The organism is Haladaptatus halobius, from assembly GCF_020618475.1.
GTDB lineage: Archaea > Halobacteriota > Halobacteria > Halobacteriales > Haladaptataceae > Haladaptatus > Haladaptatus halobius.
The window spans coordinates 115,344-169,654 of sequence record NZ_CP085340.1 but is presented as its reverse complement, the minus strand read 5'-3'; the positions used below and the strand labels follow the sequence as shown (position 1 = coordinate 169,654).

At 51.2% G+C, this 54,311-nt stretch carries 67 protein-coding genes and 2 pseudogenes (2 of these 69 cut by a window edge); 31 read left to right on the top strand and 38 right to left on the bottom strand.

The genetic code is table 11. The features are described from left to right. Positions 1–460, top strand: the final stretch of a protein-coding gene (locus LIW51_RS34220; protein WP_227380471.1) for a M14 family zinc carboxypeptidase. Its footprint begins 938 nt before the window's first position; only the last 460 of its 1,398 coding nucleotides appear in the window; its start codon lies off the left edge, out of view; it ends in the stop codon at positions 458–460. Positions 461–496: 36 nt separating this feature from the next. Here LIW51_RS34220 and LIW51_RS34215 read toward each other — a convergent pair whose 3' ends face one another. Together LIW51_RS34215 and LIW51_RS34210 are read right to left on the bottom strand one after the other, a co-directional pair. Further along, positions 497–1,078 carry a GNAT family N-acetyltransferase gene (locus LIW51_RS34215; protein WP_227380470.1) on the bottom strand — a complete coding sequence of 194 codons (582 nt, stop codon included), beginning with the start codon at positions 1,076–1,078 and terminating at the stop codon, positions 497–499. Between the two features lie 205 nt (positions 1,079–1,283). Continuing rightward, positions 1,284–1,844, bottom strand: a complete 561-nt coding sequence (locus LIW51_RS34210; protein WP_227380536.1) for a GNAT family N-acetyltransferase — start codon at positions 1,842–1,844, stop codon at positions 1,284–1,286. An 808-nt stretch (positions 1,845–2,652) separates the two neighbouring features. Here LIW51_RS34210 and LIW51_RS34205 point away from each other — a divergent pair. After that, positions 2,653–3,033: a hypothetical protein gene (locus LIW51_RS34205; RefSeq protein WP_227380469.1), complete on the top strand. Its 381-nt coding sequence runs from the start codon at positions 2,653–2,655 to the stop codon at positions 3,031–3,033. A 646-nt stretch (positions 3,034–3,679) separates the two neighbouring features. Here LIW51_RS34205 and LIW51_RS34200 read toward each other — a convergent pair. Beyond that, complete coding sequence (locus LIW51_RS34200) at positions 3,680–3,880, bottom strand: hypothetical protein (protein ID WP_227380468.1); 201 nt, start codon at positions 3,878–3,880, stop codon at positions 3,680–3,682. A 279-nt stretch (positions 3,881–4,159) separates the two neighbouring features. Between LIW51_RS34200 and LIW51_RS34195 the strand changes: the two genes are divergently transcribed. Both LIW51_RS34195 and LIW51_RS34190 read left to right on the top strand, forming a co-directional pair. Beyond that, a complete protein-coding gene (locus LIW51_RS34195; RefSeq protein WP_227380467.1) occupies positions 4,160–4,663 on the top strand; it encodes a hypothetical protein in 504 nt (167 codons plus the stop codon). Between the two features lie 522 nt (positions 4,664–5,185). Then, a complete protein-coding gene (locus LIW51_RS34190) occupies positions 5,186–5,638 on the top strand; it encodes an SPW repeat protein (protein ID WP_227380466.1) in 453 nt (150 codons plus the stop codon). Positions 5,639–5,679: 41 nt separating this feature from the next. Here LIW51_RS34190 and LIW51_RS34185 read toward each other — a convergent pair whose 3' ends face one another. The 7 genes from LIW51_RS34185 to LIW51_RS34155 all read right to left on the bottom strand — a co-directional run bounded on the left by LIW51_RS34185 (position 5,680) and on the right by LIW51_RS34155 (position 9,300). Continuing rightward, positions 5,680–5,889 (bottom strand): hypothetical protein, encoded by a 210-nt coding sequence (locus LIW51_RS34185; RefSeq protein WP_227380465.1) that lies wholly within the window; start codon positions 5,887–5,889, stop codon positions 5,680–5,682. 225 nt (positions 5,890–6,114) lie between these two features. Continuing rightward, a complete protein-coding gene (locus tag LIW51_RS34180; RefSeq protein WP_227380464.1) occupies positions 6,115–6,360 on the bottom strand; it encodes an SWIM zinc finger family protein in 246 nt (81 codons plus the stop codon). Between the two features lie 21 nt (positions 6,361–6,381). Continuing rightward, complete coding sequence (locus LIW51_RS34175; protein WP_227380463.1) at positions 6,382–6,846, bottom strand: type II toxin-antitoxin system VapC family toxin; 465 nt, start codon at positions 6,844–6,846, stop codon at positions 6,382–6,384. Then, on the bottom strand, positions 6,846–7,220 hold the full coding sequence (locus LIW51_RS34170; protein WP_227380462.1) for a helix-turn-helix domain-containing protein: 375 nt from the start codon (positions 7,218–7,220) through the stop codon (positions 6,846–6,848). The genes LIW51_RS34175 and LIW51_RS34170 overlap by 1 nt, the downstream gene beginning before the upstream one ends. Positions 7,221–7,287: 67 nt before the next feature. Then, positions 7,288–7,575, bottom strand: a complete 288-nt coding sequence (locus LIW51_RS34165) for an SWIM zinc finger family protein (protein WP_227380461.1) — start codon at positions 7,573–7,575, stop codon at positions 7,288–7,290. Then, a complete protein-coding gene (locus tag LIW51_RS34160; RefSeq protein WP_227380460.1) occupies positions 7,553–8,968 on the bottom strand; it encodes an ATP-binding protein in 1,416 nt (471 codons plus the stop codon). The genes LIW51_RS34165 and LIW51_RS34160 overlap by 23 nt, the downstream gene beginning before the upstream one ends. Before the next feature lie 173 nt (positions 8,969–9,141). Continuing rightward, the gene (locus LIW51_RS34155) at positions 9,142–9,300 is read right to left on the bottom strand and encodes a hypothetical protein (RefSeq protein WP_227380459.1); all 159 of its coding nucleotides are present in this window, start codon (positions 9,298–9,300) and stop codon (positions 9,142–9,144) included. Positions 9,301–9,390: 90 nt separating this feature from the next. On the opposite strand from LIW51_RS34155, the gene LIW51_RS34150 reads away from it, so the two are divergent. Beyond that, positions 9,391–11,202, top strand: a complete 1,812-nt coding sequence (locus LIW51_RS34150) for a formate/nitrite transporter family protein (protein WP_438267499.1) — start codon at positions 9,391–9,393, stop codon at positions 11,200–11,202. Between the two features lie 28 nt (positions 11,203–11,230). On the opposite strand, the gene LIW51_RS34145 is transcribed toward LIW51_RS34150, so the two are convergent. After that, positions 11,231–11,404: a hypothetical protein gene (locus LIW51_RS34145; protein ID WP_227380457.1), complete on the bottom strand. Its 174-nt coding sequence runs from the start codon at positions 11,402–11,404 to the stop codon at positions 11,231–11,233. A gap of 181 nt (positions 11,405–11,585) precedes the next feature. Here LIW51_RS34145 and LIW51_RS34140 point away from each other — a divergent pair, with 181 nt between their 5' ends. Continuing rightward, positions 11,586–11,837, top strand: a complete 252-nt coding sequence (locus LIW51_RS34140) for an AbrB/MazE/SpoVT family DNA-binding domain-containing protein (protein ID WP_227380456.1) — start codon at positions 11,586–11,588, stop codon at positions 11,835–11,837. Continuing rightward, positions 11,834–12,175, top strand: a complete 342-nt coding sequence (locus LIW51_RS34135) for a type II toxin-antitoxin system PemK/MazF family toxin (protein ID WP_227380455.1) — start codon at positions 11,834–11,836, stop codon at positions 12,173–12,175. The genes LIW51_RS34140 and LIW51_RS34135 overlap by 4 nt, the downstream gene beginning before the upstream one ends. Before the next feature lie 64 nt (positions 12,176–12,239). Here the strand turns inward: LIW51_RS34135 and LIW51_RS34130 are convergent, their stop codons facing one another. Then, positions 12,240–12,398, bottom strand: a complete 159-nt coding sequence (locus LIW51_RS34130; protein WP_227380454.1) for a hypothetical protein — start codon at positions 12,396–12,398, stop codon at positions 12,240–12,242. A 503-nt stretch (positions 12,399–12,901) separates the two neighbouring features. On the opposite strand from LIW51_RS34130, the gene LIW51_RS39700 reads away from it, so the two are divergent. The 3 genes from LIW51_RS39700 (at position 12,902) to LIW51_RS34120 (ending at position 15,138) form a co-directional block, all read left to right on the top strand. Next, positions 12,902–13,072, top strand: a complete 171-nt coding sequence (locus tag LIW51_RS39700) for a DUF1272 domain-containing protein (protein WP_368411909.1) — start codon at positions 12,902–12,904, stop codon at positions 13,070–13,072. Between the two features lie 844 nt (positions 13,073–13,916). Then, positions 13,917–14,177 (top strand): DUF5789 family protein, encoded by a 261-nt coding sequence (locus LIW51_RS34125; protein WP_227380453.1) that lies wholly within the window; start codon positions 13,917–13,919, stop codon positions 14,175–14,177. A 187-nt stretch (positions 14,178–14,364) separates the two neighbouring features. Next, positions 14,365–15,138: a proteasome assembly chaperone family protein gene (locus LIW51_RS34120; RefSeq protein WP_227380452.1), complete on the top strand. Its 774-nt coding sequence runs from the start codon at positions 14,365–14,367 to the stop codon at positions 15,136–15,138. A 363-nt stretch (positions 15,139–15,501) separates the two neighbouring features. Here the strand turns inward: LIW51_RS34120 and LIW51_RS34115 are convergent, their stop codons facing one another. Together LIW51_RS34115 and LIW51_RS34110 are read right to left on the bottom strand one after the other, a co-directional pair. Beyond that, positions 15,502–16,242 carry a mechanosensitive ion channel family protein gene (locus LIW51_RS34115; protein ID WP_227380451.1) on the bottom strand — a complete coding sequence of 247 codons (741 nt, stop codon included), beginning with the start codon at positions 16,240–16,242 and terminating at the stop codon, positions 15,502–15,504. A gap of 396 nt (positions 16,243–16,638) precedes the next feature. Then, the gene (locus tag LIW51_RS34110) at positions 16,639–16,917 is read right to left on the bottom strand and encodes a hypothetical protein (RefSeq protein WP_227380450.1); all 279 of its coding nucleotides are present in this window, start codon (positions 16,915–16,917) and stop codon (positions 16,639–16,641) included. 214 nt (positions 16,918–17,131) lie between these two features. Here LIW51_RS34110 and LIW51_RS34105 point away from each other — a divergent pair, with 214 nt between their 5' ends. From LIW51_RS34105 to LIW51_RS34095, 4 genes are all read left to right on the top strand, one after another. After that, entirely contained in the window at positions 17,132–17,296 is a 165-nt protein-coding gene (locus LIW51_RS34105; RefSeq protein ID WP_368411907.1) for a hypothetical protein, read from the top strand. A gap of 712 nt (positions 17,297–18,008) precedes the next feature. Further along, complete coding sequence (locus LIW51_RS40600) at positions 18,009–18,278, top strand: hypothetical protein (RefSeq protein WP_497007426.1); 270 nt, start codon at positions 18,009–18,011, stop codon at positions 18,276–18,278. 73 nt (positions 18,279–18,351) lie between these two features. Continuing rightward, positions 18,352–19,680 (top strand): PQQ-dependent sugar dehydrogenase, encoded by a 1,329-nt coding sequence (locus LIW51_RS34100; protein WP_227380449.1) that lies wholly within the window; start codon positions 18,352–18,354, stop codon positions 19,678–19,680. A gap of 73 nt (positions 19,681–19,753) precedes the next feature. Beyond that, positions 19,754–20,020 (top strand): hypothetical protein, encoded by a 267-nt coding sequence (locus LIW51_RS34095; RefSeq protein WP_227380448.1) that lies wholly within the window; start codon positions 19,754–19,756, stop codon positions 20,018–20,020. 17 nt (positions 20,021–20,037) lie between these two features. Here LIW51_RS34095 and LIW51_RS34090 read toward each other — a convergent pair whose 3' ends face one another. The 3 genes from LIW51_RS34090 to LIW51_RS34080 form a co-directional block, all read right to left on the bottom strand. After that, positions 20,038–21,282 carry an MFS transporter gene (locus tag LIW51_RS34090; RefSeq protein ID WP_255767720.1) on the bottom strand — a complete coding sequence of 415 codons (1,245 nt, stop codon included), beginning with the start codon at positions 21,280–21,282 and terminating at the stop codon, positions 20,038–20,040. A gap of 89 nt (positions 21,283–21,371) precedes the next feature. Continuing rightward, positions 21,372–22,238 (bottom strand): DUF7351 domain-containing protein, encoded by an 867-nt coding sequence (locus LIW51_RS34085; protein WP_227380447.1) that lies wholly within the window; start codon positions 22,236–22,238, stop codon positions 21,372–21,374. Between the two features lie 133 nt (positions 22,239–22,371). Beyond that, positions 22,372–22,665: a hypothetical protein gene (locus LIW51_RS34080; RefSeq protein ID WP_227380446.1), complete on the bottom strand. Its 294-nt coding sequence runs from the start codon at positions 22,663–22,665 to the stop codon at positions 22,372–22,374. Positions 22,666–23,297: 632 nt separating this feature from the next. On the opposite strand from LIW51_RS34080, the gene LIW51_RS34075 reads away from it, so the two are divergent. After that, a complete protein-coding gene (locus tag LIW51_RS34075; RefSeq protein WP_227380445.1) occupies positions 23,298–24,137 on the top strand; it encodes a carboxylate--amine ligase in 840 nt (279 codons plus the stop codon). 7 nt (positions 24,138–24,144) lie between these two features. On the opposite strand, the gene LIW51_RS34070 is transcribed toward LIW51_RS34075, so the two are convergent. From LIW51_RS34070 to LIW51_RS34055, 4 genes are all read right to left on the bottom strand, one after another. Continuing rightward, positions 24,145–25,923, bottom strand: a complete 1,779-nt coding sequence (locus LIW51_RS34070; RefSeq protein WP_227380444.1) for an asparagine synthase-related protein — start codon at positions 25,921–25,923, stop codon at positions 24,145–24,147. Positions 25,924–26,578: 655 nt separating this feature from the next. Beyond that, positions 26,579–26,824: a helix-turn-helix transcriptional regulator gene (locus LIW51_RS34065; RefSeq protein ID WP_227380443.1), complete on the bottom strand. Its 246-nt coding sequence runs from the start codon at positions 26,822–26,824 to the stop codon at positions 26,579–26,581. A gap of 1,110 nt (positions 26,825–27,934) precedes the next feature. Further along, positions 27,935–28,198, bottom strand: a complete 264-nt coding sequence (locus LIW51_RS34060; protein ID WP_255767731.1) for a HalOD1 output domain-containing protein — start codon at positions 28,196–28,198, stop codon at positions 27,935–27,937. Between the two features lie 38 nt (positions 28,199–28,236). Next, a complete protein-coding gene (locus tag LIW51_RS34055; protein ID WP_438267498.1) occupies positions 28,237–29,418 on the bottom strand; it encodes a DUF7344 domain-containing protein in 1,182 nt (393 codons plus the stop codon). A 316-nt stretch (positions 29,419–29,734) separates the two neighbouring features. Between LIW51_RS34055 and LIW51_RS34050 the strand changes: the two genes are divergently transcribed. After that, on the top strand, positions 29,735–31,555 hold the full coding sequence (locus tag LIW51_RS34050; RefSeq protein ID WP_227380440.1) for an outer membrane protein assembly factor BamB family protein: 1,821 nt from the start codon (positions 29,735–29,737) through the stop codon (positions 31,553–31,555). Positions 31,556–31,558: 3 nt separating this feature from the next. On the opposite strand, the gene LIW51_RS39695 is transcribed toward LIW51_RS34050, so the two are convergent. From LIW51_RS39695 to LIW51_RS34030, 5 genes and pseudogenes are all read right to left on the bottom strand, one after another. After that, a complete protein-coding gene (locus LIW51_RS39695) occupies positions 31,559–31,801 on the bottom strand; it encodes a SprT-like domain-containing protein (protein WP_368411912.1) in 243 nt (80 codons plus the stop codon). Between the two features lie 7 nt (positions 31,802–31,808). Then, positions 31,809–32,027, bottom strand: a pseudogene (locus tag LIW51_RS40595) (DUF8118 domain-containing protein); the annotation flags it as partial. A gap of 312 nt (positions 32,028–32,339) precedes the next feature. After that, positions 32,340–32,828: a hypothetical protein gene (locus LIW51_RS34040; RefSeq protein WP_227380438.1), complete on the bottom strand. Its 489-nt coding sequence runs from the start codon at positions 32,826–32,828 to the stop codon at positions 32,340–32,342. A 20-nt stretch (positions 32,829–32,848) separates the two neighbouring features. After that, on the bottom strand, positions 32,849–33,400 hold the full coding sequence (locus LIW51_RS34035; protein WP_227380437.1) for a DUF7342 family protein: 552 nt from the start codon (positions 33,398–33,400) through the stop codon (positions 32,849–32,851). Positions 33,401–33,660: 260 nt separating this feature from the next. Then, complete coding sequence (locus LIW51_RS34030) at positions 33,661–33,924, bottom strand: SWIM zinc finger family protein (RefSeq protein ID WP_227380436.1); 264 nt, start codon at positions 33,922–33,924, stop codon at positions 33,661–33,663. A 191-nt stretch (positions 33,925–34,115) separates the two neighbouring features. Between LIW51_RS34030 and LIW51_RS34025 the strand changes: the two genes are divergently transcribed. Together LIW51_RS34025 and LIW51_RS34020 are read left to right on the top strand one after the other, a co-directional pair. Next, positions 34,116–35,336, top strand: coding sequence for an MFS transporter (locus LIW51_RS34025; protein ID WP_227380435.1), 1,221 nt, complete (start codon positions 34,116–34,118; stop codon positions 35,334–35,336). Between the two features lie 200 nt (positions 35,337–35,536). After that, positions 35,537–36,340 (top strand): class I SAM-dependent methyltransferase, encoded by an 804-nt coding sequence (locus tag LIW51_RS34020; protein WP_227380434.1) that lies wholly within the window; start codon positions 35,537–35,539, stop codon positions 36,338–36,340. A 55-nt stretch (positions 36,341–36,395) separates the two neighbouring features. Here LIW51_RS34020 and LIW51_RS34015 read toward each other — a convergent pair whose 3' ends face one another. After that, positions 36,396–36,557, bottom strand: coding sequence for a hypothetical protein (locus LIW51_RS34015; RefSeq protein ID WP_227380433.1), 162 nt, complete (start codon positions 36,555–36,557; stop codon positions 36,396–36,398). 460 nt (positions 36,558–37,017) lie between these two features. Here LIW51_RS34015 and LIW51_RS39690 point away from each other — a divergent pair, with 460 nt between their 5' ends. Then, positions 37,018–37,281, top strand: coding sequence for a HalOD1 output domain-containing protein (locus tag LIW51_RS39690; protein WP_227380432.1), 264 nt, complete (start codon positions 37,018–37,020; stop codon positions 37,279–37,281). Positions 37,282–37,776: 495 nt separating this feature from the next. Here the strand turns inward: LIW51_RS39690 and LIW51_RS40235 are convergent, their stop codons facing one another. The 4 genes from LIW51_RS40235 to ddfA form a co-directional block, all read right to left on the bottom strand. Further along, positions 37,777–38,169, bottom strand: coding sequence for a DUF7344 domain-containing protein (locus tag LIW51_RS40235; protein WP_438267497.1), 393 nt, complete (start codon positions 38,167–38,169; stop codon positions 37,777–37,779). 89 nt (positions 38,170–38,258) lie between these two features. Beyond that, positions 38,259–38,915, bottom strand: coding sequence for a helix-turn-helix domain-containing protein (locus LIW51_RS34005; protein WP_227380431.1), 657 nt, complete (start codon positions 38,913–38,915; stop codon positions 38,259–38,261). A 98-nt stretch (positions 38,916–39,013) separates the two neighbouring features. Continuing rightward, positions 39,014–39,214: a hypothetical protein gene (locus LIW51_RS34000; protein WP_227380430.1), complete on the bottom strand. Its 201-nt coding sequence runs from the start codon at positions 39,212–39,214 to the stop codon at positions 39,014–39,016. Next, a complete protein-coding gene (ddfA, locus tag LIW51_RS33995) occupies positions 39,204–39,494 on the bottom strand; it encodes a DdfA family disk-determining factor (protein ID WP_227380429.1) in 291 nt (96 codons plus the stop codon). Before ddfA ends, LIW51_RS34000 begins: the two co-directional genes overlap by 11 nt. Positions 39,495–39,884: 390 nt before the next feature. On the opposite strand from ddfA, the gene LIW51_RS40230 reads away from it, so the two are divergent. The 4 genes from LIW51_RS40230 (at position 39,885) to LIW51_RS33980 (ending at position 42,582) form a co-directional block, all read left to right on the top strand. Beyond that, positions 39,885–40,259, top strand: a complete 375-nt coding sequence (locus LIW51_RS40230; protein WP_438267496.1) for a DUF7344 domain-containing protein — start codon at positions 39,885–39,887, stop codon at positions 40,257–40,259. A 270-nt stretch (positions 40,260–40,529) separates the two neighbouring features. Further along, positions 40,530–40,748, top strand: a complete 219-nt coding sequence (locus tag LIW51_RS33990; protein ID WP_227380428.1) for a hypothetical protein — start codon at positions 40,530–40,532, stop codon at positions 40,746–40,748. Between the two features lie 188 nt (positions 40,749–40,936). After that, positions 40,937–41,296, top strand: a complete 360-nt coding sequence (locus LIW51_RS40225; RefSeq protein ID WP_438267495.1) for a DUF7344 domain-containing protein — start codon at positions 40,937–40,939, stop codon at positions 41,294–41,296. A 368-nt stretch (positions 41,297–41,664) separates the two neighbouring features. After that, a complete protein-coding gene (locus LIW51_RS33980) occupies positions 41,665–42,582 on the top strand; it encodes a mechanosensitive ion channel family protein (RefSeq protein ID WP_227380426.1) in 918 nt (305 codons plus the stop codon). A gap of 4 nt (positions 42,583–42,586) precedes the next feature. Here LIW51_RS33980 and LIW51_RS33975 read toward each other — a convergent pair whose 3' ends face one another. Together LIW51_RS33975 and LIW51_RS33970 are read right to left on the bottom strand one after the other, a co-directional pair. Beyond that, entirely contained in the window at positions 42,587–42,808 is a 222-nt protein-coding gene (locus tag LIW51_RS33975; protein ID WP_227380425.1) for a hypothetical protein, read from the bottom strand. 22 nt (positions 42,809–42,830) lie between these two features. Beyond that, complete coding sequence (locus tag LIW51_RS33970; RefSeq protein WP_227380424.1) at positions 42,831–43,001, bottom strand: hypothetical protein; 171 nt, start codon at positions 42,999–43,001, stop codon at positions 42,831–42,833. A gap of 74 nt (positions 43,002–43,075) precedes the next feature. Here LIW51_RS33970 and LIW51_RS33965 point away from each other — a divergent pair, with 74 nt between their 5' ends. Both LIW51_RS33965 and LIW51_RS33960 read left to right on the top strand, forming a co-directional pair. Further along, on the top strand, positions 43,076–43,351 hold the full coding sequence (locus LIW51_RS33965) for a hypothetical protein (RefSeq protein ID WP_227357441.1): 276 nt from the start codon (positions 43,076–43,078) through the stop codon (positions 43,349–43,351). After that, positions 43,348–43,788, top strand: a complete 441-nt coding sequence (locus LIW51_RS33960; RefSeq protein ID WP_227380423.1) for a type II toxin-antitoxin system VapC family toxin — start codon at positions 43,348–43,350, stop codon at positions 43,786–43,788. Before LIW51_RS33965 ends, LIW51_RS33960 begins: the two co-directional genes overlap by 4 nt. Before the next feature lie 15 nt (positions 43,789–43,803). On the opposite strand, the gene LIW51_RS33955 is transcribed toward LIW51_RS33960, so the two are convergent. The 4 genes and pseudogenes from LIW51_RS33955 to LIW51_RS39685 form a co-directional block, all read right to left on the bottom strand. Then, positions 43,804–44,097 carry an SWIM zinc finger family protein gene (locus tag LIW51_RS33955; RefSeq protein WP_227380422.1) on the bottom strand — a complete coding sequence of 98 codons (294 nt, stop codon included), beginning with the start codon at positions 44,095–44,097 and terminating at the stop codon, positions 43,804–43,806. Between the two features lie 959 nt (positions 44,098–45,056). Next, the gene (locus tag LIW51_RS33950; RefSeq protein ID WP_227380421.1) at positions 45,057–46,550 is read right to left on the bottom strand and encodes an aldehyde dehydrogenase family protein; all 1,494 of its coding nucleotides are present in this window, start codon (positions 46,548–46,550) and stop codon (positions 45,057–45,059) included. A 2-nt stretch (positions 46,551–46,552) separates the two neighbouring features. Next, on the bottom strand, positions 46,553–47,263 hold the full coding sequence (locus LIW51_RS38880) for a M24 family metallopeptidase (RefSeq protein ID WP_255767719.1): 711 nt from the start codon (positions 47,261–47,263) through the stop codon (positions 46,553–46,555). Positions 47,264–47,272: 9 nt separating this feature from the next. Next, positions 47,273–47,791 (bottom strand): annotated as a pseudogene (locus LIW51_RS39685) (aminopeptidase P family N-terminal domain-containing protein); the annotation flags it as partial. A 159-nt stretch (positions 47,792–47,950) separates the two neighbouring features. Here LIW51_RS39685 and LIW51_RS33940 point away from each other — a divergent pair. The 5 genes from LIW51_RS33940 (at position 47,951) to LIW51_RS33920 (ending at position 52,177) form a co-directional block, all read left to right on the top strand. After that, on the top strand, positions 47,951–48,571 hold the full coding sequence (locus LIW51_RS33940; RefSeq protein ID WP_227380419.1) for a cysteine hydrolase family protein: 621 nt from the start codon (positions 47,951–47,953) through the stop codon (positions 48,569–48,571). 128 nt (positions 48,572–48,699) lie between these two features. Then, positions 48,700–49,203 carry an Lrp/AsnC family transcriptional regulator gene (locus LIW51_RS33935; protein WP_227380418.1) on the top strand — a complete coding sequence of 168 codons (504 nt, stop codon included), beginning with the start codon at positions 48,700–48,702 and terminating at the stop codon, positions 49,201–49,203. A gap of 257 nt (positions 49,204–49,460) precedes the next feature. Continuing rightward, complete coding sequence (locus LIW51_RS33930; protein WP_227380417.1) at positions 49,461–50,519, top strand: ABC transporter substrate-binding protein; 1,059 nt, start codon at positions 49,461–49,463, stop codon at positions 50,517–50,519. Positions 50,520–50,523: 4 nt separating this feature from the next. Beyond that, entirely contained in the window at positions 50,524–51,345 is an 822-nt protein-coding gene (locus tag LIW51_RS33925) for an ABC transporter permease (RefSeq protein ID WP_227380416.1), read from the top strand. Next, positions 51,332–52,177, top strand: a complete 846-nt coding sequence (locus tag LIW51_RS33920; protein ID WP_227380415.1) for an ABC transporter ATP-binding protein — start codon at positions 51,332–51,334, stop codon at positions 52,175–52,177. Before LIW51_RS33925 ends, LIW51_RS33920 begins: the two co-directional genes overlap by 14 nt. Before the next feature lie 41 nt (positions 52,178–52,218). Here LIW51_RS33920 and LIW51_RS33915 read toward each other — a convergent pair whose 3' ends face one another. Next, the gene (locus LIW51_RS33915) at positions 52,219–53,187 is read right to left on the bottom strand and encodes an asparaginase (RefSeq protein WP_227380414.1); all 969 of its coding nucleotides are present in this window, start codon (positions 53,185–53,187) and stop codon (positions 52,219–52,221) included. 33 nt (positions 53,188–53,220) lie between these two features. On the opposite strand from LIW51_RS33915, the gene LIW51_RS33910 reads away from it, so the two are divergent. Then, a protein-coding gene (locus tag LIW51_RS33910) for a dihydroorotase (RefSeq protein ID WP_227380413.1) crosses the window boundary here: on the top strand, positions 53,221–54,311 show its 5' portion. Its footprint extends 400 nt past the window's final position; only the first 1,091 of its 1,491 coding nucleotides appear in the window; it begins with the start codon at positions 53,221–53,223; its stop codon lies off the right edge, out of view.

Genomic DNA, 54,311 nt, shown 5'->3' with positions numbered 1-54,311 from the left:
GAGTCGGGAAATGCTGCTTGAACAAATGGGGCATGTAGTCGAATCTGTCGGCGAGTACCTGCCGGACACGCCGATGGCTCGTGAGGCAATGGGGGTCGTCTCGTATTTCGAGGACGAAGTTGAGTCGAAAGTCGAATGGGCGGAATCAGCCCCCAAGACGGACGAACCCGCAACTGTTGCACAGTCTGTCGACGAGCGCCTTCTTAGACAGTGTCATGTATTGAGATATGCCGGAATGTTGTTGCGGTCGATCGACCACACCGCAATGAGTGCTGACGAGGAAACTCACGATCAACTCATGGAAGCAAAGGCGGTACTCGAGGACACGCTACACGACCGAATCGGCGAGATACGGGAGCACCTCGATTACGAGACGATTCCGATTTGGAAACTCGTCGCGATTCAGGCTCGTGCGGGCTTGGTTTGTTTGGACTATCGGCAGAGTACCTTTGACGAATGACCCGATAAGGTAGCAGACCAAGAATATAGAGTAATTTCACTGGATCGCGTTCTGATACTGTTCTTGAGTTATCGTGTATCGATGGGCATTGGCAAGATCACCATTATTCGGTCGAAAGTTCCTGAACAGCCCCTCGTACTGCCCCCCGTACCGATCAATGTATTTCTCAATTGCACGTCGTGACTGCTCGTTCCCCTCAAGGGTGAAGACAGCAAGCAGTTCGAGATCGAGTGTGTCGAAAACAATTCCTATGAGTGCTGCTGCTCGTTCTCCAGAGAGTCCACGTTCCCAAAATTGCTTTCGTAACCAGAGGCGAATCGTTCCAGTTCGACGTCCCCAATGCACATCGATCCCAGTCATCCCGACAACGGGTTCGGCGGATTCTCGAAGGCGAAGCAAATAGCGAAAGTCCTCCCCTTGCTCCCAGTTTGATTCGGCACTGGTGAGAAGATCGTGAGTTTCCTTTGGGGTCTGATGGGGATCCCAGGGGAGATACTCAGTTACATCCTCGATACCAGGATCGCTCGAGCAGATGTCATAGAGGTCGAAAAGATCGATAGCATCGTGAGTCAGTCGCTCAAAAATGAGGTGGTCGGTTTCGATTCGCTCAGGAATCATACCCGTAGTTGCTGGGTAGCTACTATGAAGGTACTGTGAAAAATCACTTATCGAGACAGATAGGGAAAACACTCGGTTTGGATCTGGTGAGAAGCTCGATCCGACAAAATATGCTTCCCCGGAGACGGCGACCCGGTCGAATCCACTTTCGCTTACGAGGTTCGGGAGTAAAAAACCGGGCTGATGATGAGTAGCAAGTGTAAATCTACTGTTTGATGTCAAATTCAAGCGTATCCATACACTCAGTTGCGTTCTCGTATTCACTTTGCAGAATGGAAAACCGATGCTGGTCGGTGACCTCACCGTTCGGGCGAGGAGAGTGTTGACGCAACAACCCTTCGAGGCGGCCACCATACTTCTCGACGTATTTTTCGATCATACGTCGGGACGGTTCGTTATTAGCGCTACAGGTAGTATAGTACGCGTCGAGATCATACTGTTCGAACGTCAATTCAACGAACACAGATGCTCGCTCGAGGCCATATTCCCGCCCCCAATACTGTTTCGCAAGCACGATACCTGACCCTGCCCGTCGTTCTTTCCATTCCGGACCATAGGCTGTCAAGCCAACGAGCTCTCCCCCTTCGTCTTTCGACCGCAAGAGGTATCGAGCAGTGTCACGGTCAGCCCATTCCTGTTCGGCCTTGTCTATGAAACCGGCTACGTGGTCGAGGTGTTTGAACCGAAACCACGGCATGTGTTCGGTCGAATCCTTCTGCCAACCATCTCGACTTACAAGATCATATAATTCAAACGGATCCACCATTTCGTGACTAACGCGTTCAAAGAGAAGTCGAGTTGTTTCAATTCGTTCAGGGAAGAGTTGGTGTACCATTGCAATTCCAGCTGTCTGTTGAATTTGTGGGGTAGAAAGCTCAACGGTAGCGTTCAAGTATGCCGAAGAGCTTATACATTTTTATACGGTAGTATGAATTGAGATTCTAGATAGCGATCAGCGTTTCACCTCTATTGGCAAATCTACGCAACGAACTATACACAGAATGGCTCGGAGGTTCCGGAGATAGCCTACTTCCACTTATGATGTTAGCCGGCAGAAAATCGGCTTCATACTGGATAGAGAACGTAGATCGAACAGGGAGCGTTTCCGTCTAAAACACGAATATTTGGACGAGAAATAGCGCAGTTAAAACGAGAGCCAGGACTGCCATTCCGTAGGCTAATAACCCGTACTTCGTTGGCTTTTGTTCATATTTTTCGGGCTTGTACAATCGAAGGAGACCAGTTCCCAAGATGGAAAGGCCAACGCCAAGTTGTGTGATGACAGCGATAGGAGACACAAAGAGAAAAGCGTACTGTGCCAGTAGTACTATTCCACTATATACGAAACTAAGGGTTACGAACCGAGCTGGCTTCATCTAACGTATAGATGACAGTCGATAGTTATATAAACTCCGCCAAATACCCACCGCGAATTGCGCACAGGTTGACTCGGGAGCCCGGGACATCGTACTTTCGCCTATGAGCTGAGAGAGCAGAAAATTGGCTTCGTATTGATTAGAGAGCGTGAATTGACTAGTACATAGATTGATGAGATCTTACAGAAATTAGAGACTATGTTTGAGCGGCTCTTCCCTCATTGGTCCAATCCTGCTCTCCTCGCTGCGATCGCTGGGATGCGAATTTTTATCAATTTGGTACTGACGATGATTGTGGCAAAGGCAACTAGTGCCACATCCCGTTCGACAGTTGCAATGGTGGTTCTGACCGTCCTTTCAGCGGTTCTAATGGTTATCGTGCTTCGCGACGGTCTTGGACTCAATGCGTCTTATCTTGAATTCCTTCTCCAAGTGACTCTCCTCGTGCTTACAGGATACATCGTCGCTTCGAACCCCGAAAATAGACGGTGGAGAGTCATTGTTGCTGTCTCCCTCGGTGCGATTGTACTACTTCTCATTATGATCCCTCTCTATGGTGAGGCCACGGTTGCTCCCTGACCATCCGAAACACCTCCACTGCCGCTTATACTCTCAACTGGCAGTCAATCGCCTCAAATCGAGCAAATCGAGAACTCGGTCCCGGTGCCGTCGTACGTTCTACGTCGGTTATAGAACCGATCAGTCACCTTGCAACAGACCAAAATCCCAGAATTCAGACTATTTTCCCAGTCAAGTGTTTAGCAGAGATGAACTGAACCGTGGGTGATCAGTGATGAAACACGGGGTTATCGAAAATTGTATTATGGACTCATCATTGGCGTGACCGCTGATAGAAGTAGTAAACAGCAACACCACCCAGCCCACCAATAAACGAAAGAAAACCCCATAGAAGAGGATACGGTGTCTCTGTCCGAGTTGCATCTCGGTAAATAAAGACACCGAGCATAAAAAGAAACGTCAATAGAATGAACGCTACGAATATTGTCAAGGGATCAATCAGCATGATTAACAATAAGATTGAGATGACACGGCATATACTTTCTGTTGACTACAAATCTAAATTCAGGCTTTCAGCTCCAAACACGTTGTTTCGACCAAGATGAACAGAGAGTACGATTATGTAGCGTTGTTACCTGGATCACGTTTTCGTCGTCACACTAGTCCTCTAGATAGATCGCATGCTCACTCTGGAGCGTATCCTACATCACTGTCTCACGAAGCATATACAGACACCCCAGCACGGGAACCCGTTGAGGCCGTCACAGTCGCAGTTTTCAGGTTCGGCAGCGTCTTCGTCCTCGGAAGAGAAGGCGTCAAGCGTGCCGGCGTCGGTCGTGTTCTCGATTGTAGCTATGTGCTTGTAGCAGGCGTTGCGGTGAACGTGATGCGGACACGTACAGGCCATTAGATCTTCAGTTATGTTATCAATTAAAACAATAGAATAGTAGTATAGAGGTTTACAGTTCTCATAATTAAACAACTGCAGAGCCAAAACATTCGTCCGTTTGATTGTGCCCAACTTACCCGAACGTATTTGCACGACTATCCATTATAAACAGTGGTGGGGAACACATGAGTGGGGTTCTATTAGACGTACGAGAAGGATCACCAGCAAAATCGGTTATCGACGCCATCCCGAAATCAATTGTACGGGTGTTAGAAGTAGCGATGGAGGAAAACGATCGTGAAGCAGCGCAGAACGACAAAATTCCGTACATTCTTGCTTGTCGACATCGATCAAGCAATCCGTTACCTCCTTAGAAACGATGAGGTGACGTCAAACGTCACTGAAATGATAGTCAAACAGATTCTCGACACGGAATCAAAAGAGACGACTAGCAGTGTCCAATCGGGACAGCAGAGCCAGGGGCGGGGTAAGTTCTCGAAACTACTACTCGTTGGAGCCGTCGTCGGCCTCGGCTATGTACTGAAATCAAAGTCGAAATCAATGAATAAAGTTGTGAGCAAGACGACGAACCAAGCTCATTCAATCGCTGACAAGATTGCGAAACGCTCTGGTGAGATGGCCCACCAAACGGAAGCCATTACTGAGCATGCGGCCCAAAGAATTCAGGAACGTGGTGAAACGGCCGCAGATCAGGTCGAAGCAGGAACCAAAGAAGCCGCGGAGCAAGTCGATAAACGCGGTGAGATGGCCGCTGACCAGGTTCAGAAAAGTGGTGAATAAGCTGCCGACAAAATGGATGAAGCCGCTGAGACGGCAGAGAGCACGCAGGAGCAACAAGAGGAAACTGACGAGGAGATGTCTAACGAAGACGAACAGAGCGAAGGAGACGAATAAGGGCCCTTACTGTTTTCGTGCTAGTGAAATTCGCAGAGAAGCAGAAACTCAGCGAGTACTCTGATTAGATGCCTTTAATTTTGATAGAAATTTCCTCACCTTGATTTTTGGTTGTGTGACCCTCATCGGTGTCACTGTCCAATCGTTTTTCATTACTTATTCGAGAGGACAGATTACACCACACGTTCGTTGATAAATTCAACACAGGTTTCGCATCCAGTGTACACAGGTGAGGAACCCTTCGTTTTTCTCGTACCGTGTACTGCGATGTGATAAGCGATCCGAATGTGGTTTTTTAACGTCCTATAGTGATTATCTATTCATTAACTCCGAGATTATTTTGCCATATGTTCAAAATAAGCCGCTATACTTAAGCAAATACGGATCCTATCTAAATAGGGAACACCAATGAGTAATCATGACACTGACAGAGAGCAGATGCACAATCAAGATAGGCATGCCCCGAACCCAGACGAACGGGGGAAAGGACTATCGGCGCTCATCGCTCTTCTTGGCCTCTGGCTGATCTTACAAGCGTTCCTATTCGAACTCGCAGCAACACAAGTCTGGAATGACGTCCTTGTCGGTGCGTTTCTAGCCGCCATCGGCGCGTACAACTATTCCCGTCAGTCGAAAGAGCAGTTAGGAAGCATGGGGGCGGCGACAGTCGCGGCGATACTCGGCTTGTGGCTCATCATCGCGCCATTTGTCCTCGGTGTTGATGCCGGAGCCACAGAAACTGCCAACAATCTTGGGTTTTGGAACGACATCATCGTCGGTTTGCTTGCGTTCGTGCTCGGCGCCTACAGCGCCTACAAAATCCGCGACTGGCGTCGAGATGCCCAAAGAGCGGCAGCCTAATTTGTTGACCAATCCTTTTTCAATGCCAGTCTGTCAGTCTGTTATCGCCACCAGTGAGTAAGCTGTTGTCGGCGATAAACGGCGATATAGTATTGAGTCAGATTTACTGAGACCGCCGTGACTAGTACTGCGAACAGGCCGATGAAGACAAGTGATCCGTTGTAAATGAAGCCGTTGAGTAGTTGGAGGAGAGCAAACACCGGCAATCCGAATGTAAAGAGGCTCGTCCGCACCGGGAACTCGCGTGCCATGCGAAAGAAAACCGCTACGTCGTCTAATTCCTTGTCGTCCATATTCTCTTCTGCTATTCACGTTCTTCCGAGCCTACAGCATAGCTCTTTCGAATCTAACGCTGTCATAGCGGAGAGGTTCACCTCACGGAGCTACCCGGCGTATTGTTATTGTTCATATCTTCGTCTAACAGGGAGGTCTCACGCAGTTCAACATGAGACAGAGAAAAAGAGCTGAAGCGGTGGTTAGTTCGGCAGTTCCTTCCGTCCCGTTTGCACACACGGCCAGCACGGGAAACCATTGAGGCCGTCACAATCACAGTCTTCTGGTTCGGCATCGTCTTCGCTGTCCTCGCACTGGAATGCCTCAAGCGCCCCGTCGTCGATTGCGTTCTCGACGGCGGCCATGTGTTTGCAGAAGGCGGTGCGGTGGACGTAATGCGGGCAGGTGCAGGCCATCAGCTCGCCGGTTTCGTGATCTAAGAAACTCATTTATCTGAGAGCTAGTGTAGTTCAGAAAACGCCGACATCCTCAGGGACGACTGTGAGTCCGAGGGTTCGAAAATCGCTGTCGAAGGCAAATACATGGGTAACATCACGCTCATCCGCCAGCACACCAGTCATATGATCAACAAAGGAAATTTGCTGATCATCATACCGACCAAATTCTGCACACGTGTTTGCGAACGCTGCTGGACCAGGATAGAGAATTGTCAAATTTGGCGACTCACGAATGCGTTGAATCCCCTCAACAGCTGCGGCGTGGCCTAGTTTCCGAAGCATTAGGGTTGCGAGTTCGCCGACTGCGAAGCTACTAATATAGAGTGGCCGGTACGGAGCTTCACCAGTTCGAATCTTCTGCATGACGATGCGAGCAGCATCATGTCGCTCATCATTCGGATTGAAGACGGCAAAGAGTGCGCCGGTATCAACAAAGAGAGAACGAGCAGTGTCAGCGGTAGATGTATTTGTCGGCATTATTCATCGTCAGAATTCGCTTCGATTGGACCATAGAGATATTCGTCGACGTTTGCGGCATCTGTCGGTTCCTCACTCGCAAATGTTGGTGACTCCGCAAATAGTGGATCATCGGGATCGAATTCGGTTGCTGCTTGAGCGTCATCTGCCCGCCACCATAGGACGGTTCGTCCTGATTTGCGTCGATGGATACGTCCTTGTTCATGTAACTGACCGAGTTTTTGGCGGGCAGCCTCCGTTGAACAGTCGAGAACGTCGGCAACGTCGCGCGAAGTGATCGTCGGACCCTCGATTTGATCGAAGACACGGAGCACGCGCTCAAGCGTGATTGTTTCGGCATAGTGGCCGGAGTCTGTGCGTGATTGGTCGCTCATATTCGGTTGATAGTGCTCCGATTGCCTTAACCGTATTGGAATACGCAAGTGGTAGTTGAAGCGGTGGTTAGTTCGGCAGTTCCTTCCGTCCCATCCTTACGCATGGCCAGCACGGGAAGCCACCGAGGCCGTCACAATCGCACTCTTCTGGTTCAGCGTCGTCTTCGTCCGTCTCGTCGTCCTCCGATGGGAACGCCGTGAGCGTCCCGTCGTCAGTTGCGGTTTCGACGGCAGCCATGTGCTTACAGAAGGCGCTCTGGTGGACGTGGTGCGGGCACGTGCAGGCCATCAGTTCCTCGGTCACGTGGTTGATGGAAATGAGGTAGTGATATTCAGCGTGTTTCGTTTGTCTCAAGTGCACCTACAACATCATTGAGGTCGAAAAGGTGAAGGTCAGTACGATCGTCAGCAGCTTCTTCTACGGATGATTTGAATCCCGATCGGCTGAATAATGCGTATTCATACGACGGATTGCCACCCGTCTTCGGTATCCAGTCGATATACTCGACCGTTTCTTCGAGATTGTTGAGGATATCATATCCGAGTAGAGCATTTGTGAACTTGGCTTCACCGACGAGAAGTGTCGACTCGTCAGTCGGGGTGACGACATCGATTTCACGATCTTTGTACCACCACTGGCTTGGCACCCGTGTAAACGTATATTCGGAATACAATTCAGGGAGTGCATCGTGACACAGCTCTTCAAATATTTCACTCACAAAGTCCGGCAACTCTGGTTCGATAAGATCCTCGTATGCATTTTCGCCATAGAGTTCATATTGACCACCACGGCCATACAGATATCGGAAGTAAAAACGAAAGACGGGATCTCGGATTTTGTACCGCGTTCGCTTACTTCGCGTTGGGTCAGCGAATGCTGGATGATGCTTTTCGATGATCTGAAGCGTTTCCAAGCGGTCGAAATAATAGGACGTATTGGTGCTCTCAATGCCGGCTCCTTGTGCAATTTCGTTTCGACTTCGATTTCCGCTCGCCATCGATTCTAATACCGAGAAATACGTATTTACCTCGTTGAGTTCCATTTGGAGCACCGTTTCTGGCTCGTTATGGAGTGGCCCATCCGGGTCACACAATAGTCGTGTAATATTCTTTCCGAGCGATCGTGATGCGTCGAGCGGATCTAAATAGCGAGGTGTGCCACCGAAGACTCCATACACGAATACACGATCCTCTGGGTCGTATCCCGGGACAAACTCTTGGACTGACCGGAAGGGGAGTTGTGTGAGTTCCATTTGACCATTCGGCGTCTGGGAAACACGTCCATAGAGTGGCGCACCGCCATCAAGCAGATAGGTGTGAATCATACCGATTGCTGACCCTGTAAGGACGAGCGTTGCTTGACTGTCGTCCACGCCGGTATCCCACAGGTGTTGCACAATAGATGGAAGACTCTCGTCTGATTCGATGAGATATGGGAATTCATCGATAATGATGATCGCGTCTCTCTCAACGAGGTGCGTGAGAAGTGGTTCCCACTCTTCTTTGACCGAAGTAATGCTGGAAAATGTCGACGCAGCCGCTTCAACGAAGCGAGAAAGTTGGGTAGTGGGAGTTCCTTGGACAGCCTGATAGTAGACGACATCGTTTCGATCGATAACGGATTGGCGAACGAGTTCACTCTTTCCGATTTGCCGACGCCCGTAGATAATTGCGAGTTCCGCTTGTTCGCTATCGTATAGCGCTTTGAGTCGGTCAAGTTCCTTGATGCGATTGACGAACTGTTCCATACGTATGGTAGAGATGCGAGGTATGTATGTGCTTCGAAGTTAGTGGCGAGACTATTATAGCTCAAACTCTAATAGTTTCATTCCTAATCTTTGCTTTCCGTGAGCGTTCGCTGGTCGGTGATAGCCGAGAACGTTAGTTGGCGTGCCATGGATAAAAAGAGCTGAAGCGGTGGTTAGTTCGGCAGTTCCTTCCGTCCCGTTTGCACACACGGCCAGCACGGGAAACCACCGAGGCCGTCACAGTCGCAGTCTTCGGGTTCGGTATCGTTGTCGTCCTTCGGCGGGAAGGCATCGAGCGTTCCGTCGTCGGGTGCGTTTTCGACGGCAACCATGTGTTTGTAGTGGGCGTTCCGGTGTGTGAGGGGAAAACAGATAATCAATAATAGAACACAAATCGTATAGCTTGTCGGACATTATAGACTATGATGTCAGACTCGGATTCGGACCGAGAGACTGTTCGTGATGCTGTTGAGAGCTCTCGAAGCGGTGCTCCCGCAGTTGGAGCCGTCGTTCGAGATCGCTTTTCTTCAGATGAAATCTTTCAGCGTATTATTGCCGCTGCTGATGAGGAAATAACGTCAAGCTCTCGCGAATTATTCTTCAGTGCTCTCGCAGGAGGATTTGCGATTACAATCACGTTTCTTCTCTATTCGTCGATGACTGCCACGATGGGCGGTAATCCACTCTTTAGTGCACTACTGTATCCACTTGGATTCGTTTACATCATACTCGGTGGTTATCAGCTATATACCGAGAATACACTGCCACCAGTCGCTTTGACGATAGAACGGTTAGCTAGCATTCCAGCGCTATTACGTCATTGGCTTATCGTCCTGTTTGGCAATTTTACCGGAGGTGCCATCGGAGCAATCGCACTCACATGGGGTGGTGTCTTTTCTCCCGAGGCAGCCGCCGCGGCTCTCCACCACGCCGAAAACGGGATCGAGACGCCACCATCATCGTTATTTTTTAAAGCGGTTTTTGCTGGATTGATAGTCGCTGGAGTTGTTTGGGTAGTATTCGCCTCTCGTGATACAATTTCTCGGCTAGTGATCGTATATTTAGCGTTCCTTGCAATCCCATTAGGCGGCCTTTTTCACGTCGTCGTTTCTTTCACTGAAATGACCTACCTGGTGCTGGCAGGAGATATTGGGATCTCTGTTGGGCTCACACAGTTTGTTATCCCTGTTCTACTCGGTAATACGGTAGGTGGTGTTGTATTGGTAACTGTGGTCAACTACTTCCAAACGAGCGAACGCCGACTCGAAACAGCTCGATTCGAAGGCGCCGACCGTCAGCTTTCAATTCGGGAGTGGTTTCTTGGTGATCTCGTCGGACGCTCATACGTTTCAATGATTGATACTAGTGAAATAGGTTCATCTGATAACGATGCTTACCGGATCTTAGTTCCAATTGAGAATCCTCGTACTGAATTAGAAGTGGTAAGTTTAGCATGTGTTCTTGCCAGTCAACGGGCGTCAGCGGTAATCCATGCTGTTCATATTGTGCAAACACCCCTTCGTGCTTCGATGAATTACGATCTTGGCCAACAAGATCGCATTATTGCTGAATCTGATACGCTGATGGAAGATGTTCGTGAGACTGCTGACTCGTATAATATTGCTTGTGAGACGTCTACAATCGTTTCTCACCGCTCATTTCAGGAGGTATTCGATACTGCTGAACAAGAGCACGTAAATCTTGTCGTGATGGGATGGGATACGGACCGACTATGGGGAGAGGCACGCGCAGAGAAGCCGATCGACGAATTAACTAAACGACTCCCCTGTGATTTTCTCGTATTAAAGGGCCAGGAGCTGGACGCTTCAAGGATTTTGTTACCTACTGCGGGTGGTCCTGATTCGGAATTAAGTGCAGAAGTAGCACGGGACCTCGTGTCTACTCTCGGATCAACAGTGACCCTGTTACATGTTGTAGATGGGCCCAACGAACGTGTCTCAGGTGAACAGTTTCTCTCTAACTGGGCAACAGAAAACGACTTAGACACTGCTTCGCTCGTCATAGACGATTCTGGGGATGTCGGCGAGGCGATCAAGCGCAAATCGAAAGACCATACGCTAGTGATCGTCGGAGCAACGGAGGAGGGACTACTTTCACGGCTTGTGAGAAATACATTACATTATGACGTTCTCAATGAAGTCGATTGTTCCGTATTGTTGGCGGAGCGACCAAGTAATCGAACTATCATCGAACGACTATTCAGTAGAAGATGAACGCTGCTTTTGATAGTTCACTTTTAATTTATGGATGGGTATAGATTTCAGGGAAATGCTCGGTGACGACGTTCACTGCATGCTGTTGTGCTGGGTCGAGCAGGGCTGTCGGTGTCTCAGGTGTATCATCGGTTGTAGCATCCGCGCTTTCCGTCAGCGTTCGCTGGTCGGTGATCTCCGAGAACGTCAATTGGCGAGACATGGATAAAAAGACTGAAGCGAGTTAGTTCGGCAGTTCCTTCCGTCCGGACTTCACGCATGGCCAGCACGGGAAGCCATCGAGACCGTCACAGTCGCACTCCTCTGGCTCCGCATCGTCTTCGTCGTCTCTATACAACTCACCCGGTGCCTTTATAGATATGAATAACATATGAATTCATGTAATGTCACAGAACATACGGCGTGTCGGTGATCGAGGCCAGGTCACGATTCCAAAGTGGATTCGAGAGCAAGAAGATATCCACGGTGGAGACGAGGTCATTGTCGAGCGTGAAGATGGCAAAATCGTAATTCGGAAGCCGAATGGCATTGATCATGATGAGCTTGCGCAGGCCTACAAGGACAATGCCGAACAGGCACGGGAAATAAATGAGGAATGGGAAGGGGCATCGAGAGAGGCAAACGACTACTTATGAGCGTCTCTCGCGGTGATATTGTTCTCGTAAATCTCGATCCGACAAAAGGATCCGAAATCAAAAAGACCCGACCAGCAGTCGTTATCCAAAACGATACTGGCAACCAGTATTCGCCCACAACAATCGTCGCCCCGATGACGACGACACTCTCACAATATCCGTTTGTGGTCATTCTCCGTGCAAGCGATGAAGATGTCGACAAGGATTCTGCTGTCCAACTTGATCAAATACGGACGGTCGATATTGAAAAGCGTATTGAGCGAACCTTTGGGCATGTCAGTGATGAGAAAATGACTGAAATCGATGCAGCCATCAAAGTGAGCCTCGGTTTAGACTGAAATCGTCGCTATATACCAGGTATAAGCTTTTTCAAGATATGCGGTCCAGAGACTGAAGCGTGGGTTAGTTTGGCAGGTCCTTCCGTCCCGTTCTCACACACGGCCAGCACGGGAAGCCATCGAGGCCATCGCAGTCACAGTTTTCAGACTCGGCATCGTCTTCGTCCTCTGACGGAAAGGCGTCGAGCGTGCCGTCGTCAGTCGCGTTTTCCACGGTGGCCATGTGTTTGCAGTAGGCATTGCGGTGAACGTGATGTGGGCAATTACAAGCCATCAGATCCTCGGTCACGTCGTCAATGGAGACTGTGTACTGGTTGCCTGCTGGGTTCTCGTGGCTCTCAGTGGTGACTTCGATGAGTCCGGGGGCATTCGACGTTGAGGGGAATTGTTCCCATTGTGCGCGTTTCTGTGCCGTCTCGGCAGGTTCAAGGGTTTCGGATGGTTCCGTTTGTATGGTCTTTCGAGCCTGACATAGGAAAGACCAGCGTCAGGTGGTTCAGCATCCGGTGTGGTTCTCCGCTGATCAAGCCGTGCAGCGATACCGCTACTTCCCATTGCAGTAAGTCGTCTACAACGGATTGGACGCCATCGCTTTCTGGAGAGTGTGCATGAGGCTTCCTGAAATCCGTGAAACCAACAGGTAACGCGCTCTCGAATAGAATTTGTATATTGCTATTTATCCGTAGATTTTTCCCGGTACGCACGAAGAGTGTAAATCACCACTAAATGAGACTAATTAACAAACTCAAACAGCTATTCACTACGAAAAGTGATGCGTCCTTTGAATGCCAGCTGTGTGGTGAAACCTTCGACACTGCGGAGGGAATTTGTCCCAAGTGTGGCGGTCAAGTCACGAAACAGGGTCAACAGTCATCCGACAATCAATTCGGTCGCTGATGGCGCGTGCATTTGTTGTTGTGGGTAGCTAACTGCCATTCAATTCATCTTGCGTTTAGTTACAAACTAGCCCGTACGTCTCAATCATGCCAAGTATGCAGAGAAAACCACTGACGACGATATTCTCACGGTGATACGCAAGTCGGAGTTTCCGGCTGTGACCGCTCGGTGGGTAGCAGATACAGTTGAGATTGAGCGGCCCTCTGCGCATCGACGACTTGAGGCGCTGTATGAAGAGGAGGAGGTCGAGCAGGGAAAGTTGAGCCCGCGGGTAGTTATCTGGTGGATTCCTGAGGAATAGGTACAATAGGTGCCTTAGTTAGCGATTGTCGGCTTTTCACGTCTCTGTTTTCAGCTTAGTTTAGAATTGAAATGAAATACCCGTTGACCGGTGCCCAAGCTCACATCAATAATAATAGAGATATCAGTGCAACATAGTTCTCGGTTGGTTAGTTCAGGGAAAAACCACCTTTGTCCGTTTGAAGGTATTCTTCAGTAAGTTAGCCACTTCATGGTGCTCTTGAAACCCACATTTAAGAGTTACAGTCTGAACATTGTCTGCGAACTCTTCGACACCTCTCAGTCGATCGTTTCGACCGGCAGATCGAGGAGTGTTCAGTAGCGACGTCCGTCACATGTGTCCGTGCTCGTCGAACAGGGCCGCCGGTTTCTCTGGTGTACTATCGGTCGCAGCAACTGCATTCAAAAACAAAGTTGCTTACAGCGGCCACATTAGAATCGATAGTTAGTCATCTCACCACTTACTTACATCTAGTACATCGCTGCTTATCGTTCGGTGAATCAGCCAACACCTTATTCTGACTTGCGAATTTAGAACAAGCCCATGAGTGATGATCGATCCTCGGTTGAGGAACGGGCACAAGACGGTGAGCTTGGTGAGTTCGATGAGACCCTCGAAGAGCAAGACTATCCAATGACAGTCGATGAATTGATTGCGGCGTATGGCGACTATGAGGTCGAATCGCCGGGCGGCACACAATCCATCGAAGAAGTGCTTAATTCAGTCGACGAGAAAACATACGACTCCGCAAGCGAAGTCCGAAACGATGTACTAAATCAGTTAAATAGAGGAGATCGAAGTTAAAAAATCGGTACTGGATTTCTCCTCGTCTCAGTTTCTCCGATATAGAGGTTGAACTCGGTAGGGCGGAGGTCGACTTTACTATCGAGAAACTCGTTCTACGTATCACACCGTTCAATTGTGATCAACCACGAGCAAAATAGCTCCATAAAAACAAAAGGTGATTACCGACGCTCCCTAAACTATGTGAATGGGTAGACCAACAGCGACAGTCGAATTCAAAGCAATCGCTGACCAGAACCCCGAAACAGCGACGTTCATCGAAGGACTACCAGGACACGGCCTGGTTGCTGCAATTGCGGTAGATCAAATCACTCAACAACTTGGACTGACCCATCACGGATCGCTTCACTCTGATCTGTTTCCCCCAGTGACATCATTTACGGAGGGCCAAATACAGGACCCTGTTCGAGTATATGCCGGTGAAACACCGTCTGTACTCACATTGCAGAGTGATGTCGTCCTCCCTCCGACGAGTTATCGAGCGCTCGGAAAGTGCCTGCGAGAGGAGATCATGGCCCAATTTGAGCGTGCGGTATTTTTGGTTGGTGCACCGGCACAATCGGAATCTGAAGTGGGCGACGTACAGGGGGTTGCAACAACGGATGCACTCAAAGAGGAGTTAACCGCCGCGAATATTCCACTCGCGGCTGCTTCTGGACTTGTTGGTGGCGTCACAGGCGCACTCGCGAACGACTTCTATCAATCTAGAATTCCGACTATGATACTCATCGTGCAAGCGAATCCCTTCTATCCAGATCCCATCGCTGCACAATCCCTGATCGAAAATGCTGTTGAACCCCTGGTTGACTTTGATATTGAAACACCAGAACTCGAACAACAAGCAGATGCAATCCAATCCGAACTTGAGCAAGTCGCTGCACAGTACCAGCAACTCATCCAAAACGAACAAGCCAGTCAATCACAAGACCTAGATCAACCGGTACCAAGTATGTATCAATAGAGAAGCGTGCAGATTAATTTCTATTGACAAACAGTCGGTACTCCACAGTATGTGGGAGTGGTTTGATCTGGATGTGGCCCCCATTGGACGGTTTGGTGGGGATTCTCATCATCAATCGCATAGCATATGTTTAAGTATATCTCGACGGGATTCGCGGATGGTGGCCGGAAGTCGAAGACGTTGAACCGATGGCCAAATATACCCGTCAAGCCGAGTGGAATTGGCGACTACTAAAAAGTGAACGCCGGGCTCGACGCCGGTGCGGAATGGCGCGGCTATCGAGAGGTTCCGCAGGGAGCACGGCTCCCGCAAGGAGTTCCGTGAACGGTTCCAAAGCCGGAAAGCCGTCAGCAGACGGCTTTTTCAGTCATCGTCGCTCGGTTGCGGACTTGGGGTTCCCTGACTCGCGCTGCTCATCCACCCGTCGATGTGTTCGGCGACGTAGTCCCGACCACCCCAGCCGAACGCGACACCCGCGCCGATGGCGATAGCGGCCGCAAGTCCCCATGCAAGGGCACGAGCGAACAGGTAAAGGATACTTACGTCGATACCCATTGTGTCGAGACCGATGACGATGGCGGTGAAGTACAGGAACATCCGGGTTCCCGTGGCGAACCACTGGGTGTACGCGGTGTGCGTTGCCGCCCGAGTTCGCATGATCGCGTCACCGATGAAGTCAGCAACCACGAATCCCAGCACAATGACTAACAGTCCAGCGATCAGTGCTGGAAGGTATGAGACAGCAGTGGCAACCCATTGCGAAAGCGTCGCAATTGCGAGCACGTTTGCCGCGGCGAGAATCGCCAGTGCGTAGACGAACCACGCGGCGAGTTTACCGAACGCGCCCGACACCGCACTTTCCGTTCCACCGAACATCCGCCCGAGCGGCGTATCAAGCACCATTCTATCGAGTTCGATTCGATCCGCGATTCTGCGGACGACCGCCGCCACGGCACGGCCAATAATCCAACCGATGAGCAGGATGATGAGTGCACCGACGAGGCGCGGAAGCAATGCGATAAACCCTGAAATAGGGTCCTGCAGCCATCCCGGAAGTCCACCGATTTGTAAGACCGTGCTAGTGAAGATCTCGTGTTGTGTCATTGTTTGTTCTCCCCCACGCAATCACGTGGTTCACCAAAGAGTTGGATTGTAGTCGGTTTGTTGTTGACTGCCTAACTCGGGGCGGGAAATGAGTAACGATGAATGGATCTGCAGTCGTTTCACGGACGATATTATCGGAGAAAGGGTAGTGAGTTCAGGTTTGTGGTAAACAACAGACATTGGACACCCGGATTAGAGTGGCCGGAAAAGTCAACTCTTCCAGAGACTACTGCCCTGTTTCCGCGTTGGGATACGAACCATTACCCCCAATTGGAAAATTGTTGATAATATTCATCGCGCCTGCAGCTCTTCGAAGCACAGACAGCATGAGAGATGTGTCGCCCAAAGGAGTGGCGACGAATGTTAGATTACGCTTTCAGGCAAAAAGAGAGCAGATTATTTACTACCAAGCATTTTCCGGACAGAACTCATTATGTTGGTCGGATTCATTTGTTTTTCCATCCGTTTTTGGTTGAAGTAGCTTGCAAATGCGAGGAGTGTTGGTGGCCACAAGCCGATGAATATTCCCCGTGTCTTTTTGCCTCGGATAAAGAACTGGTACCAGGACAACCCAACGGATGCGAGAGCAGCGAGTACGATTGGATCCTGTGCGGATTCACCTGCTGCTTTTTGTGCTGGCTGTTCCATCATTTTTTCTTGACTTTCACCCATCATTCCGAGTATAATGACTATCGATAGTTAGTTAACTGTGGTGGTAATTGCTTTCATCACTCATTTAGATGATTTGAGAGAGACGAATATACTACGTAGTGTATGATTAAAGGTAGATAAGGAACTAAGGGCTACGATAACAGACGAGAGCGAGCGCGATACTCGCGGCCAGTTTGCAGAGGATACGACTGATGAGGATATTCTTAGTGCAATACGTGTGTCCGAGTTTCCGGCGGTGACCGCTCGGTGGGTGGCCGATACGCTTGAGATTGAGCGGCCGTCCGCGCATCGACGGCTTGAAGCACTGCTTGAGGATGGAGAAGTTGAGCGGGGAAAATTGAGTCCGCGGGTGGTCATCTGGTGGATTCCAGAGAACGAGTGAATCGATTCCCCGATTCACGAATTACGTCGAAATACGTAGTGGCAGACAGGGCACTTTCGTTCGAGTTCATCGATCACGCAATCAGTTGTCTTACCGGTCCATCCACAGTCAGGACATTGAGTGAAGTCAGTACTCATTTCATTTCACAATGGCCTCCTGTACCAACTACTTTGGGAACGCAAGCGGTGTCGTGATTCGACGGCCGGATCGATGGAAATGGCTCTAAAGGCACAAGTATAGATGAATATATTTATAGGATTCTAATAGTTCAGATCTAAGGCTGGATAGAGGCGTTCTATTTCGCGATAATACTCGTGTGAGCCAATATCGACCCGGAAACCTAAGATTGGAATAGTAACATGAATAAGAGAGTCTAAGGTTGGATGAGTAACAGGAACAGGGATGAGATGGTAACGTCCAGTTTTCAGTCGTTTGAAGCCGTGAAAGGCTACATTTATCATTTCGATCCAGCCTTAGCATTCTAAAGCTGGATTCTATGGCCGGAAACCAGCCCTAAGCAATTCTATGCAATTTTAAAGCCGTTAAATGCCGATCTGTACCTCCGAATTCTTCCAAAGTAATAGGGGGGTGCGAACAAATTGAACGAAGATCGACACTGATGGGAATGCCATGAGAGCAAGGCGTTACTGAAAAATTGTATTTTCACTATTTAATGACAACGTCTGGGCAGTAAATCGTCCATCCAAACAGGGTGAAACGGTGGACACCGGACTGCATCGTTCGGGCTAAAGATGAGTGGGATGGTGTACTGGCTCAGTACTATTGTGAGATCAAAACTGGAAACGCGTCGTTCGAGCGGTTACAGAGTGCGGTGATGAAGGAATTGGCAGCACAAGAGCGTGTGTTGCAGATACGAGTTCAGAGCAATGATTTGCCCGAGCAGTACTCGCTCCGAATTCGTGAAGTAGAGTCGTCGGAGTGCTTTTACGGAGCAGTGAGCGCCTCAAATGGGGTGTTCTGAACCGCAGCAGAAGGCGATAATCTACCCTTTTGCACCCGGTTCTCTTTTTGTATCGGAACTCGAATTGGTATTCATGAAGCGCCGACGTTTTCTCGAAGCGGCGCTCGTCGGCTCAGCGGCGGGACTAGCTGGCTGCGGACAACCGACCGGACGCAACACCCAACCGAACACGACCAGTACGTCCGAAACGGAGACGACGACGGGTACTCCACCAAATTCGGTCGGTCTGAGGACGCTGGCCAGCGGGATGCAGGCACCGTTGGACGTCGCATTCGCACCTGGCGCCGACCGTCGCTACATCGCCGAGCAGACCGGTGTCGTTCATCTCCACGGGCCGAACGGCCTCCGCGACGAACCATTCCTCGACCTGCGGGACACCGTCGAAGCCGGGGGCGAAATGGGATTGCTGGGAATCGCACTCCACCCGAACTTCGCCGAGAACCGCCGACTGTTCGTCCGTTACTCCTCCCAGGCGCGATCGGGAACGCCACCGACCTACAGCCACACGTTCGTCCTCTCGGAGTTCGTGACGACCGAAGATGGCAAACGGGCAAAGCGCGACTCCGAACGCGTCGTCTTGGAGATTCCGGAGCCGCAGAGCAACCACAACGCCGGAGACATCAAGTTCGGAGCGGACGGGTATCTCTACGTGGCGGTCGGCGACGGTGGCGGAGGAGGTGACCAGGGAACTGGTCACGTCTCCGACTGGTACGACACCGTCGACGGAGGCAATGGACAGGATGTGACGAAAAACCTCCTCGGGAGCGTTCTCCGCATTGACATTGACGACCGGGCGAAGGGTAAGGGCTACGCCATCCCCAACGATAACCCACTGATCGGTACTGACGGTCTCGACGAACACTACGCGTGGGGGTTCCGGAACCCGTGGCGAATGTCATTCGACCGTGGAGATCTCTTTGTTAGTGACGTCGGCGAGAGTAGCTTCGAGGAGGTGAATCTGGTTCAGAAGGGCGGCAACTACGGGTGGAACATCAAGGAGGGAACCCACTGCTACGAGGCGGACGGCTGCCCTGACGCGACGCCCGGGAGCGTCCGAGACGGCGAACCACTCGCCCTACCCATCATCGAATATCCCCACTCGGGTGGTTCCGTCAGCGGAATCTCGGTCATCGGCGGGTACGTCTACCGCGGGTCGGCACTCCCGGCGATGGAAGGGACGTACGTTTTCGGCGATCTGCAGGCTGCTGGGCGACTGTTCGCCGCGACGCGGCCTGACAGGAACGGCCAGTGGCCAACGCGGGTCCTCAGTGTGGCCGGCGACGGCGGACGTAAGATAGAGCAAATTTTCTCGTTCGGTCGTGACGACGGCGGGGAGCTATACGTCCTCGGTATCGGAGCCGACGGCGACGGCGGGCTCCATCGGATCGTCCCCGCCGGATGAGGTGTTCCCGTCGGAGGGGAGGACTGCTCGATGAACCCCACATCTCGGTGAGCAAGCCGTTGAACACGTTCAGATGCTTGCCGATCGTATCGACGAACTCGAACATGAAGTAACCGAGAAAGGCAATCGGATCGATGAGCTCGGACAGGAAGTGGCCGCGAAAAACGAGCGAACCGAGATTCATTGGCAGGTCCTCCCCCGACGGATCGTAACCGAGGTATTGTTCGACACATCGGAGAATCAACCCACCGTAGCGGCTGAACACGCGCGACCAGCGTCGACGGGGATGCATGACGCCTCAGTCTCGTCGTTATATTCGATCACCGAAGTTGGCAGGTAGTATACCATTTCGGCTGTTTATATCGACCTCAAACCGTACTTCGCGGGGTCAATCTCGTCGACTGCCGGTACATGACGGAGTAACGGATGAGCAATCCAGAAGACTGTCATCGAGAACAACCCTATAGTTAGAGCAGCCATCACAAAGTTGATTCCTACCGATTCAGCGGCTATCCCTCCGAGCATGGAACCAACCGGCTTCGCTACCCCGCTCGTGCTGATCGTCACGGCAGTCACGCGCCCAACGAGCCGTTCCGGAACAAGCGATTGAATCATCGCCATGACGATTGTATCCATTACCCCAAGTGGTATGGCTGCGAGGCAGATCAGGGCCGTCGTCAACGGCAACCACTGGACCTGGATCGCTGCAAGCCATGCAACCCCCCCAAGGCCGTAGCCAATCGCCCCAAGAAGGTGCATCGGCACCGATTTCAGACGTGGAGCCGCAAGTGCGCCAATAAATATCCCGACGGAGATTCCAGCTAAGAGCATTCCGTACGTCCCTGAACCACCACGCGCATCCGCAAATACAGGGAGCACAGCTATCGTCGCATAGACGGCGATATTGGCTAGGACGAACGTCCCAAGTACTGGCACAATAACTGTTGCCCTGATATACTGTATACCTTCACTGAGCTTGTCGAAGTAGTCACTAACCGCTGACGTAGCTGGCTCTGTGTCGGGTTGTTCGGCATTGGGGACGTGAAGACCGGCGAACACGAGAGCGGCAACAGCGAACGTTACTGAGTCAATGAGATAGAGCGAAACCGCACCAACAAGCGCAATGAGAATACCCCCGAAGGCCGTGAAGACGAAATCAACACCGCTGTATGCAACAGAAAATGCCGAATTCGCGTCAACTAATTCGTTCTTTTCAACGATTCGAGGTAGCGCGGCACTCTGTGCTGGATACACGAATTGATTGATCATTGCAGCAACTGGAATAACGATCAGTATCACAGTAACGGTGAGCCAGCCAGTAGCGGCTGCCAACGGGACAATCAAGAGTAAAACTCCTTGAATAACTTGCGTTCCCACCAGTGTTCGCCGGAGACTCCACCGATCAACGAGTGGTCCTGTGAGGAATTGAAGCGCCTGAGGGAGAAGGATCAATGCTCCCGCAAGACCTGTATAGAACGCCGAGCCACCCAGGTCATAGACGAGCCACATTGCAGCAATGTAATAGAGACTGTCACCCGCGTTCGTAACCAATCGACCTGCGAAGAGTCGCCTGAACATCGTGTTTCGGAAAAGCGATCTCACACTGACCTGGACGGCAGACCCTGGAATAAATACTTGCAGAACATCATTTCGGTAAACCAATGAACCGAAGTCTGTTTCTGTCTAAAATTCTAAATAATAGCGACAGATAAATCCTCTTCGACAGCGAGTTCAAGACGGTTATCATCGAGTTCCACGACCGACCGGACGCGCCACGGATCGCGTGAGAGCACCGTCGTTTCCTCATTGCGTAGCCACGGCAGCTCCCAGATTGGCGTCTCGGTCAGATCGATGTTGTGGTCGTGGTGAAATGCAACAACGATAGGATGATAAAGAAGATAGCCACCAACCGAATTCACGGAGCGATTCGTACATCGTTCACAGATGTGCTCGGTACCCACCTTCTGTTTCTCAAGGTACTCTGAGACGTCGGTTATTGATCCATGCATTCGGCCAGAACAGGTGAGACAGAATCCTCCGACTATCGCTGAAAGGTACGACCGAAGCCACGTATCGAATGCGTTGGCGAGTTCCTCGGGGGTGCGGTTCTCGAACGCGCCTGGCGGGAAGCCGAACGTCGAAATCTGGTCGTCGCACGCCGGACAGCTGATGGTGACTTGTTCCTGCTCGTATTCGGCCAACAGCGTCGATCTGCAAATGGTGCAGGATGAAGCGAGGTCGAAGGTACGAGGGGCACCTCGCTGATTGAACGTTCCCGAGAAAATAGCCCCGATAACCTGATTCCCAGCATAGGTGAGTTCGTATGTGCCCTCATCAGTTCGTCGGACGAAACTTCCGACGAGCTCCTTGAGGTGATAGTTGAACTGGCCGCTGTCGGCGACGTTGACGCGGTCTCGGAGTGTGGAGAACGACAGTGATTCGTCGGACATCTCACCCAGCGCCCGAACGATGTCGATCCGGATCTCGTTGCCGAGTAGTGCAAACGCTTCTCCCGGCGAAATATCATCAAATTCGTCTTGTTCGGTTGGTTCAGTCATACGAAGGAATCGCGTTCCGAGGAGAAAACGTTGTCCTCCGACTCCTGTGAGTCATTCTTATTTAACCAGTGTGTCATCCTCGGTCAATCCGACCTCTGAAGTTAGAACGTGTGACCGTCGAACTGAATTGCGCTCAGCCGTGGTACTCGAATGCGTCCCAGCTGAGCGCGATCGTAATCGCGTCCGTCGCAGGTTCGTCTTTCGTGACGCCTGCTTGCCGTTTCGCACGGTGCGACACGTCCCACTCAATCGTATCAACCGGCAGGTCGGGGAAATGCTCAGCCGCGACGTCCGCCGCATGTGCTTGCCCGCGGTCGAGCAGGTCCCGCTCAGTCGTCGGGGTGTCGTCGGTGTCGCTCGTTGTATCCGCGCACTCGGTGAGCGTTCGCTGGGTGGCCACATCGGACAGCGTTGTTTGGCGTGACATAAATGGAAGAGGGAGACAAGAATGGGTTGGCGGGTTTAGCTGAGAACCGCTCCGAAACGATCTACATAATTCTGTGCCGACCTCTGTGATGGGTTGTCTGAAGCCTCATGTGCTCGCTATCTCCGAACACCCGTTCAACACAATCTGCGGCGGATGTTGATCGTCCATCGATGCCCTCAAGAATTCGTCCCAGGGGACAAAAGACAGATTGGAGAGCCCATCTTCTCCTATACCGGATGAATAGCATGCGAACGGCTAACGAAGCGGTGGGTAGAGACGAACCAAATGGGGTTGTGATACCCGCTTCACGGTATCCACATGGGTATGCATCCGTTCGATCACTTACCCGGGCAAACATACGAACGATCGTCGCAGTCGCAGATGAACACCTTCCAGTTGCCGCATCCCGATTCTGCGACGAAGTCGTACGAGTTCCGCCCTCATACGAAATACTGGCGTACAAGGACGCACTTCTGGGAATCGCTGCCCGTTCGGACGTATACACGATTATTCCACATCGTCCACAGGATACGTACGTTCTCTCGAAGTATCACGACGAATTCGATCAGTACGTTAGCCTCGTCGTCCCTCCACTTGAGACATTGAAGAGAGTCCATGATCGAAAGCAGCTGATGGATATTGCAGAACGCACAGAGGTACCGGTGCCGGAGACACGTCTACTGGACGAAGCCACCGAGTGGGATGTCGATAGGGTCGTCAAATCGCGATACAACCTGCTCGTCGACGAGTACATCGACTCGTATGAGCCATCCGAGTCGTCGATCGTCAAGTCGGTACAACACGTTCCATCGAACGAGTCACTTGATATCGCGACAACGTGCGAAGCAATGGACCACGTCCCGATCGTCCAGGAGTACATCGATGGGACGGACGAGTACGTATTCGGCGCGCTCTACGACCACGGTGAACCGCTCGCGACGTTTCAGCATCGACAGATTCGCGGGGATTCGTATACCGGTGGTGGGGGTGTATACCGTGAATCCGTCGAGATTCCGAGCCTAGAAGCAGTGGGTCGGGCGGTCCTCGATGAACTCGAATGGCATGGACTCGCGTGTATCGAATACATCGAAGATGCGGCGACTGATGAATTCAAACTCGTCGAAATCAACCCACGGATGTGGCAATCGCTTGCATGTGCGACGGCTTCGGGTGCGGATTTCCCGTACTGGTACTGGCTTCAGGCGATCGGCAACTCCGACTCGATCGAACCGGGATACGAGGTCGGTGTCGGAACGCATTACCTGATCGGCGAGCTGGAATATCTCACGAGCATCGTTCGCGACGATTCATCAATCGTCGGTCGTCCACCGCTTTCTGCAGCGATAAAGGAGGTTCTGCTTTCGTGTTATGAGATGCCGAACTTCGATTACTGCCACGTAGACGATCCACTCCCAACAGTCCGTCTGGCACGATCCGAAGTTTCCCATGGGATCCGACGACGAATGACGTAGTGCCGGGCTACGCACTTTCTTCCGCTGTACTGGGCGAAAAGGAGTGCATTTGACTCATCATCGTCGCCTGCTTTATGATCGGCATCTCCAACAGGGTGAGAAGCGTGTACAGTTCCGCAGTCCTATTTTCACCGTTCCGATGCTTTCGATAGACAGTTTTTACCCCCTCCCAATCCAAGAACGGAAGTTCCCGAATCGTGGGCTCATGCTTGCGAATGGCATCGATTACGAAGTCTTCGTGGCGAGCAAACCTCGCGTGATCCCGCCACGAATCTTGATTGAGGTGATATTTCGGTGGTTGGTGTCTCGGTAAGTGTTTGCGTCGGAAGCTGGCCACTTGTCGCCCGAGATACTGCACTGGATAAGACCGCGCGATCGGGACATCCGATGATGGATGTGGGATAGCCGCGAGTTCGGGAGCAAGCCGCTGGACGGCCCGATTGATGAGATCGCGTCGGAGGCGGTATTTCTTGGGTATTCGAAGGTGTAAATCTACGAGCCGGTTATCCAAGAAGGGGACGTGAGACGGACACAGCTGGCGGAGGCTTCGTAGATTGATCAACTCGGAATCGTTCGAGAGAGGATAGTAGGTGCTACAGACGAGCAAGTCGTCCAACGAATCGTAGCGTATGCCGTGGTGGTCGATTTTCCCATCGTCCCGAACGACGTTCGCGGACAGGATTTCATGGAGGTCGTGAGACGTGGTGAGGTATTCCGGCGGCGAAGCGAGTGCTGTCCCGGCCGAAGAAATCCAGTACTCGAGGATATCCGCCAGTGAGTTCATCTCAACGCCGATCGGTAACGTGAGCGTTCCCAACGATCCGAGCGATTGTGAACGGTCTGGAATAGGGTAACTCTTGAACAGCGTATCGGCGTAGAGGCCGGTGAATAGCGAATCAACCGACTCGGTGATTTCGTCCGCGAAAGGGGTGAGATAGCCTTGGAAGTAGTAGCCATCGAAATTGGAAAGCGACGCGTTCTTCGGTAACGTTTCGAGATACGTGGTATCCGTTCGGTGGAGGATTCGAAGGTCTGTGTTACCGATTTCGGCGACCCGTTCGGCGATCCGTGCTTCTCGATTGTGCCACCCAGCGAGATGAAAGGCGGTAAGTTGACGGTTTGTGGCAGCCAAAATCAACCGTGAGTCGCTTCCGCCACTCAACATGAGACCGGGCTCACGATCCGAGTCCAAACGCTCGTTGATAACGTCCTGGAAGACGTCAATGAACGTTTCGACGAAGTGCTCGAACGGTTTGTCGTCCGGTTGATAGTGGGGGGTCCAGTAGACCTCCGACGTTATTTCGTGAGTGGAGAGATCGTAGGTCGTGACAGATGCCGGAGGGAACTTTTCGATATCACGGAGTGGTGTTTTGGTCCCGAAAACCCTGCGAAGCGTGAAATATTCGAAGAGATACTCGTGGTCAAATCGACGGCTGATCTGTGAGAAGGAAGGGAGTAGTTGGATCTGTGTCGAAAACACAAGTATTCCATCGAATCGGGCGTAAAAAACCGGATGGGTGCCGAATCGGTCGAGGAAAATTGAGGCGGTCTCACTAACGTGATCGTAGACGATACCAACGAAATTACCGTTGAGACCAGTAAGGAATTCCCAGCCGAGCCGTTCGTAGAGCGACGCGCAAAACTCAACGCTTGCCATTGAGGAGGGACGGGGAGTATACCCGGATTCGTCCTGGAAACCGTATACTTCACCCAGGAGCCACATTTGAACTTCGCCATCGCGGCACCATACTGGTTGACTATTATTTTCCTGTGAGTGAAACGACATATGGACAGTAGCGGACGTGGTTCTGTAGGTAGAGGTGGTAGGTTCCTCCGATCCGTGTAATGGGTTCTCGATTTTTGAAGTAGAACCGAAATGGTCATTAAAAATACCAATCAACCCAACCATACAAACGACCCTCCCTCAATTTTATCTTTCCCACATAGTCGTGTATAAGAGCCGTCTACTGGTAATAGCATGAAGTCAGAATGCTATCGGAGACACTTTACATAAACTTATTGTTACTAATAACATTTGGGCATTTTTTAGACGCGGTACTGAATGATTGAGTAATGCGATCAGAATTAATCGCTAGAAATTAGATGCTCGCGATACTCATACATCGCCTAAGACCATCATCCATCCGCAGAAATTTCCCGGGTAAATCGGGAGTCGAAGTTTCCGGCGGTGACCGCTCGGTGGGCGGCGGATACACGTGGGATTGAGCGACCGTCTGCGCATCAACGGCTTGAAGAGTTGCACGAGAAAGGAGAGGTTGAGCGCGGGAAGTTGAGTCCGCGAGTTGTTATCTGGTGGATTCCGGAGAAATAGGTACAATAGGTACCTTAGGTAGCGAGTGTCGGCTTTTCACTTCTCTGTTTTCAGCTTTGTTTTGAATTGACTGTGTAGAGCTGTCGTCTTTCACGTCTGTTGTACGTAATTAGTCGAAGGCAAGAGAATAGCAGCGTTTTCGTGCATCGGCAAATGAGAAGCGTGAACCGACGAGATCGTGTTCTTCGAGTCGAGTGAGTGCGTAGCGAACCGTGCGTGGGGGGAGCAAGGTTTCATTGGCAAGTTCAGCCTGCGTGAGCGCATCGTCGTTGTATTCGAGGACTTTCACAACCAGTTTCGCACTTGGTGGGAGCTCGGAAAGCACGTTACAACCGTTTCTGTCTCCCCAGTCCATTCGACGACATCGGTATTCCGACCGTTGAGATCGATTTTATCCGCTTTCTGGTGGTCGCCATCCCCGACAGGGTTCTCGAACTCACCGAAATAATAGCCACCGCTGTACTGGCCATCGTCTTTGATCGTGATTTCGAGGACAGTGCCACACACCAAACACGGCCGTTCAATCGTCTTCATGGGTATTGTGTTCGTCTAATTTCTACTGTGAGTGGTAAGCCGGGGGGTCTTGGAATCGCTGGGCGGTTTTCATCGTGTGTCGAACATACGATGGAAGTTCATTGTGTTCTTTGACATAGAATTTCATAAACCGCCAGGTCTGTTTATCGGGTGCTATCCCCGTCCCAAATTCTTCTCATGTCGTCCTCATTCGTCGAACTAACCTCGAGGAGCAGTCCACCCCGAACACCGAGTGACGAGGTACGATACACCAAGGCTGTGAGATAGCACAGGACAGTCAACAAGAGCGACGAGTTTTGACAGTCCATTTACCGGGGCAGGACGAAGAAATCCGATGAGCGACGATGGGGGGTGCCAGTATCCGCACTGGGGTGGGGTGCCGACGAACGACACACAGTCAACTACTCTGAGCGCACTAACTGGGGCGCTAGTAGCACGCACTCACGGAATGCCCGTGTGACAGCAGAGGTGGGGTGCCAACAGGAGAGACTGTCTTCCACAGAACGCACAAGGAAATGGCAGTGAGCAGCACTGCCAGACTGTCCACAGGACGTCAGGGGACCGCGCCTGAGCCGGTACAGGGCAGCATATTGGACTGTCCAAGACTGAGCAGTACAGTAGAGATAAGCAGGCTAGAGCCCGGTGGACTGTCCTCTGAGTACTAGCAGGAGTAAGTCATATCTAGTGACGGTGGGACTGTCGAGCGAGCACTGTTTACAGCGGAACTCTGGTGTGTTATCAGTGGGACTGTCAGGAGCTGGGGCTGACTGTCTGTCCGGTGGAAAAGCAGAGGAAACCTGGTGTGTTTCAGCTGGGTGGGCACCCCTTCAGGTTTCATTCTATCGAGATAGAGTGAGCCTAGGTGGACGCCGAGTAATCTTAGAGACCTACCGATTGGGGAGTAGCGTGACTGTATTGGCGTACCGATACGTCATTCATGGTCATCGCCGGTCGGTGGCTCGATCTGCAGACTATCTGGGGACACCGTCACCCGACAGCCAATGTATTCGAAGGTAACGGTCGGGCCAGAGATGGCTTCGGGGGTGTTTTCAAAGAGTGAATCCAACGCAACTGGATCAGTCCAGTTAGAGAGTGATTCTATCTTTGTGGCAGGCTGATGCAGTGCGTCGGCCATCGCCGACACCACGGCCATACTTGGCGGCTGACTGTAATGTTGTTTGAAGACCGGTTTTATGTTGACGTCGGGGGATATGAGTGGTCTTTCATTGATGATTAAAACAGCGATTGCGATTCAGAATCGTGATCTTTAGTCTGATCATCAAGTTTAGCGAATTGGGAGCGTATCATTTGCTGCAGCAAGACAACGAGTGTGTTATCAGCCCCTTCAGCGAAGATTGCTTGTTCTTTGTGGACGCCTGCATCGGACTTCTCCCTAAGTGTTCCGATCATAACGGCTTCACGGTCAGCGAATACGAGACGGCCAACGTTCTCCCCATCGACCGGAAGGTTAAGCCAGTTCGTCTGTGGTTCCCACAAGGTAACCTCTGGAGCATGTTCCCGAACGAATCCTTGGACAGTCGGATCAGCAGTCCCAAGGTAGACGTCTACACCGCGGTCGGCAGCTTGCTTGATACGGGAAAAACACCCGGCCTCAAGGAGACCAGTCGCCGTGAACATCAGAAAGAGTTCTTCGTCGGCCTCCTCACAGAGTGATTGACCACACGAGACCGTCTTCTCTCGACCATCGATTGTCCAGATGTCTGCATCCTTTGGCGTGTCCGTCAGGGTCGCTCTGAAGTTTGAACCGAGCTCGGAGTGCATCCATGGAACACGAAGGAGTGGGTGACCCTCATAGACGACCGTTTCTTCGTCCGTATTATACTCGATGAGCCCTGCCTCCTGCAGATGTGGGAGATGAACGTGCTGGAGGGACTGCAGAACCTGCTCGACGTCCTCTGGTGGCCCGTCTCGTTGAGTCGAAGCGATGTCGTGTGCCAGCGTCTGGAGTTTGATCGGATGATATTGATGGCTGAGTACGTCGAGAATGGTTCGACGACGGGCATCTGCGAGCACCCGAAAGAGTGCATCGAGAGATGCGCTCTCCGCAGATACGTTATCCGTGATGGCTGCGAGGATACCGACATCCTGATAGGCTGGATGGTTGGTGAGTTCGACAGTGGTATTTTGCCGAATCAATCCCGCGGTGTCCAACTTCGGCAAATGGACGTGATGGATGGCGGTCAGTGTCTGCTGGCGTTCTTCGTTGGTCACTTGCTCCAGTGAATGGTTTTTGTTGGCTGCCAGGCTGGTAGCGAGTTCATCTCGCGTTATAGACGCAGGAGCGTGGTCGTGAATGTGTCCTAGAAGGTGGCGTCGCTCGCTACTTGCTAAGCATGAAAAGAGGGCATTCAGGGAGCCGCCTCCCTTTTCAAGTCTGCCGTTCTTCTGACTCATTCTAAAGTAGGTTGCGAAGAGTATGAATAAACGTTCGGGCTGAATAATCAGCTTGTGTTTCGATACTGTACAAATTCGTCGGGAGTGGCGACCCGATGCCCGCACGGACTCAGAGAGACCCGCAACGGGCCAGCCACCGTTACAGGCCCAACAACCCGCTGACAACGGGGACACCGATACTCAGTCCTCATTGTCCGGCAGTCTCCTCGATCCGCAGCGACCCGCCGCAATCGCCGCAGCGGTACTCTATCATACAAAAACTAAAAATTCAGACCAGAAAGTATTTGCCGTCACTCTTTTGTCGGATAATTGTACAATGGTTCAGACTCGGCGAGATATACTAGCAAGCATTGGGACGCTAACCACGCTAGGACTTGGTACGACGCAGGTGTTGGGCAAGTCTAACGCTGACACAATTCCCGACAGAAGCGAGAAGATGGGCGGACCATCTGACAGCGAATCGGATGGCCCATACGGTGATGTGGCGTGGACTGACAGCCCTGGCGGCGATCCGACGAAGGCCGTCATCGCCGGCGATACATTGTATCTCGGTGCGACGACGATCACCACAGAGCGTCGAACTAACGGAAAGATCGTTGCATACAACCGCAAAACCGGCGCCACTAAATGGACCCACTCTGGCATCGGTTCGATCGATGAGGCGCTCGCCGTAGTGAATGAAACAGTGTATGTCACGGCTGATGGTGTGACCTGGCACGATCACCCACACGAAGACTCTGGCAAACCCGGTGTCTTTGCACTTGACGCTGACACCGGCGAGATACAATGGCGGAACGACGCGACAAAGACGTGGGGTCTAGTCCGTGTCGTTGGTGACCGCGTGTACGCGACAAGCTATGACTCTAGTACTGGTGCCGACGTCGTACACGTCATCGATGCCGACACCGGGACAACAATCACAACGTACGACCTCATCTCGACGGACCATTCGACAGACGAGACGAACTACCGTGTCGCCGAGTTCACCGTCGTCAATGAGACGATGTACCTAGCAACCGAGCAATCGACGAAAACGGATACTGAAGATTCTGTGGCCACGTATTCGTATGCCACCAGTCTCCTTGCACTCGACGCAAATAACGGTGATCAGCTGTGGAAGGTTACCATCGACGCCAAACCAGTTGGTATGGCGGTCTCGGACGGTGGCGTCTACCTGACCGCCGAATCAGATAGGGTATATCGCTTCTCCACCGACGGGGCTCAAAGCTGGGCAAAACACCTCAGTACCGATGACCAGAAAGAGACTCCCACGATCATCACTGCGCCCAGTATAGGAAATGGGACGATATATGTCGGTACCGACGACGCTGACGAGAGCAATGGCCAAAAACGCGGAACGGCTCATGCTCTTGAGGCGGCGACTGGCGCGATGCAGTGGCGGTTTGAGACCGATGCTCACATCAACAGTTCGCCAGTCGTAGACACCGACTCAGTATACATCGGTGCCGCGCATCCAAGCGAGACGTCGGAGCAGGCGAAGGCCGTTGTCTATGCACTAAACCGGTCAGATGGCTCCGAGCGCTGGAGCTACGCTACTGAGTCTACTGGATATCCGGACATGTCTCAGTGGGACGCAATCGATGGAATGGTGCCTGCGAACGGGCACCTTTATCTCTGGACTAATACGCCTCACGTCGAACCTCAGCACTACGACTATAGGGTCTACGCACTGGCTGAGAGCGATCATCGACCAGCACCCGAACACAGAGTAGCAGACGACTCGGCGCAGACGATAGTCCCCGACGGCAAAGCAGGTTCAGATGATACCACGGAGTCGGAGAGTGACGGTAAGTCAGGCGATGACAGCACCGAAACAAGCGATGAGCAGAAAACGCAGACGGTCACACAAACCACCAGCCAACAACCGACGACCACCACCCACACAACACACCCAAGCACAACAACAGCAACGCAATCAATCACCACTCACTCATCGACAACAGCACAGACGTCAACTACTCGCTCAACTGCAGCGTCAAACCCAGAGAAGACAGCATCGCAATCGACAACAACAACAACGTCAGAACAACCAGGATTTGAATTTCTGCCAGCGCTTGGAGGGCTTGCGGGTGTTGGATCGTATCTTCTGGCCCGGAAAGGAAACGACGACGAGTGAATCTCAATATTGCCGTGCGTGGGGCAATTCGTGGCGCACCGTCGAACTGAACTGTTCCCAGTTGTGTTGCTCGAATGCGTTCCACGTGAGCGAGATCGTAATCTCGTTTGTCTTGGGATGGTAGGTCGTCTTTCCCGCCATTCGTTGCGCACGGTGTGAGACCGTCCACTTAATCGCCTCAATCGGTAACTCTGGGAAGTGTTCGGCGGCGACGTCCGCCGCATGAGCTTGCGCCCGGTCGAGCAGGACCCGCTCAGTCGTCGATGTGTCGTCCGGGCGTTCGGTCGTATCTGCGCACTCGCTGAGCGTTCGCTGGGCACCATCGGCCAGCGCTGTTTAACGTGAGATAAATGAAAAGAGTGAGTGGGTTAGCAGCAGCGGTGAGAGCGCCCTTCTGGGTGGCTTCCGCGCCACGGTCCTCACACTGCCAGTAGTTGTGATCGACGGTGCCGTATTTGTCGTAGCCGGTATACGGGCCACTGACACACTCGTTGTCGTCCTCCGGTGGAAGGCCTCAAGCGTCCCGTCGTCCGTCGCGGTTTTGACGGCGGCCATGTGTATGCAAAAGGCGGGTCGGTGAACGTGGTGCGGGCATGTGCAGGCCATCAGTTCGTCGGTCACATCGTCTCTATCAACGACGTAGTGGTATTTTCTGGATCACTGATACGGAACACACAACCATTATCAAAGCATCACCGGTACACCAATGCCACCATCTGTCGTGAGGATACCGAGATATGGTTACTACCCGTCACAATCCTCAACGAGAAATGAACCGAGTAGCTCACATTGGCCAGTCAGAGAGTGATGGTTGACCATCATGCCAGTGGATCGATTCTAATGCAGTTGGGAGTTGCTGGAGTCGGGTATCAAGGACAGTGAGGGGATGTGCATCGAGAAACGCAGCCTCATGTCGATCAACCGCTGTCTCTTCGAAATTGAGTTGAATATGGCATGGGCCCAAATCAGGGTGATCTGCATCCTGATGGAACCCAACCATGAGGTTGCGTGTTGGTTCTATCCAGTTGATCCGATAGTACTCATAGTCGACGCCAGCTGGATACCAAAAGCGAAGTTCCAGTCGCGCATTCTCGACTTCATAGGACTCACCGAGGAACACCGCTGTATCAATCTCTGCGGTTACGTATCGCGGACGACGACGAGATGGCCGATATCGGATATCTTCACAGCCAGCTTGTTTTGAAAGGCGGTTATGAGTTTCCCTGAGGAGTGTACGTTGGGTATACCGGTCGCGATTAGCGAGGAAGATCATGGATAAGACAGAGAAATAAATCAGCTTGTCGCTCGATCAACTGCGTCAGTCATCCGCTCGCGAGCCGTTTCAACATCTGAATAGAGCTCCAGTGCGTGCTTGATGAGTTTGCGGTCTTGCTCGTTTTCACGCCAGAATCCGATCACATTGCGCCGTTCGCGGAGCTCGGCACTCGATAGGTTACCATCCGCGAGTGACTGTTCGAGTTCCTCCCACGTCTCAACTGCATACGTTTCCTGCCACGCCTCGATTTCCTCGGTGATAGCTGTTAGTTCGCTACGGAGTTCCTCGCGAGCGTTCTCTTCGATAAGGGTGCGGATCTCGTCGAAGAGCAGCCGAGCATAGTCCGGCTGATAAAGTGTTGTTTCACCAACCTTGATGTGCCGCAAGCGATCTTGGTCAACGAGGTCCTGTAGCTCTTCGTTTGTCGTACTCCAAGCTGCATCGGCTTGCTCGCTTATCCAATTGGTCGAACGAGGCTCACGAAGCGTTTCAACCACCGAGCGAATGCGTTCGCGTGCACTCATCGTCTCATTCCATGACGTGACACCGTCCTGTGGTGGGGTAGCCATCCTCTTCACCTCGCTACAGTGTTTGTCGTGTGGTCTCATATATGTTTGTATGTTCTTGAATAATCGAGAGAGTAAAGTGCCGTTGTACAAGCGTAGCAATTAGAGTGGCTATAGAGGGTAGCGGTGATATTTGAGAGAATCAGGGATGATTGAGAGCCACTGTTCAAGCGGACTATCAAACCCACCGAGAGCATTCGCTTATCGGTGATATCCGAGCCCGGCAATTGCCGTGCCATGGATAAAAATAGCTGAAGCGGTGGTTAGTTCGGCAGTTCCTTCCGTCCCGTTCGCACACATGGCCAACACGGGAAACCACTGAGACCGTCGCAGTCACAGTCTTCGGGTTCGGCATCATCTTCGTCCTCCGAAGGGAAGGCGTCGAGCGTCCCGTCATCAGTCGCGCTCTCAACAGCGGCCATGTGGTTGCAGTAGGCGTTGCGGTGGACGTGATGCAGGCAGGTGCAAGTCATCAGTTCTTCAATCACGTCGTCTCCGTCGATGACGTACTGTTGATCGGCGGGCATTTCGTGGCTCTAATTGGTGACTTGTTTTCGCTGATGTCCCTCTCACGCTAATCGGGTTTTGATAGGTTCTTGTCTCCCGTTATTTATTAACGTGAAATAAGCAATGTGTAAAGTAGGACAATAGCATATACCCGGCAAATACTCCCGCCACCCGAATGTCTATTCGGCCATCTAGGATGGATTAGTTGCAGATGTCTTGGGATCGAGAACAGTCTCGAATGCTTGCCGTTGCAAGTATTTCTCTATTACTCTCGATCCTAGTCTGGTTCAACTATTCTGCAGTCCTCCCCCTTATCGTGGAGGAATGGGACCTTTCGGGTATCAACGCTGGGATCATTTTCGGCGCGTTCCAAGCCGGGTACCTTATCGCGATTCTCCCTGCTGGAGTGTTTGTTGATCGCTATTCGCCGCGCTGGATAATTGCAATTGGTGCAACAACAACCGGGGTAGCAAGTCTCGGTTTTGCTATTTTGGCAACAGGATTTCTTAGCGGCACAGCGCTTCGATTCGTCGCCGGCCTCGGCATGGCTGGCGTGTACGTCCCTGGGATGCGTTTTGTCGCTGATTGGTACGCCGAGACGGCTCGAGGAACTGCCATGGGAATTTACATTGGGACATTTTCGCTCGGTAGCGGTCTCTCGTTTCTCATTTCCTCGGTAGTCGCGAGCGCACTCGACTGGCGAATCGCAATTGCTACCACAAGTGTCGGAGCGCTCGTTGTCGCACCCCTGATTCTTATCGTTGGTCGTGATGCGCCGAACACCATTCAGCGAACGGCAACCGGGCTTGACCTCACTGTCCTACGTAACCGATCCTATCTTGCTGCGGTGAGTGTGTACTCGTGGCATAATTGGGAGTTGTTCGGTGTCCGCAACTGGCTTATCGCATTCTTACTTGTAGTACCGGCGATCACAGCAACCAGACAACCAGCGCTCGTTGCGGGAACGCTTGCTGGTGTGATGATTGCTCTTGGCGGCCTCGGGAACGTCATCGGTGGAACGCTAAGCGACCGGGTCGGGCGAGTTCGGATTATTTCTCTCGCCCTCCTCGTGAGTGGCCTCATCAGTGCGACCATCGGTGCGTTCCAATGGTTACCGCTCATCGCGCTCACGGCTCTTGTTCTGTGCTACGGTGTCGCCCTAACGATGGATAGTGCTCCGACATCGACTTTGATTACTGAACTTGTTGCTGACGAGCATGTAGGAGCGGCATTATCGGTGCAATCGTTTATCGGATTCAGTACAACAGTGATCTCACCAGTGGTCTTTGGGTGGGCACTTGACACTGGCGGGTACGCGCTTGCATTTCCGACGCTCGCAGCGGGCGCCTTTCTCGCGCTCCTCTCAGCTGCTCTTCTCCGATACACTCGGAAAGATAAACTCGGATCAGCAGCTCCTCTCCAGGAGTCATAGTGGGGTACGATTGGGGAACCCTCGTCGCAAAGTACGCCTGAACGACTGTTCGTAGACGTGTACCCCGCAACAATGGAATGGCAATAATTTATTGGATCGGTAGAATCACATTCTGCCATTATTTACGACCACAAATCATCGAAATTCGGTAAAATACTCTAAGTATTTTCGAGACGAATCTGAATCGAGCTAGATTGAGTATGTCGGATCCACCCACTCACAAACGGACAGTCCGCGAAGAGTTCACAAAGCAAGCTAATGCCTATGCAACCAACTCTTCAGTAACCGACCCCGAGAAGATCGATCGTCTCGTACAAGCGACAACTGCCTCTCCCGATACTCGGATGCTCGAGGTAGCAACCGGACCAGGTCATGTTGCATTCAGATTTGCGGATGTCTGTGATGAAGTGGTAGGAATCGACCTCACAAAAGCGCCACTCGAGATCGCTCGGGAGAAGAAACAGAAACGTGAGACGAAGAACATTGAATTCATGCAGGGCGATGCCGAGGAGATTCCATTTCCCGACGATTCATTCGATATCGTCGTCTGTCGCTTGGCGCTTCATCATGTAGAAAACCCCGGACGTGTGTTCCAAGAGATAACACGAGTATGTCGATCAGGAGGGACGATTGCCATCGATGATTTAGTTGTTAGTGAACACCCTGAGCGAGGAGCATATCAAAACAAATTTGAGCGATTACGTGACCCGTCCCACGTACGTGCTCTTGCTGTGAGTGAAATTCTAGGGTTGTTCACCAAAAGCGACGTAGAAGTAGATCAGATCGAAACAGGAGTATTAGTACCGGAAGTCGAAGAATGGCTTTGCAATGCACAAACACCAGAGATCCGCGCTATGAAGGTTCGAGACTTGATCAAAAGAGATGCTGAGCAGGATCTCAGTGGAACGCGTCCTTTCTGGAATGATGGGGAGCTTCATTTTGTTCAGCGAACGGCTATCGTCGCCGGGTACAAACTTGGATCATCTACCACAGATGTAGAGTGAGACACTGGAACAGGACGAACAATCATATGTGAGATGGAAAAAGATCGGAGCGAGGTTAGTTCGGCAGTTCCTTCCGTCCCGTTTGCACGCACGGCCAGCATGGGAAACCACCGAGGCCGTCACAATCACAGTCTTCTGGTTCGGCATCGTCTTCGCTGTCCTCCGATGGGAATGCCTCGAGCGTCCCATCGTCAGTCGCGGTTTTGACGGCAGCCATGTGCTGTAACGTGGGCTGGTCTAGTTCAGCAGACTGCCCTCCGTGAGTCAGCAGAAGGACTGTCACTGCCAATGAACCCGTAGGACTGTCTGTGAGAGCGAGATAAATTGTGGTAGGAGAAGGCGTCTATTAGCCGTACACTACCGAGTTACTCCGGAAATATGGTGTAGCACAAGTGGACTGTCTAGGTGGCAGAGTCGACTGTCTGCACTGCTAGGATTCACTTGAAAAATGGGGTGGTTCACACTGTGGTGAGCACTGGTTCTGCCGACTGACTGTCCACTAGTGCGGTGGTTTGTGAGCGGTGGGTTGTGGATGTTTGGGGTGGGCAGGGCAGTTGTCGGGTTGATAGGGTGTTTGGCTGGTCAAGCTTGGTCGAATAATAGTGCTATACGTTACCTAGTATCACCTAAAAAGTATCACCTAAAACCTATTAGCATACCTTCCCTCACCAGAGGGTATGGTTACCTCATCATCTTCGCAGCCAGAGCCATTGATACGCACTACAGCCGCAGACGCCGAATCAATCGTTTCTGCTATAGTAAGTGCGGTAACTGAGGTCAACGATGCAAAGCCTGCAACTCCCCTCTATGAGGCTATTAACCCCGATGCACTCGAAAGTCTATTTCAGCACAGCTCGCCCAAGGTGAGTTTTGAGTATATTGGCTATCGCGTCACTATCCACCCAGATCGAACGATCTCCGTTGCTGACGTAGAGGCATAGAACGCTTCTGGTAGCAGTCACCTTGAGGGAGTGGGGATGGAATCAACTAGCGGGGTGGGATAGGAAGTGGAAAAGGTGCTCTCCGGGAGTTGCATCGAAACAACCATTTGGCTGATATATGAGCTAAGTTTGGCACTATTCTATAGTTTACCGTCGAAATATATGATATACAGTTCTAATCTACAACTGTGAAGGAGTCATATTAGTATCATGAATATTGATACTGAAGCCGCAATAAATTCATTTACATGACTCAGCATAATCGCGATGACGACAACACGGCATCGGAGGTGCCTTCCGATGCCGGTAGCGTCCCAGAGATTCCTGAGCATAGCAACATTGAGGGCTCAAGCGAGAAGTAACGGTACACGAAAATCGTCCTCGCATCTCTCCATTATCGCGAGAACTACGTATACAAGTCAACGCCGTCGAGGAAAACATCGGATGAGTTTCAGACCAGAAGGAGGGAGTGAAATACGCCAGTTAGGAGAAGGGTTACGAATCAGGATCGTCCCCAGTGGTATCTTCTTTGTCATCACCAGAGATCTGTTCTGACTGGAGCAATGCGTCAACACGTGGGTCTTCAAGGTACGAAATAAGCTGAAGTGTGGTATTGTACTCGATCACGCCATAATCCGCTAGTTTAGGAAGTTGGAGATGATGGAGTCGAATCAATATGCGGTCTCGTTCAGTGGCTTGCGTTGTATCAGATGTCGCGGTATCGAGTGTATGTGTACTCAGATGCTCTACGAGTGCTTCGAGTGGGATGGGCTGATCAGCATTCGCAATGAGATAGCGGAGGATCTGTCGGCATTGCGTATCAGCTAAGAGCTTCAATAATTCGTCAAGTGAACACCGCTGATCATCATTGTCTGGAGAAGAGCCCATCTTTGTAAAGACTACTTGGAAGTGTTGTATAAGGACTTGGGCTGTTCAAACAGGTCGGCTTAAGAAAGCGGGAAAAAGGAGTAGACTCATTATTCCGATGTGCCGAAAAGCGCGTCCTCAACAATTGCTTCGATGCCATGGCGAATTCGATCAGAGAGCGATTGCTGCGTGATATCGAGTTCCGCCGCCAATTCTGAGAGAGTCACCTGCCGCGGCGTCATGAAATACCCGCGTTGGAACGCGAGCACGAGTGCTTCACGTTGTTTCTCCGTAACGACGTTTGCGAGTTGTGTCGCTCCAGCATCACTTAGCGACTGCATTTTGCCGAGTGTATACTCAATTCCGTTGTTGCGGCTCACGTTATGAAACTGCGTCAGATGATCGTGAGAAGGAAACAACAATTCGAACTCCCAGTCTTCGTCGCCATACCCGTGTGCATTTCGAATAATTCCTTCTGCGGTCGTGAGTCCTTCGAAGAAGGTGCCGTCTGGAATATCCCAATTGAGGAGATACAAGCGACGATCCTCAACTTGGTCGATTGCAACTAATTGCTGGACGTTGGTATCGTCTCGAACGCGCTGTTCGAAGGCCTCTAAACCGCTGTTCCACACCCAGAAAATCGGTACAACGTCTTCACCGACGGGGACGATTCGTTCGAACTCGATGTGGAGGCCTGTTCCGGCCGTGAGCAGTGTCCCTAAGGGGAAGTTCTCCGATGGAAGCGACAGTTCAACAATGACCGCCATATGTCTTGATACTATTTATACCATCTTAGTAATTTGGCCGGTGAGAGGGAGTACATCGTCGGTTTGAGGAGAGAGGCACGTTTGTTACCTTCCAACCGTCACTGACTCTCGCCCTCCTCGACGCAGAGCGACCCACCGCATTTGTTATACCTGTACTCCCCGGGGTTGTAGACCTTCTTTAAGTGCGGATAGCGAGCAATGCGACCGTCGTAATCATCGCACACGAGCCACCACTTCGGCGCGGCGAATCGGTCGCAGTGCTGCGAGGTGTCGAGGCGATCTATCTTGTCAGTGATCATCGAGCAATGTGGTCTGGACGTCACCCGTGCTTGTGACGATGACCTTACAGCCACAATACTCGAAGACAACGCGGCCGCTCGTTCGGGGCGTCCCGTTGGATCGTGAGTCGAACAACGCGGTGAGAGCATCCGGTTCGATCACGCCGTACAATGGGTCGAGTGTCGAAAGTGCAACGTCTTTCTCGGCTGCTACCTGCCTGACGACCTTGGTCGGGAGTGAAACATTGCCACTACCGTCCGGAAGTCGCGGATGTGGCGGTGAGTCAGTCGTGTTTGGCATGGTGGGGAACACTCCAAGCACAGCAGGTCACCTCTCGAGTTTTGAGTCACCTATGCTGTGGAGGATAGTAGCTGTAAACCCGGTAGCTGGTTAAACAATCTGGCTAGCAATCCAACATTTCAGGTCGGTTGTGTACTGCGATGGCGGTGGAGTGGAATGGTTCTCTCGGCTGAGCTGCCAACAGGACCACTCGTGAACGAGAGTACACTCGATAAAGCATAGAGCTGTGGTATAAGTTATTTCGATACTTAGAGAACTATATGTAGTTGATCGGCGTCTACTACAACGTAATAATCTGCCGCTTATTGGTAGTATTTCATCGCGTAGTAACCAGCGATAGCGCGGTTATTTAGCACGCGGCAACTCGGTGCTGCACTTCACCCCCACCGAATGATGACCATGCCTAGTAAGAATAATCTGTTTGATAGGGACGCCAGTGATCCAACCGACGCTCAACTCAAGCGAGTGTTCACCGCGCTCAAAGAGCCACTTCGGCGTGAAACCATTATGGAACTCACTGACCGAGATGAGGACACTATTTCAGTGGATTCGCTGTGTCGCACGCTTGGAGAGGATCCCCGGCCATCTGAAGGGACGGAATACGAGGGGTGGGAGGCTGAGTCACTACGAAGAGAATTGATCCATACGCATTTGCCGTACCTGGAGGATCGGAAGGTGATTGAGTACGATGCACGGTCCGAGATGGTCCGATATCGGAGCCATTCGACAGTTGAAGCTGTTCTCGAAACGATTAACGATCAATAGCGTTGGTGACTGAGCTTTTGCAGAAACAAATTGTAACTGTTACAGTAGCTGCCTTAAACAGCCTACAGAAGAATATGAGGCATGAAACGAGGCGACGAGAGTCTCATTGCTGGAGTTTGACTGGGCGATGAAACTCGAATTTCACCCAAAATAGGGAGCATGGTTGTAGTATCCTCGGGAATAGTAGGTACCGATGAGAGTATATTCCTATAGTCCGTCTCTCTTAAATGGGGATAGCGAGTACGCTGACACTGCGTCTCCGTGATACTAATGGATACTACTGATAATCTCAAAGAGGCGAGTGCAGCAACAGCTGCCTTTGAAAATGATCTGAAAGCACTCATCTTGGGGGCCTTCGCAGATGGAGCAGCAATTGAAGGGACGTGGGAAATTACTCTCCCAGTCACCGATGCGCCGAATTGGATGATCGAAATTGCCAAGATTCGTACTGGTGACTCCTCCTACGACCCCGAGTTTATCGAAGAATAAGTACGACAATAAATCGTGTCGAATGAGGGAGGACAGGTTATGACAGCAGATATATTATAATCTAGTTAGTTGATGGATTGCGAACCTTTATGCCACAGTATTACAGATAATCTACTACTCCGCTGAAGTTGGAGCGAAGCTGACGAGTCGCCTACTGTGGCGTAGGCTGAGTAAGAGTACAAGACACTATGAAGACTGAAACGCCGAATGCATCGACAAGCATCACTGCCACGGTTGAGCTAACGCCCACCACGATTTTTGATCTCCTCGCGAGTGACCATCGACGATATACTCTTCATTATCTCTCGCAAAAAGTCGGGGCAATCTCACTCGGTGATCTCGCCGAACAGATTGCCATCTGGGAAGACACACCCACGTACGAGCAATACGAGCGAATTCTTACCGGCCTTCATCACACACATCTCCCGCAGTTGGTTGCGGCGGGGATCGTACACTACGATATAGAAGCCGAGTTGATTGAACTCTTGGAGACAGCCGACCAGCTGCTGCCCCATCTCAAGCTCGTCGCGCCTGCCGACCTTCAGTAAGCGGTGTATTCGTGCTGTCTCCGACGTATATCTACTACGCGTAAATGAGTTACGTGACGGACGGTCGCGCTGAATTGCTCCTTACCGGGTTGTTCGAAGGCGTCCCACGCGAGCGAGATCAAAATCTCATCCGTTGCAGGGTTGTACTTCGCGACGAAAGACTGTCATTTAGATCCGAGACTGATACTTACCGTGACATGGATAAAAAGGGTTGAAGTGGTGGTTAGTTCAGCAGTTCTTTTCGTCCCGTCCTCACGCATGGCCAGCACGGGAAGTCACCGAGGCCGTCACAATCACATTCTTCTGGTTCGGAATTGTCTTGACGGCCATTGAACTGAAATAGACTTATCGATAACAATTAGTTGCTCATGTGGTTAAAGGTAATAGCACTAACTACCATTCCCTTACAGGGACAAGCTGATCAAGTACTTCCAGAAACACAGCAACTCGTTTCTGAATACGCTATTCCGACGGTACTCTTCATTGGTGCTTTTATTGTCGCTTGGCTACTCGGTAAAACGATTCTCATTCCATTCATCAAACGGCTATTAGACAGGCAAGGTCACGACCCAAGCGTAAAGAGTCTGGCTGAAAGTCTAACCGGTGTCGTCAATCTCATTCTTGCGTTCGCCATTGCATTCACCATCGCTGGCTTTGGGAACGTTATTGCCGCATTCGGTGTGTTCGCTGGTGCGATCGCACTCGCAGTCGGCTTTGCGTCCCAAGATCTTCTGAGTAATTTCGTCGCAGGAATTTTCATTCTCAAAGATGAACCGTTCGACGTCGGTGATTGGATTGAGGTCAACGGCATTGTCGGTATTGTTGAAGACATTGACCTGCGCGTTTCACGGATCCGAACGTTCGACAACGAACGGATTACTGTTCCAAATAGCGAACTCGCTAATAACGCATTAAAAAATCCAGTTGCCTTCAATAAGCTCCGTCAGCAGTTCGTCTTTGGTATTGGCTATGATGATGATATTGATCACGCCAAAAAAGTGATTCTTGATGAGGCTGACAAGAATCCAGATATTATGGATGATCCCGAAACGAGTATTCGGGTGACCGAACTCGCCGATTTCTACGTCGGTCTCCAAACACGATTTTGGATTGCGAACCCGAGCCGTGCCAACTTCACGAAGGTTCGCTCGGACTTTGTCCAGGCCGTAAAGGAACGTTGTGATGCCGAGTCGATCGAGATGCCGTATCCCTATCGTGAACTCGTTGGTGGTATCGACGTTACAAATCACCAATCAGAGCAGGTGGTGACGTCCTCGGACGACTGATCCGTTATACACCTGCCTGCCGTTTCACATGGTGGGATACCTCCCACGCAATCGCTTCAACAAGCAGGTTGGAGAAATACTCAGCCGCGACGTCCGCCACGTGTGCTTGCGCTCGGTCGAGCAGGTCGCGCTCAATCGTCGGTGTGTCGTCGCGTTCGGTCGAACCAGCCGTGCACTCCGTCAGCGTTCGCTGGGCAACATCAGACAGCGTTGTTTGGCGTAACATAAATGAAAAGAGTGAGACGGGGTTAGTTTGGCAGTTCTTTGCGACCCGCACGAACGCACGGCCAGCACGGGAAGCCATTCAGACCGTCACAATCGCACTCTGCCGGTTCGGTATCGTCTTCGTCCGTCTCGTCGTCGTCCGATGGGAACGCCGTCAGGGTGCCGTCGTCCGTCCCGGTTTCGACGGCAGTCATGTGTTTGCAGTAGGCAGCGTAATGCTACTACTGAACAGAGTAGCATTTATTGCTGAGTAGAAGAATCTACTAGTATGGCAACGTCAGTGAAAATGGACGAAGGAACGAAGTCTGATTTGGAGAAACTCCAAGCAGAGATTCGCCTAAAAGCAGGAAAACAGGTGACACAGCAGGAGATCCTCGCCCGAATCGTTGCACAAGCGGTTGACTCGAAGGCGGATCTCATCGATTCGTTTCGCGATGAAATGCCAGCAATTGATCCGAGTGAGCGAGAAGCGTTCCACCAAGGAATGATCTCTTCTGGCGTGAAAACATCGGAATCAGATATCGACGAAGAGTTGTACGGATGAGCGTTCTTATCGACACGGGTATTTTTTACGCACATCATGATGAAGACGCAGAACGCCATGGTGCTGCTGTTTCTGCGATGAATACAGTACTTACTGGTGAACATGGACAACCGTACACCAGTGACTATGTCTACGACGAAACAGTCACATTAACTCGAATGCGGACTGGTTCATTTGAGGCTGCAAAAACCGTCTCCGACCGTATTCTTGGACGCGAGTCATTCCCAGAGATATTCGAGATAATCCAGATGGGACACGACGACTTTAATGCGACAGTGGATACATGGATTCAATATCAAGACCACGATCTAAGCGTAACTGACGCAAGTCTCGTGACGCTCTGTGAACGATATGATATCGATTCTATCCTCAGTTTTGACTCAGATTTCGATGGAATCGTCCATCGAACAGATCCATCTCATATGTCTACGGAATAAGAAGGGCGAAGAGAGTTAGTTCGGCAGTACCTTCCGTCCCGTTCTCACGCACTCCCAGTACGGGAAGCCGTCGAGGCCGTCGCAGTCGCAGTCCTCTGGTTTGGAATCGTCGTTGTTGTCCTCGGAGGGGAAGGCATCGAGCGTCCCGTTGTCGGTTGCATTTTCGACTGCGGCCATGTGCTTACAGAAGGCGTTGCGGTGGACGTGATGCGGACACGTACAGGCCATCAGTTCGTCGGTCACGTCGTCGATGGAGACCACGTATTGGTGTTCAGCGGGATTCTCGTGGCTCTCATTGGTGACTTCCACTCTCGCAGACTGTCTTGTGTGCATTGGCAGAGGAACTGTCATTTGCAGTGAGCCGGTGGGACTGTCTGCGAGAACGAGAATGATTGTGTTAGATGAGGGCGTTTACCTGTAGTGTACGGTTGAGTTACTCCGGAAATATGGTGTGTCACCAGTGGACTGTCAGACTGGTTGACGCTGATTTTTTGGAATGTTGGAATTCACTTGAAAGACGGGGTGTTTCACTCTGGGTGGGCACTGTTTCTGCCGGCCGACTGTCCTACCGGGTGGGAGAGTTTGTGAGCGGTAAGTGTGAACCCGTGATGTTGCAGGAGCATTAAGAAATTACAGTAGATTGCCTAATCATCAGAAATGTCGGGTTGGTGGAGATGAACAAGCGTGATGAGAGAATGGAATTAAGGCCGTAACGGACGAATACCAGGCAAGATGCATGCGAGTCGGGCGAGACAACTATGTTCATAGATATCAAGTAACAATTTTGGGAGGGGAGATGAGGATTCTATGAACTCATGCATCTCGTATCCGAATGTTGGTGGAAGTGATTGTAAACCCGACATGCACTCGGTGATGGGGGCCGAGATCTGGAGAAGGATTCTGCTATGGTCGTGAGGGAGAGTAAAACGATTTTAGAAGCAACGGAACAGAATGTTAATTGGCTGCGGTTTCTGTTGGCGATCGGTTATACCATTCTCGCCCATCTATACGCTTCTTGAAGATCAAACAGCTACGTTCGCATTTCAGCTACTGTTGTTATTTCTCATTGGTCTCTTTCTCGCGGGAGTTATAAACAGTATCCGTAAAAGCAGTATGTATCAAACGACTGCAGCAGTGGGTATGGTCTTTTACGGGTGTTATAATATCGCCATTGGGAGATTTGACCTTCTCAGTGGATTTATACTGTTTGCAGGTACCTATCTACTGATTCAGCAAGTATGGCGTAGTTAAGGAGAAGAGTCCAGGGATTATTCAGAATCATAATACTCATCAAGCCCCTCGGGCTCACTTCCAGCGATCGCCGACCGAATTGTCTTTACACGGGTAAATTCGTGCATCGTCTCCTCGAAACCGAGTTTGCGACCAATGCCACTTTGTTTGTAACCGCCGAAGGGAGCCCCGAGGAACCCATTGACGAAGTTATTAACGAAAACGAGCCCCGCTTCGAGGCGCCGAGCCATCCGATTGGCAACTTCCATATTTCGCGTCCACACTGCGGCCGTAAGCCCATAGTCGGTATCGTTCGCAAGCGAAAGCGCCTCTTCAACCGATGAATACCGTTGGACAGTAAGAATCGGCCCAAAGATCTCCTCACGGACAATTCTCATATCCTGAGTAACATCACCGAAAATAACCGGTGGCACATAATAACCTCTAGAAGGAACATCTTCGGGTACTGTCCCTTCATACAGCACTGTTGCGCCCTCTTCTTTGCCGATATCGATATATCCCGTGATTTTGTCGTATTGTTGCTGACTTGCAACAGGGGCAAGATCGGTTTGGGAATCGGTACCGGGGCCGATAGTCATAGCGTTGGTTTGCTCAATGAGGTGTTCAATGAACTCATCGTAAATTGAGTCGTGAAGAAGGAGGCGTGAACCGCTTGCACACGCCTGTCCCTGGTTGTTAAAGATACCTTCGTATGTCCCGGCAACGGCTTTTTCAAGGTTCGCATCGGGAAGCACGATATTAGGGTTCTTACCACCGAGTTCAAGCATGACACTGGTGATGTTCTCAGCAGCTGCTTTCATGACCGCCGTTCCCGTAGACGTATGTCCAGTGAATGCGAGCTTATTCACGTCAGGGTGTTCGGAGAGGCGGACGCCAGGCTCAGCGTCTCCCGTTACGACGTTAACGACCCCATCAGGGAGGATGTCCTGCCAAATCTCAGCCATCTTAAGCGATGACAATGGAGTTTCGGGCGCGGGTTTGAGTACGATTGCGTTCCCAGCTGCCAGCGGAGCTGCTGTGAAGTCGGCAGTATGCATCGGCGGCCAGTTCCAGGGAATGATACATCCGACGACTCCATACGGTTCGCGAATAGTGTAATCGAATAAGTCATCACGTTCAGGAATCGTATCGCCATGAATTTTGTCAGCCGCCCCTGCGTAGTAGCGGTACCCATCGATCGCCTCGTCAACATCTGCCTCTGATTCATCAATCGGTTTGCCGTTCTCGAGCGTTTCGAGTTCGACAAATGCGTCGAATTCCGCCTCGATGGCATCCGCAACATCGAGTAAGTAAGTTCCCCGATCACGTGCGCTAATATGGCGCCATGTCGATTCGTAGACTGTCCGTGCTGCCGTGATTGCGTTATCCACATCGGTCGCTGTGCCGTCCGGTGCAGAGCCGATGATCGATCCGTCAGCAGGATTCTCCACGTCGAATCGCTCGCCGTGTGTACTTTCTATGAACTCTCCACCGATGAACAGCTCCCAGTCGTGGTAATTATGATTGGTCATGGTTAGACTTGTATGAACTCCATCGGATAATCATGGAGGCGTTCAGCTCCAGAGTTCGTGATGTGAACATACTCACCAAGGAACATCCCACTCATTTCATCGGCTGCGACTGGATTCGGTTCGACGACGACAGTCTGGCCTGCTTCGAACTCGAACGGGGCGTTCGGGAACCCGCCTTCGTTCCGGGAACCGATAAGTGGCCGTTGAATACCGAGCCCCCACCCGTGAATTATTGGTGCGTGAATCGTCCACCCACGATCCTCGATCGGGGGCGATGCGACCTCAAGGACGTCTTGGGTTGTTGCTCCTGGTTCAAGGACATCTAGGACATCGTAGAAAATCTGTTCGCCAACGTCGTAGAGTTCTTGGTAGTGGTCAGTAGGTTCACTACCAACTGCGATGCCACGAAGAATCTGCCCCGAATATCCCTGTGAATTACGTGCACTAATCTCAGTGAGTATTACGTCACCGTTTTGAATACTTCTGTTTGATTGATGCTCCCATGGATACGGCATATCTGGGTCGGTCATGCTGGTGCTCCCCAGTAACTGAAAGAAATACTCCCCCTCAGCGATGTATGAAGACATGATCTCAGCTTTCAGCTCTCGCTCTGTTATCCCGGGCTTGGCTGTGTCTTGGAGTGCACGCATAGCCTTGTCGGTGAGTTCAACTCCTTCCTTGATGGCGTCAAGTTCCTCATCGCTTTTTTTCAATCGGATTCGATCCATCAAGTCCGACACAAACGTGAACTCGCATTCCGGCAGTGACTGCGTGATCGTTCGGTAGTGGTTGGCTGGGAGTTCGGTGGTTGATGGGCCGGGCGCACCGACAAACCCAATTTGTCCATCCGTGTACCCGAGCTCTTGGATACACTCAACGACCGCGTTTCCCTTGTCTTCAGTACCCCACCGGACATCATCGATATGGCTCATCAGATGCGCATCCGGAACGTGTGGATAGAGATCCACGAAGAGCGTTGGCTCACCATCGTATGGAAAGACGATGTATGACTGAATCTGGTCGATGTATCCACTTAGATATCGAATGTTTGCTTGGTTTGAGTCTGTATGTGCTGAACTCCCGTAGACCACGAGACAATCCAACCCGCGGAAGAACATTTCTTCTCGTATGCGTCGATATCTACGTCGGTATTCGGTATCGGAAAAGCGAACGTCATCATACTCAGTGCCTCGACGGTCGCGGAGGCGGTTGCCGATGTCCTGAAGTTCGTGATTGCTCATTGGTAACACTGTTCAGGACTAAGACGCCATGTCTAAATATATATGTTTGGCATAGAATGGGTCATTTATGGAGCTAAATTTCATGTGACAGCGATAAGGTTCGAATTACGCAAGATTTAGGTGATTATGTGTTGTTTTGCTACATCAAAGTGAGTGTGTATGAGGACAGATACAGCCGTAATAACGGTCGACCTACATCACGGTCATTTAGACCCAGAGACAGCAACGTTGCCTGTACCTCCAGAGCAAGCCGAACGCGTACTTGAGAACACGGAACGATTTCTCACTACCGCACGTGACGCTGGCTATCCAGTGTTTCATATCACAACGGCGTATCGTGATGCCGAAGAAATCCTCTCAAATCCGAAGTGGGCACAAACCGATTCGACGACCGGTGATTCGCGCGAATCGGTCTCAGCGCATAATCTTGAGGGGACGACGGGAACGGAGATCATGTCTCGGCTACGAGATGAACGAGATGTGTACATTCAACCGAAAAAACGGTACTCCCCCTTTCTCGATACCGACCTTGAATTCGTGCTTCGAACCAATGATGTTGGCCGATTACTCATCACGGGCGTGAATACGAATACCTGTGTCCAGTGTACATGCTTCGAGGCAACAAATCGGGATTATGAAGTCGTCGTCATCGCCGACTGTGTCGCTAGCATGGACGGGCCGGAGTTCCATGAGTCTGCACTTATGAACATCGATCGTGCACTTGGATCGGTCGTTTCACTCGAAGAAATACTCGAAGAAATGGAATCAGCTACGGCGTAAGGTGTGACGAGTAGTCTTTTTAGTTATTGATATTTTGACTACTTTTCAATTTAGCACGAACTCCAACACGAGACAGTGAGAAACTGACGCGATAAACATTAAATCCGTTCATCTCCTACATAGTAGCTATGGCTACAAACGACCTTGACGAAACTGATCGCCAGATTCTCGAACTTCTTCATGAAAACGGCCGTGCGACATACAACGAAATTGGCGACGCACTTGACATAACTGGGAACACGATACGACGTCGTATCGACGAAATGCGCGAGAAGAATATCATCGACAAATTCACTGTTCTCACGAATCCTGAAGCTCTCGATTACATCACGGTCGCGTTCGGTCTCAGTGCCGAAGCCGGGAAAACGGAGGCGATCGCAGAGAAGCTTGCAAGTAACGAAAGTGTTTACAAATTATGGATACTTTCAGGGACTCATAACATCATTTTCGACGCTCGTTTCGAGAGTATGTCTCATTTTCAGTCATTCATCCACAATGAACTTCACACTATCGAGGGTATCACTAGGTATGAATCCTCTATCGTCACGCGGTCTGTGACTGATGAGGGAAGCATCATACTATCTGATTCACTGTCCGATGAAACGGTTGAGTCAGCGATAAGTGACGATTGAATTATTGCTTTTGACGTTTCGTCGACCTTTTTATCCTGATTAACTCGCTAAATCAACCATCAAAAAAATAATTTTCCTATACTTTCGGGATATTTGTAACGGTATTCTACACAATACCCCGATTTAGAGTTAGAAAAGTACAGAAATCCTCTCGGAGTGTAGATGGTTAACCAAAGATATATGCGTTGGCATGTCATACCATAGTCCGGTTGGTGCCAATGACCAACAATGTCAACCGCCGTCGCGTCTTGCAGGCTATGGGCGCGGCGAGTACGGGAATGCTAACGGGGTACGTGGGGTACAAACGACAGCAGGACAACGGACTCTCGCAGTCATCTGTGAACGTCCTACTGACATACTTTCCGGACATGGTATTCTCGCCGATGACTGGAGCGAAGGCGTTCGGATACTTTGAGAAGGTCGGTCTCAACGTGAATATCAGATCGACGGTCGCAGTGCAAAATCCACTTCAAATACTGGCAAGTGGAAACGCAGACATCACTGTGACAACGCCATTCGATTATATCGTTGGGCGAGCACGCGAACTCCCCCTTGAAACGGTTGTTACGACGGTTGGAAAGACACCGCTAAGTTACGCCTCCATGGGGAAATCGAACATCAATGGAGTACAAGATTGGCCTGGGAACACGCTTGGGCTTCAAAACGAAACAGATCGAAACTGGGTGACACCTGCAATACTCTCTGAGGAAGGGCTGAGTGAAGCGCAAAGAAACCGTATCAGACAAACGTTTATTGGATATTCAGTAACGAACTTGACCGCCAACAAGGTCAATATCATGTCGCTGTATCCGACAAACTCTGACTTTAACTCACTCCGTATTAATGGAACTGAATTCAACCTAGTTGAAGCGAGAAATTATACGACCGCACCTGGCAACTGCGCAGTAACGACTACACAGTTCGCGGAAGAACATCCAGACACGGTAACAGAGTTTACTAGAGCGTGGGCGAAAGCAGCAAACGAGTCCCTAAAGCCATCAAATAAGAATCGATTCGCTAAGATGGTTCTCGGACAACTACGACAAGCGAATGCTGACGTCTTTCTGCAAGGAGTCGACCCCCTAGCTGTCGAACGATCGAACTTCGAGCAATTCCTCAAGTATCGCCCAATTGATGCATGGCAGAGAAACGGCGTCGGTTGGAACAATCCAAGTGACTACCTTGCAGCCCAACAACTTGGTGTCAGTGCCGGTGGAATCGATCAGGGTGCAACGCTCAGTGAATCGAACGTCGTAAGCAATCAATTCGTCAACGCAGTTTACACGAACGGCAAATTGGATTGGCCACAGGGGTGAAAAGATGGGTGTACCAACAGCAACACGGACGGATCGATCAATTAGAAGGCGAGCAGTTACACTCGCTGATGAGTACAAGTTCCCATTAGCGTTTCTCATTATCTTCCTCGCTGTGTGGACCGCTGGAGTGCGGATGCTTAACCTCCCAGAGTATATCCTTCCCACGCCATACGAAATTCTCGTGAGTTTCCAGGGTCAGTTTGGAGAACTTCTCCCACACACACAAGTGACACTTTACGAGGCATTTGTCGGGTGGATTGTCGGCAACGTGACCGGAATAGCATTGGGCGCGATTATGGCAGAATCGGCCGTCTTACGGAAGTCGATTTATCCTTACGTGATCATGCTCCGATCACTACCTGTAATCGCATTTGCTCCGCTGCTCATTATCTGGCTGGGTGTAAACAGACGGCCAATCCTTGCAGCAGCGGCCATCACTGCATTCTTCCCATCCTTGGTAAACTGTATCACGGGGTTCAGTTCAACCGACGATCTCACGATGGAGCTGATGCGGTCACTGGATGCAAGCCGATGGGAAATTTTCCGGAAAGTTAAAATATATAATGCATTGCCGTATATCTTTTCCGCGCTCCGTATCAGCGTTGCGCTGAGCTTCGTTGGCGCCGTAGTTGGCGAGTGGCTTGTTGGTAATCAAGGACTCGGCTACCTCATCATCGTCGCTAACAATCAGATTAACACACTGTTGCTGTTTCGCGCCCTTATCATCATCGGATTGTTTGCGACTATTTGGTTTGCGCTCCTTATTGTGCTTGAGTCCTACGTCGTCGATTGGGGAGGGCAATCAACAGGAGGTGCAACAAGATAAAATGACATCAGATATCCCATCTAAGGTTGAGGAACCAACAGAACAAGAACTCAGCGAGAGCATTATCTCGGTCTCGCATGTCGACAAAGTGTACGGCCAGGAATCTCGGGATCCCATTCGTGCTCTTGAAGATATCAACCTAAACATCCGTAAAAACGAATTTGTCTCGCTAATTGGTCCGAGTGGCTGTGGCAAAACAACACTATTGAAATGCGTCGGAGATATTATCGAGCCGACAACTGGAAAGATCTCGATTGACGGCCAGCCAGCCACTACTGCGCGACACCAGAATCTTATTGCGTTCTTTTTCCAAGAGGACGTTTTGTTACCTTGGCGGTCAGTAATGGGGAACGTGCAGCTACCCTTGGAAATTCAAGGAAAGAACACAGACGATCCAGCGATGCGCGAGCAGACCCAAGAGGTTATCGAGACGGTCGGACTACAGGGCTTTGAGAATTCTAGACCACAGGAGTTGAGTGGCGGAATGCGCCAGCGGGTCGCGCTCGCCCGGGGGTTTGTTTACAATCCCACTATCTTCTTAATGGACGAGCCGTTCGCCGCACTTGATGAGTTAACCCGAAGGAAAATGAATCAAGAGCTTCTCCGAATTCATGAAGAAATTCGAAAAACGACGCTTTTCGTCACGCATCATATTCCAGAGGCAGTCTGGCTCTCCGATAGAGTTGTGATACTTTCGCCGCGTCCCGGCAAGGTGAGCGAAATCGTCGACATTGAATTAGAACGCCCACGTAACGAGGAGACTCGACATCAGGAAGCATTCACTGAGTACGAGGAGTATCTCACCAAGACAGTGATGGAATTCGAGGAGTAGATGTTTGACACTGTAGTTCAACTGGCATCGAGCAATGCTTCTTATTTGGTTGGACGGTCGAATGCAACGTCCAACTCATCAGCGGCCAACGCGACAATAGTTTTAATTCGTGTTTTCTGTAGATTGAGGTCACTATAGTAAAAGCCAAGTTCCTGAAGGGTAGCCTCGCTTCCCTTGAAGCCGTACGTTTCTCGTGCGAGCCGTCCTTCCGGACACCGGGTTGTCGCGATGAGCGGTATTCCATCGTCTCGAAGGGATTCGAGCACTGGAATAATCGTCGGTGGGATGTGGCCGGCGCCTGTAGCGGCAAGGCAGAGTCCGTTACTGTCGGTCGCCCCTCGGATCTGCGCGGAAGGCATGTCAGCCGTCACTGTCACAGCATGGATATCGTTGGTGAGCGCATCCTCCTTCGGGGTTAGCGTCGGCTCGGTCACGATGTGTCGATGGCGCCATCGAACCTGAGTTTCATCGATCACTGCGAGGGGGCCAAACTCTGGCGCTTGGAAGGTATCTACATTCATCGAATGCATCTTCGTCACCTCTCTGGCGGCGTACACACGGTCGTTAAAAGTGACAAGGACACCAGCCTCCGCTGCTGGATCGCTCATTGCGGTGCGAGCCGACGCGAGAAGGTTCGCCGGGCCATCGGGGCTTGGAAGTGAAGGATTTCGCATAGCTCCGGTAAAGACGACTGGCATTGAACCGTCGTAACAGAGGTCAACAAAATAAGCGGCTTCCTCGAGGATGTCGGTTCCTATTGTAACGACGACACCGTCAGACTCTGAGTCAGCTTCGAACGTCTGAATGGTTTGGGTCAACTCATAGAAGTCGTCGATCGTAAGGTGTGGGCTCGGTACATTCGAAAAATCATCAGTTGTTATATCGGCGATTTCACCGAGTTCTGGGATGGCTGCAACAAGGCGTTCCGCAGAGAGTTCTGGGGCAGCATCCCCACCTGTAGTGTCGGTTGAGGCGATCGTTCCGCCGGTGGAAATGATCCGAACTGACATGCATCTACTATTCTGCCAGTTTGCTTAATCTTTTTGCTAAAAACGAAGCCAAACCAAAAGAGGATCTCAGATATCTATTTTCTATACGGAATAAGTTCGCAATCATTCTCAAATCGTATGAAGTTTGTAGAAAAGGTAAAACAGGACGGGGTTGTGTGGTATCATATGGCATATGACGCTGTCGTCGAAGGAGGAACTGTGGTGACTGCCACAGACACGTTTGACGGCAACTTAGCGATCCAGAATGGGAGGATTGCGGGAATTCTCGACTCGGCGTCTGATGTAGACGCCGATCAGATCATCGACGCCGCAGGGAAACACATCCTTCCCGGCGGTGTTGACCCCCACGTTCACATGATGGATCCAGGAGACACCGAGCGTGAGGATTTCCCGACAGGAACGGCGGCTGCCGCAGCAGGAGGGATTACGACGATTGGAGAACACCACCGTACCGACCCAACTGTTCTCACAGCCGGAATTCTCGAAGATAAACGTGACTATCTGAGCGATCGTGCACGAGTCGATTTCGGGTTGCTTGCTGGGGGACATCCTGACAACATTGACGAAATCAAAGCGCTCGAACGAAGCGGCACACTCGCTTACAAAAGTTTCACCTGTAACGTCCACGGTGTTCCAGCACTCCTCAGTGCCGACATGCACAGACTCTTTACGGAAATCGAGAGAGTCGGCGGCATCAGCATGGTTCATGCGGAAGACGAACTCATGTTGAACGCGAACGAACGCCAACTCAAAGCGGCTGGACGAAACGATGGCAGTATCGTTCCAGAGTGGCGCTCGAAGGAGGCTGAACAAGTTGCTGTATCGACGACGCTCCAAATCGCTAAACAGACCAACGTCAGTCTCTGGATAGCTCACCTAACTCACCCAGAGGTTGTCGATCAGGTTACGCATGCGAAAAATCAGGGAGTCAATGCCTATGCAGAAACCTGCCCGCAGTACCTCTATCTCACTCGACAAGATGTTGAAGAAGACGCACCATACACTATGTTCACGCCGCCGTCACGCGAGGAAAATGATCGCGAAGAACTCTGGGAACGACTAGCCGATGGTAAGATCGATATGGTCAACGCAGACCACGCCCCCAGTACCCGTGAGCAAAAGGC

What these genes read in the sequence shown, in the direction of transcription:
- LIW51_RS34215 (WP_227380470.1), bottom strand. Translation starts at nt 1,078, where the DNA reads ATGATTCCTGAGCGAATCGAAACCGACCACCTCATTTTTGAGCGACTG.
- LIW51_RS34210 (WP_227380536.1), bottom strand. Translation starts at nt 1,844, where the DNA reads ATGGTGGATCCGTTTGAATTATATGATCTTGTAAGTCGAGATGGTTGG.
- LIW51_RS34205 (WP_227380469.1), top strand. Translation starts at nt 2,653, where the DNA reads ATGTTTGAGCGGCTCTTCCCTCATTGGTCCAATCCTGCTCTCCTCGCT.
- LIW51_RS34200 (WP_227380468.1), bottom strand. Translation starts at nt 3,880, where the DNA reads ATGGCCTGTACGTGTCCGCATCACGTTCACCGCAACGCCTGCTACAAG.
- LIW51_RS34190 (WP_227380466.1), top strand. Translation starts at nt 5,186, where the DNA reads ATGAGTAATCATGACACTGACAGAGAGCAGATGCACAATCAAGATAGG.
- LIW51_RS34185 (WP_227380465.1), bottom strand. Translation starts at nt 5,889, where the DNA reads ATGGCACGCGAGTTCCCGGTGCGGACGAGCCTCTTTACATTCGGATTG.
- LIW51_RS34180 (WP_227380464.1), bottom strand. Translation starts at nt 6,360, where the DNA reads ATGAGTTTCTTAGATCACGAAACCGGCGAGCTGATGGCCTGCACCTGC.
- LIW51_RS34175 (WP_227380463.1), bottom strand. Translation starts at nt 6,846, where the DNA reads ATGCCGACAAATACATCTACCGCTGACACTGCTCGTTCTCTCTTTGTT.
- LIW51_RS34170 (WP_227380462.1), bottom strand. Translation starts at nt 7,220, where the DNA reads ATGAGCGACCAATCACGCACAGACTCCGGCCACTATGCCGAAACAATC.
- LIW51_RS34160 (WP_227380460.1), bottom strand. Translation starts at nt 8,968, where the DNA reads ATGGAACAGTTCGTCAATCGCATCAAGGAACTTGACCGACTCAAAGCG.
- LIW51_RS34155 (WP_227380459.1), bottom strand. Translation starts at nt 9,300, where the DNA reads ATGGTTGCCGTCGAAAACGCACCCGACGACGGAACGCTCGATGCCTTC.
- LIW51_RS34150 (WP_438267499.1), top strand. Translation starts at nt 9,391, where the DNA reads ATGATGTCAGACTCGGATTCGGACCGAGAGACTGTTCGTGATGCTGTT.
- LIW51_RS34145 (WP_227380457.1), bottom strand. Translation starts at nt 11,404, where the DNA reads ATGTCTCGCCAATTGACGTTCTCGGAGATCACCGACCAGCGAACGCTG.
- LIW51_RS34140 (WP_227380456.1), top strand. Translation starts at nt 11,586, where the DNA reads ATGTCACAGAACATACGGCGTGTCGGTGATCGAGGCCAGGTCACGATT.
- LIW51_RS34135 (WP_227380455.1), top strand. Translation starts at nt 11,834, where the DNA reads ATGAGCGTCTCTCGCGGTGATATTGTTCTCGTAAATCTCGATCCGACA.
- LIW51_RS34130 (WP_227380454.1), bottom strand. Translation starts at nt 12,398, where the DNA reads ATGGCCACCGTGGAAAACGCGACTGACGACGGCACGCTCGACGCCTTT.
- LIW51_RS39700 (WP_368411909.1), top strand. Translation starts at nt 12,902, where the DNA reads ATGAGACTAATTAACAAACTCAAACAGCTATTCACTACGAAAAGTGAT.
- LIW51_RS34125 (WP_227380453.1), top strand. Translation starts at nt 13,917, where the DNA reads ATGAGTGATGATCGATCCTCGGTTGAGGAACGGGCACAAGACGGTGAG.
- LIW51_RS34120 (WP_227380452.1), top strand. Translation starts at nt 14,365, where the DNA reads ATGGGTAGACCAACAGCGACAGTCGAATTCAAAGCAATCGCTGACCAG.
- LIW51_RS34115 (WP_227380451.1), bottom strand. Translation starts at nt 16,242, where the DNA reads ATGACACAACACGAGATCTTCACTAGCACGGTCTTACAAATCGGTGGA.
- LIW51_RS34110 (WP_227380450.1), bottom strand. Translation starts at nt 16,917, where the DNA reads ATGATGGGTGAAAGTCAAGAAAAAATGATGGAACAGCCAGCACAAAAA.
- LIW51_RS34100 (WP_227380449.1), top strand. Translation starts at nt 18,352, where the DNA reads ATGAAGCGCCGACGTTTTCTCGAAGCGGCGCTCGTCGGCTCAGCGGCG.
- LIW51_RS34095 (WP_227380448.1), top strand. Translation starts at nt 19,754, where the DNA reads ATGCTTGCCGATCGTATCGACGAACTCGAACATGAAGTAACCGAGAAA.
- LIW51_RS34085 (WP_227380447.1), bottom strand. Translation starts at nt 22,238, where the DNA reads ATGACTGAACCAACCGAACAAGACGAATTTGATGATATTTCGCCGGGA.
- LIW51_RS34080 (WP_227380446.1), bottom strand. Translation starts at nt 22,665, where the DNA reads ATGTCACGCCAAACAACGCTGTCCGATGTGGCCACCCAGCGAACGCTC.
- LIW51_RS34075 (WP_227380445.1), top strand. Translation starts at nt 23,298, where the DNA reads ATGGATATTGCAGAACGCACAGAGGTACCGGTGCCGGAGACACGTCTA.
- LIW51_RS34070 (WP_227380444.1), bottom strand. Translation starts at nt 25,923, where the DNA reads ATGTCGTTTCACTCACAGGAAAATAATAGTCAACCAGTATGGTGCCGC.
- LIW51_RS34065 (WP_227380443.1), bottom strand. Translation starts at nt 26,824, where the DNA reads ATGGACTGGGGAGACAGAAACGGTTGTAACGTGCTTTCCGAGCTCCCA.
- LIW51_RS34055 (WP_438267498.1), bottom strand. Translation starts at nt 29,418, where the DNA reads ATGAGTCAGAAGAACGGCAGACTTGAAAAGGGAGGCGGCTCCCTGAAT.
- LIW51_RS34050 (WP_227380440.1), top strand. Translation starts at nt 29,735, where the DNA reads ATGGTTCAGACTCGGCGAGATATACTAGCAAGCATTGGGACGCTAACC.
- LIW51_RS34040 (WP_227380438.1), bottom strand. Translation starts at nt 32,828, where the DNA reads ATGATCTTCCTCGCTAATCGCGACCGGTATACCCAACGTACACTCCTC.
- LIW51_RS34035 (WP_227380437.1), bottom strand. Translation starts at nt 33,400, where the DNA reads ATGGCTACCCCACCACAGGACGGTGTCACGTCATGGAATGAGACGATG.
- LIW51_RS34030 (WP_227380436.1), bottom strand. Translation starts at nt 33,924, where the DNA reads ATGCCCGCCGATCAACAGTACGTCATCGACGGAGACGACGTGATTGAA.
- LIW51_RS34025 (WP_227380435.1), top strand. Translation starts at nt 34,116, where the DNA reads ATGTCTTGGGATCGAGAACAGTCTCGAATGCTTGCCGTTGCAAGTATT.
- LIW51_RS34020 (WP_227380434.1), top strand. Translation starts at nt 35,537, where the DNA reads ATGTCGGATCCACCCACTCACAAACGGACAGTCCGCGAAGAGTTCACA.
- LIW51_RS34015 (WP_227380433.1), bottom strand. Translation starts at nt 36,557, where the DNA reads ATGGCTGCCGTCAAAACCGCGACTGACGATGGGACGCTCGAGGCATTC.
- LIW51_RS39690 (WP_227380432.1), top strand. Translation starts at nt 37,018, where the DNA reads ATGGTTACCTCATCATCTTCGCAGCCAGAGCCATTGATACGCACTACA.
- LIW51_RS40235 (WP_438267497.1), bottom strand. Translation starts at nt 38,169, where the DNA reads ATGGGCTCTTCTCCAGACAATGATGATCAGCGGTGTTCACTTGACGAA.
- LIW51_RS34005 (WP_227380431.1), bottom strand. Translation starts at nt 38,915, where the DNA reads ATGGCGGTCATTGTTGAACTGTCGCTTCCATCGGAGAACTTCCCCTTA.
- LIW51_RS34000 (WP_227380430.1), bottom strand. Translation starts at nt 39,214, where the DNA reads ATGATCACTGACAAGATAGATCGCCTCGACACCTCGCAGCACTGCGAC.
- ddfA (WP_227380429.1), bottom strand. Translation starts at nt 39,494, where the DNA reads ATGCCAAACACGACTGACTCACCGCCACATCCGCGACTTCCGGACGGT.
- LIW51_RS40230 (WP_438267496.1), top strand. Translation starts at nt 39,885, where the DNA reads ATGATGACCATGCCTAGTAAGAATAATCTGTTTGATAGGGACGCCAGT.
- LIW51_RS33990 (WP_227380428.1), top strand. Translation starts at nt 40,530, where the DNA reads ATGGATACTACTGATAATCTCAAAGAGGCGAGTGCAGCAACAGCTGCC.
- LIW51_RS40225 (WP_438267495.1), top strand. Translation starts at nt 40,937, where the DNA reads ATGAAGACTGAAACGCCGAATGCATCGACAAGCATCACTGCCACGGTT.
- LIW51_RS33980 (WP_227380426.1), top strand. Translation starts at nt 41,665, where the DNA reads ATGTGGTTAAAGGTAATAGCACTAACTACCATTCCCTTACAGGGACAA.
- LIW51_RS33975 (WP_227380425.1), bottom strand. Translation starts at nt 42,808, where the DNA reads ATGTTACGCCAAACAACGCTGTCTGATGTTGCCCAGCGAACGCTGACG.
- LIW51_RS33970 (WP_227380424.1), bottom strand. Translation starts at nt 43,001, where the DNA reads ATGACTGCCGTCGAAACCGGGACGGACGACGGCACCCTGACGGCGTTC.
- LIW51_RS33965 (WP_227357441.1), top strand. Translation starts at nt 43,076, where the DNA reads ATGGCAACGTCAGTGAAAATGGACGAAGGAACGAAGTCTGATTTGGAG.
- LIW51_RS33960 (WP_227380423.1), top strand. Translation starts at nt 43,348, where the DNA reads ATGAGCGTTCTTATCGACACGGGTATTTTTTACGCACATCATGATGAA.
- LIW51_RS33950 (WP_227380421.1), bottom strand. Translation starts at nt 46,550, where the DNA reads ATGACCAATCATAATTACCACGACTGGGAGCTGTTCATCGGTGGAGAG.
- LIW51_RS33940 (WP_227380419.1), top strand. Translation starts at nt 47,951, where the DNA reads ATGAGGACAGATACAGCCGTAATAACGGTCGACCTACATCACGGTCAT.
- LIW51_RS33935 (WP_227380418.1), top strand. Translation starts at nt 48,700, where the DNA reads ATGGCTACAAACGACCTTGACGAAACTGATCGCCAGATTCTCGAACTT.
- LIW51_RS33930 (WP_227380417.1), top strand. Translation starts at nt 49,461, where the DNA reads ATGGGCGCGGCGAGTACGGGAATGCTAACGGGGTACGTGGGGTACAAA.
- LIW51_RS33925 (WP_227380416.1), top strand. Translation starts at nt 50,524, where the DNA reads ATGGGTGTACCAACAGCAACACGGACGGATCGATCAATTAGAAGGCGA.
- LIW51_RS33915 (WP_227380414.1), bottom strand. Translation starts at nt 53,187, where the DNA reads ATGTCAGTTCGGATCATTTCCACCGGCGGAACGATCGCCTCAACCGAC.